The following is a 55,975-nucleotide window of genomic DNA, read 5'->3' on the forward strand; positions in this document are numbered from 1 at the left end:
CTCCGGCGCCACCTCGATGACCAGGTCCGCGTCGGCCGCGGTGCGCAGGTCGGTGGAGGTGCGGACCCGGGCGAGGATGCCGGCGCGCTCCTGCTCGGTCAGCCGGCCGCGCTCCACGGCGCGGGCGGTCGAGGTCTCCAGGGCGGTGACGGCCTGGGCGGCCGCGGCCTCGCTGATGTCGATGCCGACGACCTCGCGACCGGCCTTGGCGAGGACCTCGGCGATGCCGGTGCCCATCGTGCCGAGGCCGATGACGGCAATGGTCTGCAGCGGGGACAGGGGGGTGTCGGACAGGGGAGCGGCCATCGCGGGACTCCAGGAATGAGGTGACGACTGGGAGCGCGACCCGGTACGCCTGAAGGCGCACCGGGTGCGTGGAGGTTGCGGGTGTTGCCGGGCTGCAAGCGCACACGCCCGGTGGTGCGGTGCCGTCGTCACAGGCGTGCACACGCCCGGAGAACGGTGAAACCGACCGGCCCTGTCCCGGGGCCACGTCGTACTGCGATACCTGAGGTACCGAACCGACTGCTCTCACGGCGGCTGCGTCACCAGGCCGCCGTAAGGAGTTCCACGAGTGGGTAACTCGCTCGTCTGAGCTTAACCGGCGGGTAACGAGCGCGCTAGTCCTCGTGTTTGTGATGTACGTCCCGAGGCGATCGCGACCCACCTAGGCTGCGTGTCATGGACGAAGAGTTGCGATCGCTCACGGAGCGCTTACGGCAGGAGTCGGGGGCGCCGGCGGCGTACGGGCGGCTGGCGGAGACGAAGGACCTCGACGAGCTGGCCGATGTGCTGATCGAGGCCGGACAGCCGCTGTGGGCGCGGGAGCTGGCCGCGTTCCGGCTCGGGGTCGCGGGGGACGCCCGTGCCTTCGAGTCGCTCGTCCTGCTGCTCAACCACCGTGAACCGCAGCGCTGCGCCTCCGCGGCGTACGCCCTGGCCCGCCTCGGCGACCCGCGCACCGCCCGCGCGGCCGCGGCCCTCGCCACCAACGAACTGCGTGTCGCCTACGCCCTGCACCCGGTCAGGCTCCTGACCGAACTGCGCGCGCCCGAGTCGGTACCGGCCCTCATCACCACCCTGGGGCGGCGGCTGCGCCCGCACGATCCGTACCGGCGGGTGGCCCTCGCCTGCGTCGAGGGCCTCGGCACCCTGGGCGACGCCCGGGCCAGACCCGTACTCAACGAGGCCCTCGCGCATCCGACGCTGGCGGAGGCGGCGGTGCACGCGCTGGCGCGGATTCCGCGGCAGCGTTAAAGCGCCAGGGTGTACCGCACCTCCGGCACCGGCACCCCGTCCACCTCGAAGGGCTCCTCGGTGCCGTCCGGTCGGAACCCCGCCCGTTCGTAGAAGGCGCGGGCGCGGGTGTTGCCCTTGAGGACCCAGAGGTGCATGCGGTCGTGCCCGGCGGCGCAGCGGCGTACCGACTCCTGGAGGAGGGCGTGGCCGATGCCCGCGCCGTACCGCCCGGGGTCGACGTAGATCGCGTACAACTCGGCGTCCGCGGTGCGCACTTCATCCTCCCGGTAGGGGCCGTGCGCCGCCCGGCCGAGGAGCTCTCCGTCCTGTTCCGCGACGAGGTTCACCACGCTGCCGTCCGACCGCCGAAGACGTTCGCGACGGTGTTCGGCGTCCTCGGTCACGCTGAGCGCGTCCAGATACGGCTGCGGCACGATGCCCCGGTACGCGCTCTGCCAGCCACGGACGCGGATCTGGGCCACACGGTCGACGTCCGCGAGCGTCATCTCGCGTACCCGCGGACCGCTCACGAACCCACCACCGCGAACGCCTCGACCTCCATCAGGAACTCGGGCCGGACCAGTGCGGCCACCTGGACCGCGGACGAGGCCGGCAGGCGGTCCTCGGGTATGTGCTCGGCGCGGGCCGTGCGGAGCGCGGGCAGGTGTGCCATGTCCGTGACGAAGTAGGTGAGTTTGACGACGTCGTCGAAGGTCGCGCCCGCGGCGGACAGGCAGCGGCGCAGGTTCGCGAAGACCTGGCGGGCCTGGGCGGTGGGATCGCCCTCGCCGACGAGTTCGCCGTCGGCGTCCAGGGCGAGCTGGCCGGAGATCGCGACGAACGTGCCGGTGCCCAGCACGACATGGGAGTACTGGGCGGCGGGGGCGAGCCCGTCGGGGGTGGGAATCCTGGTCAGCTCACTCATGCGTCCATGGTGGACCATGGCACTGACAACGCCCCCGACGGGCCGTCGGACCCTGCTCGGCGGAGTGCTCAGCCGCGGAAGCCGAGCATGCCGTGCAGCGTCGATCCCCGTGCCGAGGCCGATGCCGAGCTCGGCGGCTCAGGGTCGGGCAGCGTGTCGCACACCGCGTCGACCTCGCCGCCGCTGCGTGGCACCGTGCCGTCGGTCAGATACGCCGCCAGGTACTTGTCCAGGCAGGCGTTCCCGCTCAGCGTGATGCCGTGGTTGCCGCCGCCCTGCTCGACCACCAGGCTGGAGCCGCGCAGCAGACGGTGGACCGTCACGCCGCCCTCGTACGGGGTGGCCGCGTCGTCCGTCGCCTGGAACAGCAGCGCCGGCGGCAGCTTGGCGTTGGCCACGTTCACCGGCCGTAGCGAGTTCGTCGGCCAGAACGCGCACGGCGCGTTGTACCAGGCGTTGTTCCAGGTCATGAACGGCGCCTTCTTGTACATCGCCCAGTTGTCGTTGCGCCACTGGCCCCAGTCGCGCGGCCAGTCCGCGTCACGGCACTGCACCGAGGTGTAGATGCTGTAGCCGTTGTCGCCCGAGGCGTCGACGGCGGCGAAGTTCTCGTACGCCTCGACCAGCGGGTCGGCGTTCTTGTCGTTCACGTACGCCGAGAACGCCTCCGCCAGATACGGCCAGTAGCCGTTGTAGTAGCCGCCCGGGATGAAGGTGTCCTCCAGCTCGGAGGCGCCCACCTTCCCGCCGGCCGGTGTCTTGGCGAGGGCCGCCCGCATCGCGTACCACTTGGCCTCGATCTTCGCCGGATCGGTGCCGAGCTTGTACGTGGAGTCGTACTTGGCGACCCACGCGAGGAACGCGCGGTGGCGGTCGTTGAAGGCGTGGTCCTGCGCGAGGTTGTCGTCGTACCAGACGCCGGTGGGGTCGACGATCGAGTCGAGGACGAGGCGCCGCACCCGGTCGGGGAAGAGCTTGGCGTAGACCGCGCCGAGATAGGTGCCGTAGGAGTAACCGAAGTAATTGATCTTCTTCGCGCCCAGGGCGGCACGGATCGAGTCCATGTCCCGTACGGCCTGGACCGTGTTGATGTACGGCAGCACATCGGCGTACTTCTTGCCGCAGGCCTGCGCGAAGGACTTGGCCCGCTGGAGGTTGGCCTTCTCGATGGCCGGAGTGCTCGGCACCGAGTCGGGGCGGACCGGGTTGAAATAGCCGGGCTTGCAGTCGAGCGCCGGCTTGCTCTTGCCCACACCGCGCGGGTCGAAGCCGATGACGTCGTACTGCGCCGCGACCGCCTTGGGCAGCGAGCCGGCGACGAATCCCGCGAGGGTCAGGCCGCTGCCGCCGGGACCGCCGGGGTTGACCAGCAGCGGGCCCTGGGACTTCTTCGCGGTGTGCGGGACACGGGACAGCGCGAGGGTGATCTGCCGCCCGTGCGGGTCGTGGTGGTCGAGTGGGACCTTGAGGGACGCGCACTGGAGCGTCGGGTAGTTCGTGGTGCCGCAGCTCTTCCAGGTGAGCTTCGCGGCCTGAGCGGTGTCCGCGGTGCGCGGAGTGCTCGCGTCGGCGGGCAGGGCCGTGAACGAACCGGCGACGACGACGGAAACGCCGCACAGCACGGCTGCGCGTTTTCTCATGGAGTCCTCCCAGGACGGAGGGTTTCGGACCGCGAGTGTCACGGTCCACGCCGCATCGTCCCGGAAAGCGCGTCCGGAAGAACGCGTTCTGGCAAGACTTGACCCTACTGGGGCGCCGGATGCCCTCGAATGCTCTCAGATCAACGTGAGTTGGGTTCCTTCGGGCAGATCGGGCGTAGGCGGCTCGGGCTCGGGCATCCGGCGGGGCATGGGCGCGTCCGCGGGGCCGATGCCGTACTCCCGGGCCAACTCGTGGACCTGGCGGGTGATCCGGCGCTGGTACCACTTCGGCGCGTAGGAACCGTCCGCGTACAGCCGCTCGTAGCGGCGCACCAGGTGCGGATGGTGCCGGCCCAGCCAGGCCATGAACCACTCCCGCGCCCCGGGCCGCAGATGCAGCACCAGCGGGGTCACGGACGTGGCCCCGGCGGCGGCGATCGCCCTCACGGTGGCCCTGAGCTGGGCCGGTTCGTCGCCGAGGAACGGGATCACCGGGGCCATCAGGACACCGCATCCGATGCCGTGCTCGGCCAGGGTCCGTACGACCTCGAGGCGGCGTTCCGGGGCGGGTGTGCCCGGCTCCACGGTGCGCCACAGTTCCGGATCGACGAAACCGACCGAGACGGAGATACCGACGTCCGTCACCGCGTGCGCCTGCTTGAGCAGGTCGAGGTCGCGCAGGATCAGCGTGCCCTTGGTCAGGATCGAGAAGGGGTTCGCGTGGTCGCGCAGGGCGCCGATGATGCCCGGCATCAGACGGTAGCGGCCCTCGGCGCGCTGGTAGCAGTCGACGTTCGTGCCCATCGCGATGTGCTCGCCCTGCCAGCGGTGCGAGCCGAGCTGGCGGCGCAGCAGTTCGGGAGCGTTGGTCTTGACGACGATCTGCGAGTCGAAGCCGAGGCCCGTGTCGAGGTCCAGATAGCTGTGCGTCTTGCGCGCGAAGCAGTACACGCACGCGTGTGAGCAGCCCCGATACGGGTTGACCGTCCACTGGAAGGACATCCGGGAGACCGCGGGCACCCGGTTGATGATCGACCGGGCCCGGATCTCGTGGAAGGTGATCCCGCTGAACTCCGGTGTGTCGAAGGTGCGGGTGACGACCGCGTCCGCGCCGAAGAGCGCGGTGTCGTCGGCCCGGCTGTGGCCGGAGTCCGCTGTGAGGTTCTCCCAGCGCATGGCACCTCCTCGGTAGCACTGCCCACAGAATAGAACACATGTTCCCTTGATCGTGCGCATGCGTATGTGAAGGGATTGCGGGGCCCCGATTTGGGCGGGCGGGGACCGGGGTGGTTGGCTTGCCCCAACCCCCGATAAATCAGGTGCTGGAGGAAAAATGGCGCAGGTCGAGGCCACTACGGAGCGGGTCGTCGCGGCGGACGCGGAGAAGGTGTTCGACGCCCTCGCCGACTACAGCGGCACGCGCGCGAAGGTGCTGCCCCAGCACTTCAGCGAGTACGAGGTGCGCGAGGGCGGCGACGGCGAGGGCACCCTCGTCCACTGGAAGCTCCAGGCCACCAGCAAGCGGATCCGTGACTGCCTGCTCGAGGTCAGCGAGCCCACCGACGGCGAGCTCGTCGAGAAGGACCGCAACTCCTCCATGGTCACCACCTGGCGGGTCACCCCGGCCGGCGAGGGCAAGTCCCGCGTCGTCGTGAGCACCGTCTGGAACGGCGCCGGCGGCATCGGCGGCTTCTTCGAGAAGACCTTCGCCCCCAAGGGGCTCGGCCGGATCTACGACGAGGTGCTCGACAAGCTCGCCGCCGAGGTCGAGAAGTAGAAACAAGTCCCCGGTGTTCGAGGGGTGTTGAGCCCCTCACCGGATCGAGTGGATCTCCGTGCGCCGCACCGGTCTGCCGTAACTCGTCGCGCTTGCTCGCAGTTGTCGCTTACGCGGGAATTGTGAGGGTGCGACGAGGGGAGCGGCAAGGTGCGCGGGACCACGTTGGTGCAGGACGGACTGCGGGACGAACCGGCCGGGCAACCCCCTCCGATCCCCGCCCCGGCACCCGCCCAGGCTGTAGAACTCGGCCCGCGCCGGGTGCGGTTGATCTTCTTCGCGCTCATGCTCGCGCTGCTCCTGGCCGCCCTGGAGCAGATGATCGTCGCCACCGCGCTGCCGAAGATCGTCGGTGAACTGCACGGCCTGGACAAGATGTCCTGGGCGATCACCGCCTACCTGCTGACCTCCACGATCGGTCTGCCGATCTACGGAAAGCTCGGCGACCTCCTCGGCCGCAAGGGCGTCTTCCAGTTCGCCATCGTCGTGTTCGTCGTCGGCTCCGCCCTCGCGGGGTGTGCCGAGACGATGGACCAGCTGATCGTCTTCCGCGCGGTACAGGGCGTCGGGGCGGGCGGCCTCATGATCGGCGTGCAGGCGATCATCGCCGACATCGTGCCCGCCCGGGAGCGCGGCCGCTTCATGGGCCTCATCGGTGCCGCGTTCGGCCTCGCCTCCGTCGCCGGACCCCTGCTGGGCGGCTACTTCACCGACCACCACTCCTGGCGCTGGTGCTTCTACTTCAACGTCCCCTTCGGCGTTCTCACGCTGGCCGTCGTCACCGTCGTCCTCAAGCTGCCCAAGCCGACGGCGAAGCCCCGGCTCGACATCCCCGGCGCGCTGCTGCTCGCCGCCGCCTCCACCTGCCTGGTGCTGCTGACCAGTTGGGGAGGCACCGAGTACGCGTGGGACTCGCGCGTCATCCTGGGACTCGGCGCGGGCGCGGTGGCGTCGACCCTGCTGTTCCTCGTCGCCGAGCACTTCGCGGCCGAACCCCTCATCCCGCTGCGGCTGTTCCGGGACCCGGTCTTCAACATCACCGGCCTGGTGGGCCTGGTGGTGGGCGTGGCGCTCTTCGGCGCCGCGAGCTATCTGCCCACCTTCCTGCAGATGGTGGACGGCGCGAGCGCCACCGAGTCCGGGCTGCTGATGCTGCCCATGATAGGCGGCATCGTCGGCGCCTCCGTGATCGCCGGACAGCTCATCAGCCACACCGGCCGCTATCGGATCTACCCGGTCCTGGGCAGCGCCCTGTCCGTCCTCGGCATGTGGCTGCTGTCCCGGCTCGAGGTCGACACGCCCCGGCTGCACTACAGCCTCTGGATGGCCGTCCTCGGCGCCGGCATCGGCATGGTGATGCCGGTCCTCGTCCTCGCCGTCCAGAACTCGGTACGCCCCGCCGACCTCGGCACCGCCACCAGCGCGAACAACTACTTCCGGCAGATCGGCGGAAGTGTCGGCGCCGCGATCTTCGGCACCCTGTTCGCCGACCGGCTCACCGACGCCCTCGCGAAGCGCCTGCCCGAGACGACAGGGCTTCCCGACGCCGAGGCCATCACCCCGCAGCTCGTCCACGCGCTGCCGCCCGAGCTGGGGGACGCGTACATCCGCGCGTACGCCGACGCCATGCCGCGGATCTTCCTCTACCTCGTGCCGGTCCTCGTCCTCGGCCTGCTCATCGCCTTCTTCCTCAAGGAGGAACCACTGGTGTCCCACAACGCCGCCGAAATCGAGCCCGCGCCCGTGAACGCCCCGATCCCGCAGGCCCGTTCGACCTACGTCGCCGGAATCTCCGTCTGCGGCACGGTGCAGCACCCCGACGGGACCGTCGTACCGCGCGCGGCGCTCACGCTGATCGACGCCGTGGGGCAGCAGATCGGGCGCGGGGCGAGCGGCGAGGACGGGCGGTACGCGCTGTCGACGCCCGGCTCGGGGGCGTACGTCCTGATCGCCGCGGCCGGGGGACACCAGCCGCAGGCGGTCTCCGTGACCGTCGGCGAGCGGCCCGTCGAGCTCGATGTGGTCCTCGGCGGCGCCGGACGTCTCGCCGGAAGCGTGCTGACCGCCGACGGCACCCCCGTGCGCGACGCCACCGTCACCCTCACCAACGTCCACGGCGAGGTCGTCGCCACCACCCGCAGCGGCCGCGAGGGCGGCTACGTCATCACCGAACTCGTCGCCGGCGAGTACACCCTCGCCGCCAGCGCCCCCGCGTTCCGCCCGGCCGCCCTGCCCGTCACCGTGCAGGCCTCCCGGGAGACCCGCCAGGACGTCGAACTCGCGGGCGGCGCCGTGCTGCGCGGCACCGTGCGGGCCGGCGGCGGACGGCCCGTCGAGGACGCGCGCGTGACGCTCCTCGACGCGGCGGGCAACGTCGTGGACACCCTCACCACCGGCGCCGACGGCACCTTCCGGTTCGTCGACCTGTCCTCCGGCGAGTACACCGTCATCGCCGCGGGCTACCCGCCCGTCGCCACCGTCCTCCAGGTCGCCGGCGGCGGCCGAACGGAACGGGATCTCCAACTCGGACACGAGGACTGAAAACCCGTCAGTAACCCCGACACGCCTCCAACCGGCAGGTTCTGCCCGGCCCGGGCGCGCAGGGGCGCACGCCGGGGCGATCCACCCCGGCCAATTCCCGCATTGCCGCACATCACAACCGCCCACGGCCTACGGTGGATTAGGCGGCACAGATCTTGCGGAGCCGTGGGGAGAGAGGGCCTGGGCCATGGACCATGGCACCGAGAGGGACGCAGCTCCCGGCCACGGAGCTGAGGACGGCGTGGTGGAGCACGCCGCGGCCGGCCGTATCCCGCTGGCCGTGGTCGTGGTGGACCGCGACGGCCTGGTGTCCCACTGGAGCAGGGGTGCGCGACGGCTGTTCGGCGCCGCCAAGGAAGAGGCGATCGGGCGCCCGGCGGCCGACCTGCTGCCCGTCTCCGGCGCCCTGCCCGACGAGGACGACCCCACGCCGTACGGCGTGTACGCGGCCTACGACGGGTTGGGACCCGACCTCGAGTCCTCGCTCGACGGCAGGCTCTCCTACCCGGCGGCGGGCCGTGCCCGCCTCACGGTCTTCGAACCCGACCGTCTCGACGTCCTGTGGTGGGCCTACCCCCTGGTGGGCCCCGGACGGGAGCGGCTGCTGGTGCTCGCCGCCGACGCGGGCGCCCTGCACGCGGACGATCCGGACGACGAGATCGCCGGTGAGCGCATCGCCCCCGCCTTCGCGCTGCACACCGACTTCCCGGGCGCCGAGGAGCTGGCCCGCCGGCTGCCCGAGATCCTGCCCAGCATGAGCGTCGAGGAAGGCGCCCGGATCGTCGCCCAGATCCTCGAACTGGGCTATCCCGTGCTGGAGTTCAGCCAGAACGACCGGGTGCCCGTCACCCCCGACTGGGGCGTGCCCCGCCGTATCGAACGCAGGGCACGTCGTGAGCGGGCCGCGCGGGCCGTGGCCGAGGGGCTGCCCGTCCCGCAGGAACTCGCCGACGAGGGCGAGGACCTGGAGTACACCGCCGTACGCGAGCGCCTGGAGTTCCTCACCGAGGTCAGCGGCCGTATCGGCACCTCCCTGGACCTGTCCAAGACCATCGTCGAGGTCAGCCGGGCCGTCGTGCCCCGCTTCACCGACGTCGCCGGCACCTATCTGCGGGAACAGGTCGTCGCGGGCGAGGGGTTCCCCGAGGGCGTGCCGGACACCACCACCATGTGGCATCGGGTCGCCCTCGAGCACACCGACGAACCCGGCCGCTGGGACGACGTCGTGCCCGTCGGCGAGGCCATGCCGTTCCCGGCGCACACCCCGTTCTTCCAGTGCATGACCAGCGGCCAGCCCGTCCTCGTGCCGCGCATCAGCGAGCAGATGGGCCACGCCATCGCCTCGCAGTTCGAAAAGCGCGACATCCGGCCGCTGATCACGGGCCGTTCGATGCTGGTCGTACCGCTCAAGGCCCGCAATGTGGTCCTCGGCTTCATGATCCTGCTGCGGCACCCGGAGCGCGTCGAGTTCAACGACATGGACCGGGTCACCGGCGCCGAACTCGCCGCCCGCGCGGGCCTCGTGCTCGACAACGCGCGCATGTACACCTACCAGGAGTCCGTCGCCGAGACGCTCCAGGACAGCATGCTGCCGCACATCCCGCCGCGCATGGCGGGCTGTGACATCGCCACCCGCTATCTGCCGGGCACCCTGCTCGGCCGGGTCGGCGGCGACTGGTTCGACTCGGTGAAACTGCCCGGCGCCCGCACCGCCCTCGTCGTCGGCGACGTCATGGGCCACGGCCTCAACTCGGCAGCGATGATGGGCCAGTTGCGTACCGCCGTACAGACCATGGCCGCCCTCGACCTGCCGCCCGCCCAGCTGCTGCGCAACCTCGACGACCTCGCCCAGCGGCTGGGCGACAACTACCTCGCGACCTGCCTCTACGCCGTGTACGACCCGATCGCGAGCGAACTGCACATCGCCAACGCCGGCCACATCCCGCCGGTGATCGTGCACGCGGAGGACGGCCGCAGCGAACTCCTCGACCTGCCCACGGGGGCGCCCATCGGCGTCGGCGGGGTCGCCTTCGAGTCGGTACGCGTACGCGTGCAGCCCGGCGACCGGCTCGTGATGTGCACCGACGGCCTCGTCGAGGTGCGCGGCGAGGACATCGGCGTGGGCCTCGCGGCCCTGTGCGAGTCCGCCGCCCACCCGGCCGCGTCCATGGACGACGCCTGCGACACCATCATCCGCGTCCTCAACACCCGCGGTGGCCGCAAGGACGACGTGGCCCTCCTGATGAGCCGCCTCAACGGCATCGAGCCGGACGACGTCGCCGAGTGGCGGCTCTCCCCGGACCCGGTCGAGGTCGGCAGGGCGCGCTCCGTGGTGCGCGAACAGCTCCACGACTGGGGGCTGGCCAGGCTCGCCGACGCGGCCGAGCTGATGGTCAGCGAGCTCGTCACCAACGCCGTACGGCACTCCCACAGCCGTCCCCTCCAGCTGCGCCTCGTCCGCGGTGACACGCTGCTGTGCGAGGTGGACGACGACGACCACGACCTGCCGACCCTGCTGAGCGCCGGCCCCGAGGACGAGTTCGGGCGTGGTCTGCGCATCGTCTCCACCCTGGCCCGGGAGTGGGGCACGAGCCGGACGAAGGCCGGCAAGACCGTCTGGTTCGAACTGACGTTGCCGCGACGCTGAGACGCCCCAGGGGCGCACGGGGCGTAAGGGCGTACGCATGTCGCACACGGCGTGAAGGATTGCGCCGTGCGCTTGTAGCCGTGACCGGGGCGCGATAAACCGTACTGGCCCGTCACTTGCGGCGGGCCATTGCCGCATCCTGGGGAGTTGGGCATGAGCGTGACGAGTCGGTACCGGGACGCCTGGGAGAGCTTCTGGAGCGAGGCTCCCGACGGGCAGGGGGCCGTGTTCTGGGACGCGGAGCCCGCGCTGACGGCCGGCCTCCACCTCGCCCTGTTCGAACCATATGTGACCGCCCCCGCCCTGCCCATGGTCGACCTGGGCTGTGGCAACGGCACCCAGACACGTTTCCTCGCCGACCGCTTCCGGCACGTCCTCGGCGTCGACCTGTCCGAGGCCGCCGTCGACCGCGCCCGGGACGCCGATCCGGCCGGCCAGGCCACCTACCGGGTGCTGGACGCCGTGGAGAAGGGCGGGGCGGAGTCGCTGCACGCGGAGCTGGGCGACGCCAACGTCTATATGCGGGGCGTGCTCCACCAGTGCGAGCCCGCCGACCGGCAACCACTGGTCGACGGGCTCGCCGCGCTGCTCGGCGAGCACGGCCGGGGCTTCCTCGTCGAGCTGTCCGAGGCCGCCAAGCCGATCCTGGTGGGCCTGGCCCAGCACCCCTCCGGTCCGCCGCCCAAGCTGGCGCCGATCTTCCGGCACGGCATCGCGCCCGGCGAGGTCTCCGATGACGCCGTGCCCCAGTACCTGGCCACGGCCGGGCTCACCGTCCTGGCGAGCGGCGAACTGCCACTCGTGACCACGGAGTACACCCCCGACGGCACCCGGATCGAGCTGCCGTCGAAGTGGCTGGTGGTGGGGCGTACGGCCTGAGGGATCCCCGAATTGGTCTGAGCCGGTGACGGTTGTCCACAGGCCTGACGGGACGCGGCACGAACGCGTAGCGTGAGTCGGCATGAAGATCCTCATCAGCGCCGACATGGAGGGCGCCACGGGCGTCACCTGGCCGGCCGACGTGCTGCCGGGGACGCCGCAGTGGGAGCGGTGCCGCGCGATGTTCACCTCGGACGTGAACGCGGCGGTGCAGGGCTTCTTCGACGGCGGTGCCGACGACGTGCTGATCAACGAGGCGCACTGGACCATGCGCAACCTGCTCCTGGAGCGGCTCGACGACCGGGCGGAGATGCTCACCGGACGGCACAAGTCACTGTCCATGGTGGAGGGCGTGCAGCACGGCGACGTGGATGGCATCGCCTTCGTCGGCTACCACGCGGGCGCCGGCGCGGAGGGAGTCCTCGCCCACACCTACCTCGCCAACTCCATCACCGGGGTGTGGCTCAACGACGTACGCGCGAGCGAGGGCCTGCTGAACGCGCACGTGGTCGCCGAGTACGGAGTGCCGGTCGTCCTCGTCACCGGCGACGACGTGGCCTGCGAGGACGCCCTCGGCTACGCGCCCGAGGCGCTGAAGGTCGCGGTCAAGGACCATGTGTCGCGGTACGCGGCGGTGTGCCGGACACCGGCCAGGACCGCCACCGACATCCGCGCGGCGGCCAAGGAGGCGGCCGCGCTGGCGGTGCGTCACACACCCGTGCAGGCGGGGCCGTTCACCGTCGCCGTGGAGTTCGACGCCGAGCACCTCGCCCTGGCCGCGACCGTCGTGCCGGGTGTCGACCGGATCGGTGAGCGGAAGGTGGGGTACCCGAGCGCCACCATGTACGAGGGAATTCGCACCTTCAAGGCGGTCACCACGATCGTCTCGGCCGCGGTGGAGGAGCAGTATGGCTGACGGACAGGCAATGGACGAGGTCGTGACGTTCACCTCCGACCTCATCCGCATCGACACCACCAACCGGGGCGGCGGTGACTGCCAGGAGCGGCCGGCCGCCGAGTACGCGGCCGCGCGGCTGGCCGAGGCGGGCCTGGAGCCGGTGCTGCTGGAGCGGACCAGGGGCCGCACCAATGTGGTGGCGCGCATCGAGGGCACCGACCCCTCCGCGGACGCGCTGCTCGTCCACGGTCACCTGGACGTGGTGCCCGCCGAGGCCCGGGACTGGAGCGTGCATCCCTTCTCCGGGGAGATCCGTGACGGGGTCGTCTGGGGCCGGGGCGCGGTCGACATGAAGAACATGGACGCGATGATCCTGGCGATCGTCCGAGCCTGGGCGCGCGAAGGGGTACGGCCCCGGCGCGACATCGTCGTCGCGTTCACCGCCGACGAGGAGGCCAGCGCCGTGGACGGCTCCGGGTTCCTCGCGGATGAGCATCCCGGGCTCTTCGAGGGCTGCACCGAGGGCGTCAGCGAGTCCGGGGCGTTCACCTTCCACGACGGCGCCGGACGCCGGATCTATCCGATCGCGGCCGGCGAGCGGGGCACGGGCTGGCTGAAGCTCACCGCGCGCGGACGGGCCGGGCACGGCTCCAAGGTGAACAAGGAGAACGCGGTCACCCGCCTGTGCGCCGCGATCGCCCGCATCGGCGCGCACGAGTGGCCGCTGCGGCTCACCCCGACCGTCCGCGCCGCCCTCACCGAACTCGCCGTCGTGTACGGCATCGAGCCCGACCTGGACAACGTGGACCGGCTCCTGGAGAAGCTCGGCCCGGCGGCGAAGCTCGTCGAGGCGACGGTCCGCAACAGCGCCAACCCGACCATGGTGGACGCCGGTTACAAGGTCAACGTCATCCCGGGCGAGGCCGTGGCCCACGTCGACGGGCGGTATCTGCCCGGCGGCGAGGACGAGTTCCGCACGACCCTCGACCTGTTGACCGGACCGGACGTGGAGTGGGAGTTCCAGCACCACGAGGTCGCGCTCCAGGCGCCGGTGGACTCGGCGACGTACGCGAGGATGCGGGCCGCCGTCGAGGAGTTCGCGCCGGAGGGGCACGTGGTGCCGTACTGCATGTCCGGCGGCACGGACGCCAAGCAGTTCTCGCGCCTCGGCATCACCGGCTACGGATTCACCCCGCTGAAACTGCCGGAGGGCTTCGACTACCAGGCACTCTTCCACGGTGTGGACGAGCGGGTCCCGGTCGAGGCGCTGCACTTCGGCGTCCGGGTCCTGGACCGCTTTCTGCGCACGGCCTGAGCGACTGGGGGAGAAGTGGAGACGCTGGCGTACGGGTCCTGGCCCTCGCCGATCGACGCGGCACTGGCCGCCGCGCACGACGGGCATCCCGAGTTCGTGGGCTTCGTCGGCGACGAGGCCTGGTGGACCGAGCCACGCCCCACCGAGGGCGGCCGGCGCACACTGGTGCGGCGGCGTACCGACGGCGCGACGGAGTCGGTGCTGCCGACGCCGTGGAACGTCCGCAGCCGGGTCATCGAATACGGCGGACAGCCCTGGGCGGGTTCGGTCGTGGACGGCGAACCGCTCGTGGTCTTCGTGAACTTCGCCGACCAGCGGCTCTACCGGTACGGGCCGGACGGCGACCCCAGCCCTCTCACCCCGGTGTCCCCGGTCGGCGGCGGCCTGCGCTGGGCGGACCCGGTGCTGCTCCCGGACCGCGGTGAGGTGTGGTGTGTGCTGGAGGAGTTCACCGGCGACGGGCCCGGTGACGTGCGCCGGGTCATCGCCGCGGTGCCGCTGGACGGCTCGGCCGCCCAGGACCGGGACGCCGTGCGCGAACTCACCGACGCCCGGCACCGGTTCGTGACCGGCCCCCGGATCTCCCCCGACGGGCGGAGCGCGGCCTGGCTCGCCTGGGACCATCCACGGATGCCGTGGGACGGCACGGAACTGGTGCTCGCCGGTGTCCGGGCCGACGGCACGCTCGGCGAACCCCGGACGATCGCCGGCGGCCCCGAGGAGTCGATCGCCCAGGTGGACTGGGCCCACGACGGAGCCCTGCTGTACACGAGCGACCGCACCGGCTGGTGGAATCTGTACCGCGACGGCGCACCGCTGTGCCCGCGCGAGGAGGAGTTCGGCGGTCCGCTCTGGAAGCTGGGCCATCGTTGGTTCGCCCCGCTGGAGAGCGGCCTGATCGCCGTCGTGCACGGCCGCGGCGCCACCGCGCTCGGGATACTGGACCCCGAGACCGCGGAGGTCGTCGACGCGGCGGGCCCCTGGACCGAGTTCGCCCCCACCCTCGCGGTGCACGGCGAGCGGGTCGTCGCCGTCGGAGCCAGCCCGCGCAGCGCCCACGAACTGGTGGAGCTGGACACCCGGACCGGCCGCGCCCGGGTGATCGGCGCAGGGCACGACGACGCCGTGGACCCCACCTACTACCCCGAGCCGCAGATCCGCACCTTCACCGGACCCGCCGGACGCGACATCCACGCCCACGTCTACCCGCCCCACCACCCCACCTGCGTCGCACCCGGCGACGAACTGCCGCCGTACGTCGTCTGGGCGCACGGCGGACCCACCAGCCGCGCCCCCCTCGTCCTCGACCTGGCGATCGCCTACTTCACCTCGCGGGGCATCGGCGTCGTCGAGGTCAACTACGGCGGCTCCACCGGACACGGCCGGGAGTACCGCAACCGACTGCGCGAGCAGTGGGGCGTGGTCGACGTCGAGGACTGCGCGGCCGTCGCCCAGGCCCTCGCCGACGAGGGCACCGCCGACCGCGACCGGCTGGCGATCCGTGGCGGCAGTGCCGGCGGCTGGACCGCGGCCGCCTCCCTCACCGCGACCGACGTCTACGCCTGCGGCACCATCGTCTACCCCATCCTCGATCTGACCGGCTGGGGCGAGGGCGAGACCCACGACTTCGAGTCGCAGTACCTGGAGACCCTGGTCGGACCCCTCGCCGAGGTGCCCGCACGGTACGCGGAGCGCTCGCCCACCGAGCACGCGGACCGGATCACCGCGCCCTTCCTGCTGTTGCAGGGCCTGGACGACGTGATCTGCCCGCCCGTCCAGTGCGAGCGGTTCCTGGCCCGCATGGAGGACCGGCGGGTGCCGCACGCGTACATCGCCTTCGAGGGGGAGGGGCACGGGTTCCGGCGGGCGGAGACCATGATCCGGGCGCTGGAGTCCGAACTCTCCCTGTACGCCCAGGTCTTCGTCCTGAACCCGCCCGGCATCCCGACCTTGGAGCTCGACAAGTGAAGAAGTTCGTCCGGCCGTCCAGACTCGCGCCCGGGGCCCGGGTGGCCGTCGTCGCGCCCAGCGGCCCCGTTCCCGAGGAGCGGTTGCAGGCCGGACTGGACATCCTGCGCGGCTGGGACCTCGACCCGGTGGTGGGGCCCCATGTGCTGGAGCGGCACGGCGACTTCGACTACCTGGCGGGCACCGACACGGACCGGGCCGCCGATCTGCAGACCGCCTGGTGCGACCCGTCCGTCGACGCGGTGCTGTGCGCGCGGGGCGGGTACGGCGTGCAGCGGATGATCGACCTGCTCGACTGGGAGGCGATGCGGGCGGCCGGGCCGAAGGTGTTCGTCGGCTTCAGTGACATCACCGCGCTGCACGAGGCGTTCGCCACCCGGGTGGGCCTCGTCACGCTCCACGGGCCGATGGCCGCAGGGGTCGACTTCATCAAGAACGCACGGGCACAGGAGCATCTCAGGGCCACGCTCTTCGCACCGGAGACCGTCCGCACGATCGCCTCCGCTGGCAGGACCCTGGTCCCCGGGCGGGCGCGGGGCGTCACCCTCGGCGGCTGCCTGTGCCTGCTCGCCGCCGAACTGGGCACCCCGCACGCCCGGTCCTCCGCGCGCGGCGGGCTGCTGTGCCTGGAGGACGTGGGGGAGGAGACGTACCGCCTCGACCGCTATCTCACCCAACTTCTGCGCGCCGACTGGTTCGACGGGGTGCAAGGAGTACTGCTCGGGTCGTGGCAGGAGTGCGGTCCCCAGGAGAAGGTGCGGGCGCTGCTCGCCGACCGGCTCGGCGGGCTCGGGGTGCCCGTCGTGGAGGAGTTCGGGTTCGGGCACTGCGAAGGGGCGCTGACCATGCCCTTCGGAGTGGCGGCCGAACTCGACGCCGACGCGGGCACCTTGACGCTCGACGAACCGGCCCTTCGCTGAATCAGCGTCAAGAAAACACCCGTCACGGTGATTGACCTCCTTTGACACGTGTCACACCCTGACTACTGGCCGGTTCTTACCGGTCGGTAAGCCGGGTTGCCCTCAGCGTGGAGGTCTCGTGTCTCGTCGTGTGCTCGGATACAGCGTTCCGCTCGCTCTCCTGCTCGGTGCCACACTCGTCACCCCCGCCCCCGCCACCGGCCAGTACACCGTCACGGCCCTGAATTTCACCGTGCAGGCCGGCGGCCGCAGCTGCACGATCGATGCCGATCTGTACCGGCCCACCGGTGCCGGCCGCGCACCCGCCGTGCTCGCCACCAACGGCTTCGGCGGCAGCAAGTCCGACGGCTCCACGGACGGCATCGGCAAGGCCTTCGCCGAGCGGGGCTACGTCTCGCTCGTCTACTCCGGGCTCGGCTTCGGCAGCTCCGGCTGTCTGATCTCGCTCGACGATCCGGACATCGACGGCGAGGCCGCCTCCGGGCTGATCGACTTCCTCGCCGGGAAGCGGGCCGCCGACGACGGCACCAGGGCAGACTTCGTCACCCTCGACGGCAAGGGCGACCCGCGCGTCGGCATGATCGGCGGCTCCTACGGCGGCGCGATCCAGATGGCGACGGCGGCCGTCGACCACCGCGTCGACGCACTCGTCCCGCTGATCACCTGGAACGACCTGGCGTACTCCCTCGACCCGAACAACGCCGGTGCCCACGGCGCGCTGCCCGGCGCCTTCAAATGGCAGTGGGCCAACGGCTTCTATCTGATCGGCGAGAGCCAGCCGCTGACGGCGCCGAACCTCGACCCGTCCCGGATCAACTCCCTGGGCTGTCTGCACTTCGTCACCGAGGCCTGCGACACCGTCCGCACCCTGAACTCCGGCAGCTACCCCGCCGACCGGACCGCCGAACTGCTCGCCTACTCCCGCAGCGTCTCCCCGGTCACCTACCTCGGCCGCGTGAAGGCACCCACACTGCTGATCCAGGGACAGGCCGACAGCCTCTTCAACCTCAACGAGGCGACCGCGACGTACAAGACCCTCAAGGCGCAGGGCACACCGACCAGGATGATCTGGCAGTCCTGGGGCCACAGCGGCGGCATGGCGGCGGGCGAGCTCAACCTCGGCCAGGGGAATCTGGAGTCCACGTACGTCGGCAAGCGGATCCTGGCCTGGTTCGACCGCTACCTCCAGAAGAAGAAGGGCACCGACACCGGACCGGCCCTCGCCTACTACCGCGACTGGATCACCGACCCGGCCGACACCTATGCCACCGCCGACCGTCTGCCCGCACTCAGCCGGAAGCTGTACCTGTCCGGCGACGGCAAGCTCGTCGACACCCGCTCCAAGGTGGCCCGCGGCAGCCGGACGTACACGAACCGGCTCGTCCCCACCAGCCACTCGGAGAGCTCGCTGGCCGGGACGATCGGCCTGCCGGACCCGGCGCCCTACGACACCGAGGGCACCTACCTCGGCTGGACCAGTGAGCCGCTCGCCCGGACCACCGACGTCGTGGGCGCGCCGAAGGCCACGCTCAGGGTGGTCTCGCCGAAGGCCGAGCGGACCCAGAACTCCTCGAACGCCGCCGACAAGCTCGTCCTGTTCGCCAAGCTGTACGACATCGCGCCCGACGGCACCAAGACGCTGGTGCACCGCCTGGTCGCACCGGTCCGGGTGCCCGACGTGACCAAGAGCTTCACCGTGACCCTGCCGGGGATCGTGCACCGGTACGAGAAGGGGCACCGGCTGCGGTTCGTGGTCGCGGCGAGCGACGACGCCTACTTCGGCAACCGGGGGATCAAGCCGGTGACCGTGGTCAGCTCGCCCGGGAACACCGGGGTGCTGGAGCTGCCGGTGGCCGGCGGCTGATTCACCCGGTGGGCGGCTCCCGCCGCGCGGGGCCGGATCTTCGGGCCCACCCTGGTCGCATGAGCCCGAAGACCTCCGAGAGCGGCGGTGCCACCAGCGGCAAGGGCGGCGCCGTGACGCCCGCCCGGGTGGTCGTCCTGCTGCTCGCCGTCCTCGCCCTGATCTTCATCTTCGAGAACACCCGCGCCACCAAGATCAGACTGCTGATCCCCGAGGTCACGATGCCCCTGTGGATGGCGCTGCTGGCCACGGGGGTCATCGGCGCCCTGTGCGGGGCGTATTTCATGAAGCGCCGCAACTAGTCCGTCGTAGGGTGACGGGATGCCGCACACCGCATCCCGCTATCTCGTCGAGGGCCCCCGCGTGGGCATACGCCACATCACCTACGAGGACGGCGCCGAGTTCACCGCCCGGGCCCGGGAGAGCAAGGAACTGCATCAGCCCTGGCTGTTCCCGCCGGACGGTGCCGACGCGTTCACCGCGTACGCGGGCCGGCTGATCGAGGACCCGACCAAGGCGGGGTTCCTGGTCTGCGAGAAGGACGGGGAGCACGGCGAGGGGGCCATCGCCGGGTACATCAACATCAACAACATCGTCGAGGGTGCCTTCCTGTGCGGGGCGCTCGGATACGGGGCCTTCGCGCACTTTGCCGGGCGCGGTCTGATGCGGGAGGGGCTGGGCATGGTCGTGCGCTACGCCTTCGGCGGGATGCGGCTGCACCGGCTGGAGATCAACGTGCAGCCCGCCAACACCGCCTCGATCGCCCTCGCCCGCAGCTGCGGCTTCCGTCTGGAGGGCTTCTCGCCGGACATGCTCTACATCGACGGAGCCTGGCGGGACCACGAGCGGTGGGCCGTCACCGCCGAGATGATCCGGAAGTGAGACCGATGCGTACGAAGGTGGTTCTGGACGCCCCTTCCAACCTCGGGCTGCGTCCGCCCGCGCCGGGAACCGTCCCGGGCTGCTACAAGCTCGCCGGTGCCCTGCGCGAGCAGCGGATCGTGCAGCGGCTCGGCGCGCTGGAGGGCGGGGTGGTCGTGCCGCCGCGCTACGACCGCGGGGACTGGCAGGAGGGCGACGGCGTCTTCAACGCGTCCGCCCTCGCCGCCTACACGGTGAAGCTCGCCGACCGCATCGAACGCCATGTGCGGGCCGGGGAGTTCCCGGTGGTGCTCGGCGGTGACTGCTCCATCCAGCTCGGTGCCTCCCTCGCGCTGCGCCGCCTCGGCCGGTACGGGCTGGCCGCCGTGGACGCCTCCGCAGACTTCCGCCACCCCGGCAACTCCGAGCGGATCGGCGCGGCCGGCGGGGAGGAGATGGCGCTGGCGACGGGGCGCGGGCAGGACGACCTGACGAACCTGGAAGGGCTGAAGCCGTACCTGAGGGACGAGGACGTACGGCTCTTCGGCAACCGCGACGAGTTCGAGGACGACCGCAGCGAACTCGCCGCCCTCAAGATCCCCGTCGTCAGCGTCGGGGACATCCGCGAGTGGGGTGCGGACGCCCTCGCCCGGGCCACGGCACAGGCCTTCGAGATCCCCGAACTCGACGGATTCTGGGTCCACCTGGACGCGGACGTCCTCGATCCGTCCGTCATGCCGGCCGTGGACAGCCCCGACCCGGACGGACTCCTGCCCGACGAACTCGTCGAGCTGCTCCGGCCGTTGCTCGGGTCGGCGCACTGCGGCGGCCTGAACGTCACCATCTACGATCCCGATCTCGACCCGGACGGCACCGCGGGCGCCCTCCTCGCCGACATCGTGGTGTCCGCCTTTGCGCAATCCTGACCCGTAGCGCCCCTGTTCAGCTCCCCGGCGAGCGGCTTCCATGGCGATCGTGACGACGATCCGACGTGAGGTACTGACGCTGCCCGCCGCGGAGTTGGGGCCCGACAACCCGCTGCCCCCGCTGCGGCCGCTCGACGAGCTCCACCGCGTCGACGACCGCGGTGACCTGCCCGCGGAGATGGCCCGCCAGATCGGCTACGAGCCCCTGCGCAGCCTGCTTCCCGTGCACCTGAGGGACGGCTACGAGCGGGTGCGCGAGCCGCGCGGGATCGATGCCCTCGTGATCGAGAACGACCGGCTGCGGGCCACCGTGCTCCCCGGCCTCGGCGGCCGGATCGCCTCTCTCCTCCACAAGCCGTCCGGCCGCGAACTCCTGTACCGCAACCCGGTGTTCCAGCCCGCCGCGTTCGCCCTCAACGGCGCCTGGTTCTCCGGCGGCATCGAATGGAACATCGGCGCCACCGGCCACACCACCCTCGCCTGCGCACCCCTGCACGCCGCCCGCGTCCCCGCCCCGGACGGCGGGGAGATGCTGCGCCTGTGGGAGTGGGAACGGCTGCGCGATCTGCCCTTCCAGGTCGACCTCTGGCTGCCGGACGGCTCCGACTTCCTGTACGTCGGCGTCCGCATCCGCAATCCGCACGAGAAGCCGGTGCCGACGTACTGGTGGTCCAACATCGCCGTGCCGGAGCGACGCCGGATCCTCGCGCCGGCGCAGGAGGCCTGGCACTTCGGATACGAGCGACGACTGCGGACGGTGCCCGTTCCGACGTACGAGGAGATCCGTCAACTTCCGCACCCGGCCGACTACTTCTACGACCTTCCCGACGCGCGGCGCCGCTGGATCGCCGCCCTCGACGAGGACGGTCACGGACTGGTGCAGACGTCCACCGACGTACTGCGCGGACGCAAGCTGTTCGTCTGGGGATCAGGGCCGGGCGGGCGACGCTGGCAGGAATGGCTCACCGAACCCGGCACCGAGGGCTACTGCGAGATCCAGGCGGGGCTCGCCCGCACGCAGTTGGAGCATGTACGGCTGGACCCGGAGAGCGAGGTGACGTGGCTGGAGGCGTACGGGCCGCTGAACTCCCCGGCACAGGTGGGAAAGGCGGAGGAGCGGCTCGAAGCCGTACTCCCGCGCGCCGACGTCGACGCCGCGTACGCCGCCTGGAAACCGCACGCCGACACCGCGCCCGGCGAGATCCTCGCCACCGGATCCGGCTGGGGCGCCCTCGAAGTGCTGCGCACCGACCGGAAGTTGCCCGGTACGCCCTTCGACGACAGCACCCTCGGCGAGGCTCAGGAACCCTGGCTGGAGCTGCTGCGGGCCGGAGTGCTGGCGGAGCCGCGCCGGGTGCGGCCGCCCGGCGAGACGCTCGTCGCCGCGCACTGGCGGGACATGCTGGAGACCGCGCCCGCGGGCCCGCACACCGAGTACCACCTCGGCGTCGCCCAGTGGCACGCCGGCGACCGGGCGCAGGCGGTGCGGAGTTGGGAGCGTGCTCTTGAACTCGCCCCGTCCGTATGGCCGTTGCTGCGCTGCCTCGCCGTCTCCGACCAGGACGTCGGCAACCGTGAGCGGGCCGCCGACCGGTACGCCGAGGCCTTCGACGACCTGTGCCGGGAGCGGCGCGACGCGGGGGAGGCCTGGACGGCGGCCACGGCCGCGCTCGGCCGCGAGGCGATCGAGGCGCTGCTCGCGGTGGGGCGTACGGGGGACGCGCGGTCGGTGTGGGCGCGACTGCATCCCGGGACGCGGGCCCGCGGGCGATTCCGGTTCGTCGAGGCCGGGTTGCTGGTCGCCGAGGGCCGGCGGGAGGAGGCTCGGGCCGTGTTCGAGGAGGGCTTCGAGGTCGCCGACCTGAGGGAAGGGGCGGAGGCCGTCGGGCGGCTGTGGGAGCGGGTCAGCGACGAACCGCTGCCGGACCGCCACGACTTCCGTATGCGGTGACCCCGGTCCTACGCCCTTCGGTCCACGTACTCGTACACCACTCCGTCCGGATGCATCGCGATCAGATTGCGCCCGGCCGGTGTCCCCACCGGTCCCGCGATGACGCGCGCGCCCAGTTCGGTCAGTACCCGATGGGCCTCGTCGATGTCCTTGACGGCGATCGTGGCCGCGACCTTGCGCAGGATCTCCAACTCCGCCTCGGGACCGCTCATCAGGAGGAAGCAGCCGACGGCGGCCACCTGGACCCCGCCGCGCTCGAAGCGGAGGGCCGGGCCGCCGGCCAGGCGTTCGTAGAAGGGGACCGCGGTCTCCAGGTCGTCGACGCAGACGCGCAGCGTGGCTCCCAGAATGTCCATGCGGACGAGCCTAATAGGGGCGGCCGGGGCAGGAGATCGTTTCACGCGATCCCCGCACCCCGGCCGCCGGACACGCATGCCTCAGTGGGTCAGTGGGTCAGCCCATGGCCTTGCGCACGATGTCCCGTGTGCGGTCGACGACGGCCGCGACCGGACCCACCGCCACGTTCTTCACCGCGGTGTCGGTGCCCGGGTGCGGTCGGGTCGGTGCCAGGGCCCCGGCGGCCTGCACGGCACGGGCCAGGTTCTCCGGCCTGCCGCGGCCGGCGATCCTGTGGAAGTGCGCGAACTCGTGACGCTCCTCGTTGTCGGCGTGCGTGAGCACGTCCTCGCGCAGAGCCGCGAACTTGTCGAGGAACTCGGCCGAGTCGGGGTCCATGCCGTCCAGTTCGGACAGCACCCGCTTGGCCTTCTCCTCCTCCTCGATACGGTCCTTGACGACGAGTTCACCGCCGTCGATGCCCTTGCGGGCGAAGGGATGGACGACCTCTTCCTCAGCGGTCTCGTGCACCGCGAGGAGGCGGACGAGGTCATGGAAGGCATGCTTCCGTTCGTCGCCCTTGGTGGCCGCCACCTCGTCGAGCTTGCGTTGCCGGACGGGTGGCCGCGACGGACGGCGTTGTGCGTACGGGTACCCGGCGGCCATGGACCGCTCGGATCATCCGGACAAGCACCTGGTCGAGGAGCCGGCCCGGGTGACAGGCGAGACCGTGCGCGAGGAACTGCGCGAGCAGACTCGCAAGCAGCGCCGCAAGGCCATGCTGCACGCCGCGTCCCGGCCCACGCCGGAGGGCGACAACGTCGTCGGTGGCCAGGCAGCGGCCACATCGACCCCGAGCAGCCGCGCCACCGGGCGTGATGCGTGGTGGAACGGCTGTGGAGCCCCTGCCCCGTCGGGGCAGGGCCGTCGTGGTGACCGGGGCCGGCGGCGGCGTCCGTATTCGCCCGCCGTCACATCGCACACCACCGCGTCCCGCACCAGGCGCAGTCCCGTCAGACCGTCCGACGCCACCGGTTCCTCGGACCAGCCCACACCCGGGTCGGCGAGGACCCCGTCGACCCGGACCGCCTGCTCGGATCTTGGATTTCCACAGGGCGATGTCCAGCGCGTCACGGCCCTTCGCCAGCGGGGCCAGATGTCCGCGCAGGAAGTCGCCGACCGCCCGCGGGCACCGTGCGCACGGACACCGCCGGGAGACGCGGCTTCATCGTCGTCAGGCCTGTTGCAGCTGGGGCAGCACCTTGGTGCGGTAGAAGTCGAAGAAGCCGCGCTGGTCGGGTCCGATCTGGTTGACGTAGATCCGGTCGAAACCCGCGTCGGCGAACGCGGACAGCGCCGCCACGTGTTCGTCGACGTCGTCCCCGCACACCGCCTTCTCCCTCACCGACTCCTCGGTCACCAGCGGCTGGAGCTGCTCGAAGTGGCTCGGCGAGGGCAGGATCTGGGCCATCTCACCGGGCAGGAACTGATTCGCCCACAGTCGGTGCACGGTCCGTACGGCCTCCTCGCGGTCCGTGCCCCAGCAGACCTTGGTCCCGCCGCTGACCGGCTTGGCGCCCCCGCCGCCCTTGCGGAACTGGGCCACCATCGACTCGTCCGGCGTCATGGTGATGTAGCCGTCGCCCACCCGGGCCGCGAGCGAGGTCGCCGCCGGGCCGAACCCGGAGATGTCGATGAGGACGGGCTGGTCGGGGATCGTGTAGAGGCGGGCGTTCTCCACCGTGTAGTGGGTGCCGTGGTGGCTGACCTCCTCGCCGGTGAAGAGCCGGCGCATGATCTGGATCGACTCCTCCAGCATCTCCAGCCGGATGTGCGCGGGCGGCCAGACGTGGCCAAGGATGTGCTCGTTGAGCGCCTCGCCGCTGCCCACCCCCAGCCGGAAACGGCCCTCCGTCATCACCGCCGTGGTCGCCGCGGCCTGCGCCACCACCGCCGGGTGCGTGCGCACGGTCGGGCAGGTCACCGCCGTCTCCACGGGCAGCGACACCGCCTCCGAGAGCGCGCCGAGGACCGACCAGACGAACGGGCTCTGGCCCTGGGCGTCGTTCCACGGGTGGTAGTGGTCCGAGATCCACAGCGAACGGAAACCGGCCTGCTCGGCCATCCTCGCCTGCTCGACGAGATCCGCGGGGCCGAACTCCTCGCAGGACAGGAAGTAGCCGTACTCGGGCATGAGGGTACCTCCGGCACCTCTCGAGGGGGGACGGGACGCGTTCCGGGTACCCGGCCGGCAGACCGGAAACCGGCGGACGTTTGGGCAGCCCGGCCAGGGTTACGCGGAAGTCTCCCGAGGTACGTGACAGCCCCGGAGGCGCACTGTGAGTCGACCCCGCATCGTGATCGTCGGCGCCGGTTTCGCGGCCCTGGAGCCGCGCCGGGGCACCGTGCCCCTCGCGGGCACGGTGCCCCGGGGTACGGCCGGTGCACGGCGAGGCCGACGGCAGCGACCTGGACGGGCTGAACGGAGGGACCGCCGAGCCCGCCGCGAACCCCGGCCCGTCCAAGGCACCCGACCCGGACACCGCCCCGGCCCCGTCAAGCGCCCCGACCGTTCCGCCACCCCCGCTGAGGGAGACTCATGAACACCGCCGAACTCGTCGACCTGGGACAGCAGCTGCGCGTGGACAGTGTGCGCGCGGCCGATGCCGCGGGGTCCGGGCATCCGACGTCGTCGATGTCCGCCGCCGATCTGATGGCCGTACTGCTCGCCCACCACATCCGCTACGACTTCGACCGCCCCGCCCACCCCGGAAACGACCGCTTCGTGCTGTCCAAGGGGCATGCCTCGCCCCTCCTCTACGCCTCCTACAAAGCCGTCGGCGCGATCGACGACGCCGAACTGGCCACCTTCCGGCGGCTCGGCAGCCGACTGGAGGGACACCCCACGCCCCGGCGGCTGCCGTGGGTCGAGACGGCCACCGGATCGCTCGGGCAGGGCCTGCCGGTCGGTGTCGGGATCGCGCTCGCCGGCAAGCGGCTGGAGCGCACCGGCTACCGGGTGTGGGTGCTGTGCGGGGACAGCGAGCTCGCCGAGGGGTCGGTGTGGGAGGCCGCCGAGCACGCCGCGTACGAGCATCTCGACAACCTCACCGCGATCGTCGACGTCAACCGGCTCGGCCAGCGCGGCCCGACCCGGCACGGCCACGACCTGGCCGCCTACGCCCGTCGCTTCCAGGCCTTCGGCTGGCACACCGTGGAGGTGGACGGGCACGACGTGGACGCCGTCGACCGCGCGTACGGCGAGGCGATCTCCACCTCCGGGCAGCCCACCGTGATCCTCGCCCGCACCCTCAAGGGCAAGGGCGTCGAGGCCGTCCAGGACCGTGAGGGCCTGCACGGCAAGCCGCTTCCCGACGCAGACGAGGCGATCGCCGAACTCGGCGGCCGCCGCGACCTCCGCATCCATGTGCACGAGCCGCCCGCCGCCCGCATGCTGCACGCCGTACGCGCCGGACACCTCGAACTGCCCCGCTGGGAGAAGGGGGCCGAGGACGGCGTCGCCACCCGGGACGCCTACGGCCAGGCCCTCGCCGCCCTCGGTACCGGCCGCGGCGACGTCGTCGCCCTCGACGGCGAGGTGGGCGACTCCACGCGCGCGGAGTTCTTCGCCAAGGAACATCCCGACCGCTACTTCGAGTGCTACATCGCCGAACAGCAGATGGTCGCCGCTGCCGTGGGACTCGCCGCGCGCGGCTTCGTGCCGTACGCCTCCACCTTCGCGGCCTTCCTCACGCGCGCGTACGACTTCGTGCGCATGGCCTCGGTCAGCGGCGCCGGGATCAACCTGGCCGGCTCGCACGCGGGCGTCTCCATCGGACAGGACGGGCCCTCGCAGATGGGTCTGGAGGACCTGGCGATGATGCGGGCGGTGTACGGCTCGACGGTGCTGTATCCGTGCGACGCCAACCAGACCGCGCACCTCGTCGGCGCCATGGCGGGCCTGGAGGGCATCCGCTATCTGCGCACCTCGCGCGGCAAGACGCCGGTGATCTACGGGCCCGACGAGGAGTTCCCGGTCGGTGGCAGCAAGGTGCTGCGCTCCTCCGACCGCGACCGGCTGACCGTCGTCGCGGCCGGGGTCACCGTGCACGAGGCGCTTGCCGCCGCCGACGCGCTCCAGGAGCAGGGGATCGCCGTGCGGGTCGTCGACCTGTACTCGGTCAAGCCCGTGGACCGGCTCACCCTGCGCCGGGCCGCCGAGGAGACCGGCTGTCTGATGACGGTGGAGGACCACCACGAGGAGGGCGGCCTCGGGGACGCCGTGCTCGACGCCTTCGTCGACGGGCGGCCCGTCCCGCGGCTGGTGCGCCTGGCCGTCCGCACGATGCCGGGCTCGGCCGCGCCGGACGAGCAGCTGCACGCCGCGGGCATCGACGCCGAGTCCATCGCGGCCGCCGCACGGCTGCTGGTGGAGGAGGCGATCGTCCGGTGAGCGAGGACGCCACCCGGACGGTGCGGGCCGGGCGCCGCACCGTCGAGGTGCACCGGCCGGAGAAGGTCCTCTTCCCCGGCGACGGGGCGGGCAAGGAGTACACCAAGTCCGACCTGGTCGACTACTACCGGTCCGTCGCCCCCTTCATGCTGCCGCACCTGCGCGGCCGCCCCCTGATGCTGGAACGGCTCCCGGACGGCGTCGGCGGCCCGAGGTTCATGCAGAAGAACACCCCCGACAGCTATCCCGACTGGATCAGCCGCGTCGAGGTGACCAAGGAGGGCGGCACCGTCCGCCACACCGTGTGCGACGACACCGCCACCCTGGTCTACCTCGCCGACCAGGCCTGTCTCACCCTGCACCGCTGGCTGTCCCGCGTCGGACGCGTCGAACAGCCCGACCGGATGGTCTTCGACCTCGATCCCTTCGGCGACGACTTCGCGCCGGTCCACGAGGCGGCCTGGCTGCTGGCGGAGCTGCTCGACGAGCTGAAACTGCCCTCCGCGCTGATGACCACCGGTTCGCGCGGTCTGCACGTGGTGGTTCCGGTGACCGGGCACCACGACTTCGACGAGGTGCGCGAATTCGCCAGGGACGTGGCCGACACCCTCGCCGCCGCCCACCCCGAGAAGTTCACCACCGCCGCCCGCAAGAAGGACCGCGGCGAGCGGCTCTACCTGGACATACAGCGCAACGCCTACGCCCAGACCGCCGTCGTGCCGTTCACCGTCCGCCCGAAACCCGGCGCCCCCGTCGCCACCCCCATGTCCTGGACCCAGCTCGACGACCCGGGCCTCGACGCCCGCCGCTGGAGCATCGAGGACGCCGTCGAGCAGGCCCGCACCAACCCCTGGGCCGGTGTGATGGCCAAGGGCCGTGCTCTCGGCCCCGCCCGGCGCAGGCTCAACGCGTTGCGCGGCTGACCCACGCGCGTCTCGGAGGTTTGGCCAACGGACGTGCGGCCACCCGGAGTTGCAGGTGGTCATGACGACCACAAGAACCTACTGGACGCGCAGGATCCACAGAAGCAACTCAAGAGGATGGAAACGACACAGCGGAAGGCCGGCCCGACCCCATGCGGGTGTCGGGCCATGCGTGCACCCGGCTGACTCGGGCCTGGAGCGGCGGCTCGGGCAAAGCCCGAGGGTGCGCTGACCGGTGCCGCGCAGACCGTCTCGGAGGCGTTCAGACGGGCCCGCGAGGAGGGCGATTCTCACCCCGGGCCGCGCGCCCGCACGTCGGCCGCCGCGCGTCGGAAGGAGGAGCAGGAATGAGCACGTACGTGTACGGCATCATCGACAACTCCGGACCCGAGCTGCCCGAGGACCTGGACGGCATCGGCGACCCGCCGCGGCCCGTGCGCGTCCTCAAGGAGGGCGACCTCGGGGCCGTCGTGAGCGACGCGCCCGAGGGGCTGCGGCCCAAGCGCAAGGATCTGCTCGCCCATCAGAACGTGCTCGCCGAGGCCGGCTCGGGCGGCCGTGTGCTGCCCATGCGGTTCGGCAGCGTCGCACCCGACGACGAGACCGTCCTCACCGTCCTCGGCGAACGCGCCGAGCACTACAAGGAGCGGCTGCGGGCGCTGAACGGCAAGGTCGAGTACAACGTCAAGGCCACGCACGACGAAGAAGCCGTACTGCACCGCGTGATGGCCGAGAACCCCGAGCTGCGGGCCCTCACCGAAGCCGACCGGCAGGCGGGCGGCGGCTCGTACGAGGACAAGCTCAGGCTCGGCGAGATGGTCGTCTCCGCCGTGAAGGCGCGGGAGGCCGAGGACGCGGCCGAGGTGCAGCGTGAGCTGGAGTCCGGCGCCATGGCCGTGAGCGCGGGCCCCGAGTCCACCGGCTGGCTCGCCAACGTCTCGTTCCTGGTGGAACGCGACTCGGCCGAGGCGTTCCTGGCCGCGGTGGAGCAGGTCCGCAAGTCCCACCCCCACCTGGAACTGCGGGTCAACGGGCCGCTGCCGCCGTACAGCTTCGTCGACCCCGGCCCCGCCGAGCGCGCGGGCAGCGCGGCCGGCGCCCAGAGTGCGAAGGAGTGAGGACGTGGGCCGGATCGCCGAGGTGCCGCTGCCGCCGTTCACCCCGGTGCGCGGCGGCGCGTGGGTGAGAGGAGGCGTACGAGGGCGAGGGAGAGCAAGCTGAAGGGGAGGGCCCGTACGCCAAGGAGGACGAGAAGGAGGCCTGATGACCGGACTACGTTACGTGTACGCCGTCTGCCGGCCCTTCAAGGCGCCCCTGCAGTCCCAGTTGACGGGCGTGGCGGGCGATCCGCCCAGACTGCTGGCCCATCACGGCCTTGTCGCGGTGGTGAGCCATGTGCCGGAGGGGGACTTCGCCGAAGGCCCGCTCCACGCACACCTGGAGGACCTGGACTGGCTCTCCGAGACGGCCCGCGCGCACCAGGGCGTGATCGACGCCCTCACCGTCGTCACGACACCGCTGCCGCTCCGGCTCGCCACCGTCTTCCGGGACGACAGCGGCGTACGCACCATGCTGGAGGCCCGAGACGCCGACTTCCGGCGCGCCCTCGACCGGCTTACCGGGCGGGTCGAGTGGGGCGTCAAGGTGTACGTCGAGACCGAGCCGCCGGGTGACGGCGGACCGGCGGAGGAGACGGCGGCGAAGGCCGCCGGCGGTCGGGACCGTCTCCGCCGGCGCAGCTCCCGGGTGCGGGCGCACGAGGACCTGTGGCAGCGGGCCGAGGAATTCGCGGGCCGGCTGCACGAAGCGCTGTCCGCCTTCGCCGAGGACTCCCGGCTGCATCCACCGCAGAGTGCCGAACTCTCCGGGGCGGACGGGCGCAATGTGCTCAATGCCGCCTATCTCGTGCCGCGGGCCGTGTCCGAGGAATTCGTGGAACTGGTCGACCGTACCAAGGGTGAAGTTCCGGGAATGCGGGTCGAACTCACCGGGCCGTGGGCCGCCTATTCCTTCGCGGGGGAGAAGCCGTGACCGTGGTCGAACGCCGAGAGATCGCCCTCGTGGACCTGCTCGACCGACTGCTCGCCGGCGGGGTCGTCAACACCGGCGACATCACCTGCGCATCGCGGACGTCGATCTCGTCCGCATCGACCTCAACGCCCTGATCAGTTCCGTGAACGCGGACGTCCGGTCGTCGTGGGGGGAATCGTCGTGACCGCGGTGGAGCTGCTGCGCCGGCTCATGGAACGCCAGGCGCTGCTCGACGACCGCATGACCGAGGTGCGCGAACGCCACGGACTGCGGCCCGAGGACCTGAATCCGGACCTCGGGCCGCTCGGACCGCTGCTTCCCCGGGAGTGAATTCCTCCGGACTATCCGGGGTGATTTACCATCGGTACCAGCGTCCCCTGCCTCCGCCTGCCGTTGTGCTGCGCATCACGAACCCCAGCAGCCACAGCACGAGCACCGCGATGGCAATCCACCAGAGAATTTTCACTGCGAATCCGGCGCCGAAAAGAATCAACACCAGGAGCAGTACGAGCAGGATGGGAACCATAATGTGAACCTCCTGCTTTCCGGGTTTCCAGGAAACGGAGATTCAGGCACTCTTTCTGCACAGGATTTCTCCGTGCAGTACGGCGAACCAGCCGTCGTGCTGCTTTCCCCACTCCCGCCAGGCCTCCGACACGGCCGTCAATTGCTCCGGTGCGGCATGCCCGCCCTCCGTGGCCCGCTCGGCGTACGCCGAGGCCACGGTGCGGTCGGCCCACAGACCGCTCCACCAGGCCCGCTCCTCGGCGGTGGAGTAGGTCCAGGTGCCGGAGGTGGCGGCGATGTCGGTCAGGCCCGCCTCCAGTGCCCAGGACTTCAGCCGGCGCCCGGCGTCGGGCTCGCCACCGTTGGCGCGGGCCACGCGGCGGTACAGGTCCAGCCAGTCGTCCATGCCCTGGGACGCCGGGTACCAGGTCATCGCCGCGTAGTCCGAGTCGCGCACGGCGATGAACCCGCCAGGCCTGGTCACCCGCTGCATCTCGCGCAGCGCCTGTACCGGGTCGCCCACGTGCTGCAGCACCTGGTGGGCGTGGACCACGCAGAAGGTGTCGTCCGGGTACTCCAGGGCGTGGACGTCCGCGACCGCGAAGTCGACGTTCGTCAGGCCGCGCCCGGCGGCCGTGGCCCGGGCCTGCTCCAGGATGCCGGGCGCGTGGTCGACGCCGGTGACCTGGCCGTCGGGGACCAGTTCGGCCAGGTCGGCGGTGATCGTGCCCGGGCCGCAGCCGATGTCCAGGATCTTCATGTGGGGCTTCAGCGAACCGAGCAGGTAGGCCGCGGAGTTGGCGGCGGTGCGCCAGGTGTGCGAGCGCAGCACCGACTCGTGGTGCCCGTGCGTGTAGACGGCGGTCTCCTGCGGTTTCGACATGGCTGAACTCCCCTGTTCGACGTCCTGTCGGTGATCGACACGGTACGCCTGCATGTCGAATGTTGAGACCCGCGTTTTGCCATATGGACTGATGGATAATCAGTTTCCGGGCAGTGGGCGGTAGACCGTGAGCGCCTCGGGCAGCTTCTCCAGCGTCACCTCCCCTTCCACCCGGGTGACTTCACCGTCGTAGGCGAGAAGCGAGCCCGGTGCCACACCCGCCAGCCGGAGCCGGCCCACCTGGACCGCGGCGTGCACGGGGGAGCGGGTCAGCGGCCCGGCCAGGGCGGCCGCCAGCAGCCGTACCGCGGGTCGCCGTCCGCCGTGCACCACGCGTACGTCGAGCTGACCGTCCGCGAGATCATGGCGGCGGCCCGGCGTCAGCCCCACCCGGTGGTAGGTGCCGTTGCCGACGAACAGCAGCCACAACGGGTGGGCCCGGCCCCGGAACTCGGCCTCCAGCGGATGCCGGTCGGCGCGCAGGACACGCAGGGCCGCGAGCACCCCGGCGGGCCAGCCGCCGATCCGGTGCGACCAGCGGTCCCGCTCGCGCACCAGCTCCGGATAGACGCCCAGACTGCACGTGTTGAGGAAGATGCCCTCGGTGCCGTCGCAGGTGAAGCGGCCCGCGTCCACCCGCACGCCCTCGCCGCCCCGGACAGCCCTGGCCAGATCACCGGCGCCCTCCAGGCCCAGGTCGTAGGCGAAGTGGTTCAGCGTGCCGCCCGGCAGGACCGCGAGCGGCAGGTCGTGGCGCAGGGCGACCTCGGCGGCGGCGTTCACCGTGCCGTCGCCGCCGCACACGCCGAGCACCCGGGCGCGGGCCGCCGCCTTCTCCAACTCGGCCGGAACGTCGGCGGGTCGGCACTCCACGACCTCGCACCCGGGCAGGGCGTCCTGGAGGGCGTGCACCCGGTCGGCGCTGCCCGCGGCGTCGTTGGCGACCACGACCATTCCCTCGCCGTCGGGCAGTGCCGGCACCTCGGCCCGGGGCCGGGCGGGCGGCACGATCTGGGCACGCGTCGGCACCAGGCCCCGCACGGCGTACGCGGCCCCCACCCCGAGCGCCGCACCGGCCAGCACGTCGCTCGGGAAATGCACACCGGTGTAGACCCGGGACAACGCCACCGACCACGCGATCGGCGCCACCGCCGCGCCCCAGGCCGGCGACTCCAGCGCGACCCCGGCGGCGAACGCGGCCGCCGACGCGGAGTGACCGGACGGGAACGAGGTGGTGATGGGCTGCCGCTTCAGCTGCCGCACCAGCGGCACCGGGTCCAGGACGGGCCGGGTGCGGCGTACGGACCGCTTGCCGAGGGTGTTGATGGTCAGCGAGGCCAGCGTCAGCGAGGCGAGTCCGCGGGCGGCGGCCCGGCGGGCCCGCGGGGTGCGGCTCGCCGCCATCGTGGCCGCCGCGGCGAACCACAGCACACCGTGGTTCGCGCTCCGGCTCAGCCGCGGCAGCACGGGCGCGGCGAGCGGCCAGTTCCGCTCGGCGGCGAACTCGAACAGTCGGCAGTCCAGCGCCAGCAGCGCGTCGCGGACGGCGTGCCGGCCGGGCTTCAGGAGGGTGAGGTCCACGTCAGGGGTCATGTGGTGGCGGGTACCCTGAAGTGGCCGTTTCTTGTGCCGAGGCGGACACGACACCGGAGGCTTTCTGCATGCGACTGCTCCTCGTCCGCCATGGCCAGACCCCGTCCAATGTCGACTTCCTGTTGGACACCGCCGTCCCGGGCCCCGGCCTGACCGCCCTCGGCGAACGCCAGGCCGCCGCCCTGCCCGAGGCCCTCGCCGACGAGGACATCGAGGCCCTCTACGCCTCCACGCTGATACGCACCCAGCTCACCGCCGCCCCGCTGGCCGCCGCGCGCGGCCTCGACGTCGTCGTCCGCGACGGCATCCGCGAGGTGTCCGCCGGGGACCTGGAGATGCTGGACGGGTACTCGGAGGCGGGCCGGACCTACATGGAGACGATCTTCGCCTGGCCGACGGGCGACACGGAGCTGCGGATGCCGGGCGGCGAGAGCGGCGCCGAGGTGCTCGCGCGGTACGACGCGGTGGTCGCCGAGGCCGCCGCCCTCGGGGTCGGCACGGTCGCCCTGGTCAGCCATGGCGCGGCGATCCGGCTGTGGACCTCGGCCCGCGCCGACAACGTCGACATCGACTTCGCCGCCGCCCGCCCGCTCGACAACACCGGCGTGGTGGTCCTGGAAGGTTCCCCGGCCGACGGCTGGAAGGTCCTGTCGTGGGAGGGCGCGGTCGTGGATTCCGCGGGGCGCGGGCAGGAGAGCGGGCCGACGGGTCGGCCGCTGGACGAGGTCGAATAGCCGCGACGCGACGCGCCGCGACGGGGCCGGGCCGGGCCGAGAACCGGCGGCACGCGGCAGGTCGAACGCGTACGGCCGACTGTCGACTGCATACGGTCGGCCGTGTACGGCTCGGTGTGTGCGGCTGAGCTGCCACGGCGTCGGATATGCGTTTGCCCGGCCCGGCCCCCGAGCCGGAGAATGCGGCCCCATGGGACATCTGGAAGCCGCACACCTCGAGTACTACCTCCCCGACGGGAGGGCGCTGCTCGGCGATGTGTCCTTCCGGGTGGGCGAAGGGGCCGTGGTGGCCCTCGTCGGACCCAACGGCGCCGGCAAGACGACCCTGCTGCGGCTGATCTCCGGAGAGCTGAAACCGCACGGCGGGACCGTCACGGTGAGCGGCGGCCTCGGCGTGATGCGCCAGTTCGTGGGATCCGTACGCGACGAGACGACCGTACGGGACCTGCTGGTGTCGGTGTCCTCGCCGCGTATCCAGGTGGTCGCGAAGGCCGTCGACAAGGCCGAGCACGCGATCATGACCGTGGACGACGAGGCCGCGCAGATGCAGTACGCGCAGGCCCTCTCCGACTGGGCCGAGGCGCACGGGTACGAGGCCGAGACGCTGTGGGACATGTGCACCATGGCCGCGCTGGGCGTCCCCTACGACAAGGCCCAGTTCCGCGAGGTGCGCACCCTCTCCGGCGGCGAGCAGAAGCGGCTCGTGCTGGAGGCCCTGCTGCGCGGCAACGACGAGGTGCTGCTGCTCGACGAGCCCGACAACTACCTCGACGTGCCCGGCAAGCGCTGGCTGGAGGAGCGGCTGAAGGAGACCCGCAAGACGGTCCTCTTCGTCTCCCACGACCGTGAGCTCCTCGCCCGCTCCGCCGAGAAGATCGTGTCCGTGGAGCCCTCGCCGACCGGTGCGGACGCCTGGGTGCACGGGAGCGGTTTCGCCACGTACCACGACGCCCGGCGCGAACGCTTCGCCCGCTTCGAGGAGTTGCGCAGGCGCTGGGACGAGAAGCACGCCCAGCTGAAGAAGCTCGTCCTGAACCTGCGGCAGGCGGCCTCCATCAGCCATGAGCTGGCCTCCCGCTACCAGGCCGCCCAGACCCGGCTGCGCAAGTTCGAGGAGGCCGGCCCGCCGCCGGAGCCGCCGCGCGAGCAGGACATCAAGATGCGCCTCAAGGGCGGCCGTACCGGGGTGCGGGCCGTCACCTGCAAGGGACTCGAACTGACCGGCCTGATGAACCCCTTCGACCTGGAGGTCTTCTACGGCGAGCGGGTCGCCGTGCTCGGTTCCAACGGCTCCGGCAAGTCGCACTTCCTGCGGCTGCTGGCGGGAGACACCGTGGCGCACTCGGGGGAGTGGAGGCTGGGCGCGCGCGTCGTGCCCGGGCACTTCGCCCAGACGCACGCGCACCCCGAGCTGCTGGGCCGCACGCTCCTGGACATCCTGTGGACGGAACACTCCCAGGACCGGGGCGCGGCGATGTCGAGGCTGCGCCGCTACGAGCTCACCCAGCAGGCCGAGCAGACCTTCGACCGCCTCTCCGGGGGGCAGCAGGCCCGCTTCCAGATCCTCCTGCTGGAGCTGGAGGGCGTCACGGCCCTCCTCCTGGACGAGCCCACGGACAACCTGGACCTGGAGTCCGCCGAGGCCCTCCAGGAGGGCCTGGAGGCCTTCGACGGCACGGTCCTCGCCGTCACCCACGACCGTTGGTTCGCCCGCTCCTTCGACCGCTACCTGGTCTTCGGCAGCGACGGCCGCGTCCGCGAGACGCCGGAGCCGGTGTGGGACGAGCGGCGGGTGGAACGGGCGCGGTAGTTCCCGTATACGCAGGCCCTGGGGCCCGGATGTTCGTAGAGTGGGTGCGGAAAGGCGAGATCCACGGTTCTGTCCCGGATGCCGCTCGGGGGTAGTGCTCACCGGGCGGGTACTCGAAGCCCATGAACGCACACGACGAGTGGGAAGCCGCCATGACCGGAGTCGATCCCAGCAGGCTGGACGACCAGCAGCTCATGAAAGAGCTGGAGACCATCCACCGCACGCGCCACGACACGCTGCTCTACGCCTCGAACGACGCGCTGCGCGCCCACAACGGCCGGATGGCCGAGCTGGAGGGCGAGTACCTGCGCCGCAACCCCCGGCGTCTGGTCGCCGCCGGCCGCACCCGCGAGGGTGCGAGGGAACGCGGACGCGGGGAGTCGGCCACTCCCCACGTCTGACGGCGCCCGCTAGCGGCGGGTCGGCGGCCGGTCCCGGTGCCGGTGCGCCGCGATCGCCTCCACGAAGGCGCGTACGAACTCCTCGCTCGCCGCTCCGGGCGAGGTGTCCGTCACGACGCCCTGGTCGCGGACCACGTGGTGGAACTCCGTGGACACCTGGATGCCCTCCGGTTCCAGGGCCGACAGCACGCCCACGCCGGAGCCGAGCGCGCCCACCGGCTTGCCGTGCCGGTACGCGTCCCGGACGAACCGCATCGCGTCCTGGTCGGCGGTGAGCGGCGGGGTGCCCGTGGGGCCGCCGGGCAGCAGGACCGCGTCGTACAGCACGGAGGCGACGGTCGGCAGTGCGCGGTCGACCGTATACCGTTCACCGTCGGCACCGGCGACCGTACCGTCCGTCGCCGCCAGCGCCTCCACGATCGCGCCCTCGCCGGCCAGTGTCTCCCGTACCGACCTCACCTGCTCGGCGTCCACGCCGTCGGTGACCAGCACCGCGATCCGCCGGGTGCGGATCGAGCCGTCGCCGCGCAGGGACTGAAGGCTCAGCGCCGGGGAGAGCGGCTTGTTCGGTGCCTCGCCGGGTACGGCCGGATCCGGGACGCCGATGCCACGGGCCACCTGGACCGCCAGCTCGCCGTCCACCTCGGCCAGTTGCTCGACCGTGCGGGCGCGGACCGTCATCGCGTCGACCTTGCCCAGCTCGAACCGGAAGGCCGCGACGATGTGCTGTCGCTCCCAATCGGTCATGCTCCTCCAGAACAGCGCGGGCTGGCTGTAGTGGTCCTGGAAACTCGGGCTGCGGCGGCGGATCTTGGCTCCGTCGACGCGCTCCGCGTAGTGCGCGTACGCGCCGCTGTCGCCGCCGGCGTGGGCCGGGCAGCCGCCCCCGATCGAGTTCGGGAAGTAGTTCGTGCCGCTGTGGATCGTGCTCTGGCCGTACCCGTCACGCTGGTTGGTCCGCACGGGTGCCACCGGCCGGTTCACCGGCAGCTGGGCGAAGTTGGGGCCGCCCAGGCGGATCAACTGGGTGTCCAGATAGGAGAAGTTGCGGGCCTGGAGCAGCGGGTCGTTGGTGAAGTCGATCCCCGGGACCACGTTGGCCGTGTGGAAGGCGACCTGCTCGGTCTCGGCGAAGAAGTTCTCCGGGTTGCGGTCCAGGACCATCCGGCCGATCGGCCGCACCGGCACCTGCTCCTCCGGGATCAGCTTCGTGGCGTCGAGCAGGTCGAAGTCGAAGGCGAACTCGTCCTCCTCCGGCACCAGTTGGACGCCCAGCTCCCACTCCGGGTACTCGCCGGCCTCGATCGCGTCCCACAGGTCACCGCGGTGGAAGTCCGGGTTGCGGCCCTGGCACTCCTGCGCCTCGTCCCACACCAGCGAGTGCACGCCCAGCCGCGGCTTCCAGTGGAACTTCACGAACGTGCCGCGTCCCTCGGCGTTCACGAACCGGAAGGTGTGCACACCGAAGCCCTGCATCATGCGGTAACTGCGCGGGATCGCCCGGTCCGACATCAGCCACATGATCGCGTGCAGCGTCTCGGGCTGCAGCGACACGAAGTCCCACAGGGTGTCGTGGGCGGAGCCGCCGGTGGGGATGTCGTTGTGCGGCTCGGGCTTCACCGCGTGCACGAAGTCGGGGAACTTGATGCCGTCCTGGATGAAGAAGACCGGGAAGTTGTTCCCGACCAGGTCGTAATTGCCCTGCGACGTATAGAACTTGGTGGCGAAGCCGCGCACGTCCCGCACGGTGTCCGCCGAGCCCCTCGGCCCCTGCACGGTCGAGAACCGCACGAACACCGGTGTCCGCACCGCCGGGTCCTGGAGGAACGCGGCACGGGTGAACTCCGCGCAGGACTCGTACGGTTCGAAGTAGCCGTACGCGCCCGCGCCGCGTGCGTGCACCACCCGCTCCGGGATGCGCTCGTGGTCGAAGCGGGTCAGCTTCTCCCGGAAGTGGAAGTCCTCCATCAGTGTCGGACCACGCTCGCCGGCGGCGAGGGAGTCGTCGGTGTGGTCGATCTCCACGCCCTGGTCGGTGGTGAGCGGGCCGCCCGCCGGGTCGTCCGCCCGGTAGGCCTCACGTTGCTCCTGCTTGCGGTCGCGCGGGGTGTCCATCAGGCGGCCTCCTTCGCGAACACGTCGAGGAACGCCTCGTCGAACGCCTTCAGGTCGTCCGGCCTGCGGCTGGTGACCAGCGTGGCGGCGCCGTGGTCGCAGATCTTCACCTGCTCGTCGACCCATGTGCCGCCCGCGTTGCGGATGTCGGTCGCCAGGCTCGGCCAGGAGGTCAGCTCCCGGCCGCGGACCACGTCCGCCTCCACGAGCGTCCACGGGGCGTGGCAGATCGCCGCGACCGGCCGGCCCCGATCGAAGAAGTCCCTGACGAACCGGACCGCCTTCTCGTCCATCCGCAGGCTGTCCGGGTTGGCGACCCCGCCCGGCAGCACGAGCCCGCCGAAGGAGTCCGCCGTCGTCTCGCCCACCACCTCCTGGACGGGGAACGTGTCCGCCTTGTCGAGGTGGTGGAAGGCATGGACGGTCCCGGGCTTCGTGGACACCAGGACGGGCTCGTGGCCCGCCTCCACGGCGGCCTTCCAGGGCTCGGTGAGCTCGATCTGCTCGACGCCCTCGGGTGCGGTCAGGAATGCGATACGCATGAATCCTCAACGTCCTTTCGTGGCACGCCACCGAGCCTCGTCGCCCGTCGCGCGCTTCGTGTTCCGTCGGGCCGCCCGCCGGCAGCGCAGCAGTTCCTCGGTCTTCTCGGCTGTCGCCGCCCGCGGTACCCCGGGGCCGGGCCCCTATGCCCCGGGCCGGGTCAGCGCCTGGGCCAGTTCCTGGACGGTCGCGTAGTGCTCCCTGTGCGGCAGCCGCTCCACGGCGTCCACGAGGGTGTCCGGCGCGTACGCGCGGCGCAGCGCGCCGGCCAGGTGGCGCGGGTTCGCCGGGAACGCGCTGCGGCTCAGATGCCGGGCCAGCTCCAGCCGGACCCCTCCCAGGGACGCCCCGGAGCCGCCCGGCGCCACGGGCCCGCCCGCGATCTCCGGATCGTCGTCGGCGGTCGGCTCGGGATCGTGCCACTCCTCGCTCCGGGTGGGGTGCCCGGACCTCAGCAGCCCCTGTAGTTCGTGCTTCATCTCGTCGTCGCGGTGGACGCTCAGCCGGTCACTGCCTCGCTGCATGGCGCTCCTTCCAGATCTTCGGGGGTGGGCTCCGCGTACCCGAGGACCGGACCCCGACACGGGGGGTTTGTCCTCCGTTTCGGGGGGACCCGGCCGGACACCCCCCACGCGATCCCCGGGGAGGGAAACGCCATGGCGGTACTCGCTGTGCTCATCCCGCTCCTCATGCTCGGCGCGGTGCTGGCACTGGGCCGCTACGAGGAGCTGCTCCTGCCCACGGAGCGGGAGGAGACGGTCGCGCTGCCGCCTACTTCTTCTCCCGGCCCGGCGGGAACTCCTGCACCTTCACCTTGAACCCCTGTTTGATCATCGAGCCGCGGTCCGCGTCGCCCTTCAGGATCGACGCGGCCGTCGACTCCATCCGGTCCCAGGTGGCGTGCGGCGGGATCGGCGGCACGGCCGGGTCGGTGAGGAACTCGATCACTCGGCGTACCGCACGTCCGGGAACTCCTGCGAGGGCAGCGGCCGCCGCAGGACGTGGCCGGAGACCTTGGTGCTCATGGACGGACCTCTCGGACACGAGGGGACACGGGCGCCTTACGAGTGACCGTGCGGGCTCCCGGAGAACCTGGGCCCGGGTTTGCGGCCCAGGGCCGGGGGCAGGCGCACCCTCAGTGCTTCGGACAGGAGGCACGTCCGTGGGAGAGGCTCCGAGGCCGCCCCGACTGTGTCTGTCCGGCCGCGGCCGCGCTCCCACGGTGACCGTCCAACCCAGAGCACCCACCAGGGAGTTGCGACGCACCATGTCCCCTCGAGTGAGCGCGAAGCACCACCCGCACGACGACGCCCCCGACACCGCGGAAGCCTTCCGCAGGCTTGCCGCGCTGCCCCCCGGCCCGCAGCACGACACGCTGCGCGACCGGATCATCGAGGCATGGCTGCCCATGGCCGACCGGCTCGCGGGCCGCTTCCGCAACCGCGGCGAGAGCTTCGACGACCTGCGCCAGGTCGCGGCCCTCGGCCTGGTCAAGGCCGTCGACCGGTACGACCCCGAGCTCGGCAACGCCTTCGAGAGCTACGCCGTGCCGACCATCACCGGCGAGATCAAGCGGCACTTCCGCGACCACATGTGGACGCTGCATGTGCCCCGACGGGTCCAGGACCTGCGCAACCGCGTGCGCTTCGCCTCCCAGGACCTGTCGCAGACCATCTCCGGGCGGCGGCCGACCGTCGCGGAGATCGCCGCGCACGCGAGCATGAGCGAGGAGGACGTCCTCGTGGGGCTCGAGGCGCTGGAGAGCTTCACCGCGCTGTCGCTGGACGCGGAGCTGCCGGGGAGCGAGGACGGGTACTCGCTGAGCGACGCGCTGGGATCGGCGGACCCGGCGCTGGACACGGTGGTGGACCGGGAGGCCGTGAAGCCGCGGCTCGCCGCGTTGCCGGAGCGGGAGCGGGCGATCCTGTACATGCGGTTCTTCGGTGACATGACGCAGTCGCGGATCGCCGAGCAGCTGGGGATCTCGCAGATGCATGTGTCGCGGCTGATCAGCCGGTGCTGTGGGCGGGTGCGGGAGCAGGTGATGAGGGACGTCGTGTAGGGCGTGGAAGGCGGGTCCGACGTCACCCACTTGGCTGTGCACGTCCCGCTAATGGGGTCCGGCCGCGCGCGGGGCGGGGTTCGACGGGCTGTGATGGCTGCGTGCCCTCGCAGCCGCAGGCCTAAGGAGCCCACCCCATGCGCCGCACCGCCCGTGCCCTGTCCGTCGCCGTTCTGGCCGGAGTCGCCGTGGGCGTCGCCGTGCCGGTCGCCTTCGCGGACCCGGCCGCGGAGGTAAGCCCGAGTACCGTCCAGCCGGGCGGCAGCGTCACCGTGTCGGTCACCTGTGACTCCACCGGCGGAACGGCGCCGGCCACCATCGAGGCCACCTCGCAGGCCTTCGACGAGGAGACCGTGCCGCTCCAGCTGGTCGCCGGGAACGACGCCGCGGTGTCCGGGCCCGCCTACCGCGGGACCGCCCGGATCGCCTCCGCCCAGGACCTCGAGGTCGGCTCCGACGTCGGCAAGGACTCCGCGTGGACCGTCGACGGCACCTGTCCGGTCGCGCCCGGCGGACAGGGCAAGCAGTGGAGCGCGACCTTGACGGTGACCCACGGCGGCGCGAGCCACGCGTGCACCGAGCCGCGCACCGAGACCTGCCCCGCCACCACCGTCCAGCGCGGCGTACGGGCAGGCCAGGGGGGCGCCTTCACCGACTCCGTACCCGCCCTCGTCGCCGGCGGCCTCCTGATCGCGGGCGCCCTCGGCGGGGCCGTGTACCGGGTGCGCCGCAGGGAGTCCCGCGCGGACGTCTGAGCCGGGGCGTGCGACCGGCGCCACTCGAGCGGATTCCTATCGGCGTACGCCACCCTGGGTACGCGGACCCCGAGCGCGCCGCCCCCGTCGTACGGAGGGAGAACCGGGGAGCACACCCGACGGCACCGCGACCCAGCAGCTCACCCGGAGGTACGGATGCGGCGGACGGATCCCGAAGGCCACGGCCCCGTCCGCTTCGGGCCGCCGCTGCCCGCCGACGGACTGCCCGTGCTCCCCGAACTGTCGGCCGTGCTCTCCGCCGCGGCGGCCCTCGGCAGGAGCGAACCCGTAGGCGGCGGACCCGCTCTCCTGGAGGCCGCGTGCGGCTACTGGGCCCGGCGTGGACTGCCCGCCGGGCCCGAGCGTGTGGTGGCGGCGCCCGGCGCCCCCTCGCTGCTGCTCGCCCTGACCGCCGCCCTCGGCGGGGACGTCCTGGTGCCCCGGCCCTGCGCGGCCTGGTGGGCGCCGTACGCGCGCCTGTTGGGAAGGCCCGTGTTCCACGTGGGCACACCGGCGGAGTGCGGCGGGGTCCCGGACCCGTACGCCCTGTTGGAGACCGTGCGCAGGGTCCGTGACGAGGGCGGCGACCCCCGGCTGCTCGTGCTGTCCGTCGCCGACGACCCCACCGCCACGGTGGCCCCGCCCGAGGCGGTCCACGAGGCCGTGGAGGCCGCCGTCGGCGAGGGACTGCACGTGGTCAGCGACGAGACCTGGCGCGACACCGTGCACGCCCCGCACGACACCGTGCTGATCGGACCCGCCGAGATGCTGCCGGAGCGGGTCACCGTCGTCACCGACCTGGCCGGTGCCCTGCTGCCGCCGGGCTGGCCCGCCGCCGTCGCCCGCTTCCCCGCGGGCGAGGCCGCCGACGACCTCCACGCGCGCGTGCTGGACGTGCTCACCGCCCTGGGCGCCCGCGTCGCCGCCCCCGTCGCCGCCGCGGCCGGGTACGCGCTCACGGAACCCGAACCGGTCACCACGCGCGTGGCGGCCACCGTACGACTGCACGCGCGCGTGGCCGCCGCCGCGCACGCCGCCGTCGTCTCGGCCGGTGCCCTGGCCCGGCCCCCGCAGGCCGGTCGGCATCTCTACGTCGACCTCGGCCCGTTGCGCACCGCGCTCGGCGCGCACGGGGTGGGCGACGCACAGGACCTGGAGGAGTTCCTCACGGCCCGGCTCGGCCTGCCCGCCCCGGGCGGCCATCGCTTCGGCGACGACCTGGGCGCACTGCGCGTGCGGTTGTCGACCGGTTCGCTGCTCGCCGGGACGGACACGGAACTCGAGGAATGCCTCGGTTCACCCTCACCGTTGGAACTGCCGCACGTGCAACGCGCGTTGATCACCTTGAAGTCGGTCTTCGACGACCTCCGCGATGACGCTCAGCGATGGGAGCCTCCTCGATGACGCAGCAGTCCGAGTCGACCAGCACGAGTACGACCGTCCGGGACGCCGACGGGCCGACGGCCCTGTCCCCGTTCGCGCCCCCCGTCCCGCCGCTCGCCGAACCCCGGCCGCTGGGCGAACGCCGGGTGTGGCCGCGGACCTTCCACGACCGACTGACCGCACCGCTGCCCGGCTTCAAGGCCATGGCCCGGTTCGCCCGCGAGGGCTCCGTCCGGCCCGACCGGGAGAGCCTCGCCGACATCCCGCGCCTGCCGTTCGAGCCCGGCCCGCTGCCCCGCGTGGACACGCGCACGGTCGCCGTCTCCTGGGCCGGGCACGCCAGTTGGGTGGTGCGCATCGGCGGCCTGACGATCCTCACCGACCCCGTCTGGTCCCGCCGCATCCTCGGCACCCCGGCCCGTATCACCCCGGTCGGTGTCGCCTGGAACTCGCTGCCCTCCGTCGACGCCGTCGTCATCAGCCACAACCACTACGACCATCTGGACGCCCCCACGCTGCGCCGACTCCCGCGCGACACCCCGGTGTTCGTGCCCGCCGGACTCGGCGCCTGGTTCCGCCGCCGCCGCTTCACCCGCATCACCGAGCTGGACTGGTGGGAGGCGGCCGAACTCGACGGTGTCCGCCTCGACTTCGTCCCCGCCCACCACTGGTCCAAGCGCAGCCTCACCGACACCTGTCGCAGCCTGTGGGGCGGCTGGGTCCTCACCGACCGGGACGGACAGCGCGTCTACTTCGCCGGCGACACGGGCTACGGCCACTGGTTCACCCGCATCGGCCGGCGCTACCCCGGCATCGACCTCGCCCTCCTCCCCATCGGCGCCTACAACCCCCGCTGGTGGCTCAGCGACGTCCACTGCGACCCGGAGGAAGCGGTACGGGCGGCCCAGGACCTGGGCGCACGCAGGATGGCACCGATGCACTGGGGTACGTTCGTGTTGTCGGCGGAACCGGTCCTGGAGCCACTGACCAGAGTGCAGGCGGCGTGGCAGCAGGCGGGCCTGAACAGGGACGACCTGTGGGACCTGCCGGTGGGAGGATCCCGGCTACTTGCCTAGTCGGCGCTCGGTTGGACCCACCTAGCGGCGCGGGGCCGTATCGATATGCGGCTCCGCCGCGCGGGCGCGACCAGCCCCAACGGACCCGCGCCCCGCAACGCACATCAAGCGGCAGACCGAACCCGCCGCCACAGCCCGGGCGCCAGGCTGATGACCACGGTCAGCACCACCGCAGCCACCACCCCCTCCCAAGGCTCCTTGAACAGCGACCCACCGAGGATCCCGATCAGCTGGTAGGTGACCGCCCAGGCCAGGCAGGCCGGGAAGTTGCCGCGGACAAACCTCCGCATCGGCCATTTCGCCATCAGACAGGCCAGCATCACCGGAATGCGACCGGCCGGCACGAGCCGGGACAACACCAGAACGGTCACCCCATGATCGGCGAGCCTCTCCTGCGCCTGCGCAAGCCGCTCCTCCGGCGCCCGCGACCGGATCGCCTCCAGCCACCGCGACCCGTTCTTCGACCGCATCCCACGCCGCCCGAGCCAGTACAGCGTCGCGTCCCCGAGGAACGCGGCCAGCGACGCCGTCACGAACACCAGGCCCAGAGCGAAGGGCGCCGTCTGATGGAACGCCACCACAGCCGCCGAACTCACCAGCGCCCCCGTCGGCACCACCGGCACCAACGCCCCGATCAACACCAGCAGGAACAACGACGGATACCCGAGCGCCTGCTGCGTCGACTCCGGCGGCGCCGTCGACGCCGCCACCAGCCAGCTCACCGGGCCACCTTGGGGCGCACGCTCTGCCCGTGCCCCAGCAGATGCACCGCCACGCCCGGCGCGCGCTCGGCCGCGAGCCGCACGAACTCCTCGCCGGGGGCGTGGAATTCATGGGGGCGCACGGCGTCCATCCCGATCGGCCAGTACGTGCCGTAGTGCACCGGCACCGCGCTCACCGGTTCGAGCCGGGCCAGCGCCTCGGCCGCCCGCCCCGCGTCCAGATGCCCTTCGCCCAGGTACGGTCCCCAGCCGCCGACCGGCAGCAGCGCCACGTCGACCGGCCCGACCTCCTCGGCCATCGCGTCGAACAGCCCGGTGTCCCCGGCGAAGTAGGTGCGCGCCTCGCCCTCGACGACATAGCCGAGCGCGGGGGAGCGGTGCGGCCCCAGGGGCAGCCGTCGCCCGTCGTGCCGAGCCGGGACGGTCCGTACGACCACGTCCCCGATCACCGTCTCGTCCCCGGGCGCCACCTCGTCGACCTGGAGGTGGGCGAGCCGGCGCAGTCCCGGCACGGCCTGGGGTGCGCCCCGGGGAACGAGCAGGCGCGTGCCCGGTGCGAGCCGGGCCAGCGAGGGAACGTGCAGGTGGTCGGCGTGCAGATGGGAGACGAGCGCCACGTCCGCGCGCCAGGCGCCGGGCGGCGGCACCGCGCCGCGGCGGCGGCGCAGATGCGCGAGCCGGCGGGCGAACAGAGGATCGGTGAGCACGCGGACGTCCGAGTCCTCGACCGTGCAGGTGGCGTGACCCCACCAGGTGATCTCCACCGGCACCTCTTTGCCTCCTTCGCGCGACTCCCCGAAGCCTACGGGCAGGAGTAGGGTCGGCGGCGAAACCCGGAGGTGAGGGGGACGCCATGGGACCGGTGCGCGTCACGGCGATCGCGAGTCTGACGCCGTTGGAGGAGCTGGAGGCGGATCCCTTCCTGGTGGACTCCCGCAGCCAGCACGCCATGTGCGCTCGCTGGGCGGCGGAGCGGGGCTACATCGTCGGCCGGGAACTCCTCGTGCGGGGTCTGCGCGCCGACCACTGCGTCCTGTGGGACGGTGTCCGCCCCGGCACCGATCTGTTCGTCGCGCCCAGCCAGCGGGTCCTGGAGAGCGCCCTGTCCTCCGTCGAGGAGTTCGTCGCCGAGTGCGCACGTCGCGGGGTGCGGGTGGAGACCGTGGGGCGCGCCGAACCGTCGTACGACGCCCAGATGAAGGCCCGGATCCACCGCCGGCTGTCGATGCCGACCGCGGGCTACGACGGCCGCTGACACCCGCCCGGGGACGCCGGGGGACCTCCGTGCGTTGTGACAGGGTGGGTGCAGGCCCGCTCCGACGACGGGCCCGGGACGTGAGGTGTGCGGGGCGTGCGAGGCGGGCGTTGGCGGCGGGTCGCCAGTCAGGCGGGGCGGAGCGTCGCGGTGTGGGCGGTCTCCACGGTCACCATGCTCGTGCTGGCCGGCATCCTGCCGGAGTTCCAGCTCCGGTCCGCGGACGGTGACAGCGCCACCGACATCGCGGTCACCGCAGCCCTGGGCGCCGGCGCCTTCGGTGTGCTGTCGGCGCTGGTCTGGCCGCTTCTCGTACGGCTCCTGCTGCTGGTGCCGGCCCTCGTGCTCGGCCTGCTGGTCTTCGTCCTCAACGGCTTCCTGCTCCTGCTGGCACTCCGGCTGAACCCCACCGAGCGCGGCGCGGCCGCCTGGGAGACCGCGGTCGTGGTCGCCGCCGTGATGTCGGCCGTCGCCTCCGCCACCGGCGCCGCCCTGGCCGTGCGCGACGACGACGCCTACCGGCGCCGGCTCTACCGGCTCGCCGACCGCCGCCGCGGCGCGCGCCCGGCCGGGCCCGTCACGCCGGGGACGGTCTTCCTCCAGCTGGACGGCGTCGGCCACGACGTCCTGGAGGCCGCGGTGAAGAAGGGCCTCATGCCCACCGTCGCCCAGTGGATGGACGGTACCCACCGGCTCACCCCGTGGCGCACCGACTGGTCCAGCCAGACCGGCGCCAGCCAGCTCGGCATCCTGCACGGCAGCAACGAGGACGTGCCGGCCTTCCGCTGGTACGAGAAGGACAGCCAGGAGGTGATGGTCTGCAACCGCCCCACCAGCGCCGCCGAGCTCCAGCGCCGGGCGGTGGCACGCACCGGTGACGGCGGGCTGCTCAGCGCCGACGGCGCCAGCCGCGGCAACCTCTTCAGCGGCGGCGCCGACGAACAGGCCCTCGTGCTGTCCATCGCCACCCGCCGCCGCAGCCGCGAGACCCGCTCCCGTGCGGGCTACTTCGCGTACTTCTCCGACCCGGCCAACGCCGTCCGCACGGCCCTGTCGTTCTTCGCCGAGGTCGGCCGGGAGATCACCCAGTCGACCAGGAGCCGTGCCTGCCGGGCCCGCCCGCGCGTCAAGCGCGGCGGCCTCTACCCCCTCGTCCGCGCCTTCGCGACCGTCGTCGAACGGGACGTCGTCGTCGCCGCGGTGATGGGCGACATGCTGGCCGGCCGCACCGCCGTCTACGCCGACCTCGTCGCCTACGACGAGGTCGCCCACCACTCCGGGCCGCACAGCCGCGACGCCGAGAAGGTCCTCGAACGCCTCGACCGCTCCCTCGCGTTGATCGAGAACGTCGCCGAGCACGCCCCGCGCCCGTACCGGATCGTCGTCCTGTCCGACCACGGCCAGAGCCCCGGCGAGACCTTCCGCACCCGCTACGGCCTCTCCCTCGGCGACCTGGTGCGGGCGGGCTGCGGGCTGCCCGTGCCCCGCAAGGCGCAGCGCACCCACAGCGGCGCCGAGGCCCGCGCCGCCGTACGGGCCGCGCTGCGCATCCCCGTCGAGGAGCGCGACGAGCAGCGCCGGCCCTCGCGCCGCCGCTCGGAGCCGCTCGTGCTGGCCTCCGGCAACCTCGGCCTGGTCTCCTTCCCGGACGTGCACCACCGGATGACCAAGGAGGAGATCGACGCCCGCCACCCCGCCCTGCTGACCACGCTCGCCAACCACCCGGGCATCGGATTCCTCCTCGTACGCAGCGCGGAGCACGGGGGAGTGGTCCTGGGGCCGTTCGGTACGGAGATCCCGGTCGGCCGACTCGACGAGGAACCGGGCCCGTTGGCCGCCTTCGGGCCGGGCGCCGCCGACGTCGTACGCCGCACGCACGGCTTCGCGCACACCGCCGACATCATGGTCAACTCCTGGTACGACCCGGTCGACGGCGAAGTCCTCGCCTTCGAGGAGCAGATCGGCTCGCACGGCGGTCTCGGCGGCGCCCAGGGCCGGCCGTTCCTGCTGTCGCCCGTCGCCCTGTCCGCGCCCGTGGCGGACACCGAGGAACTCGTCGGCGCCGAGCACGTCCACCGCGTCCTGCGCCGCTGGCTGCGCGAATCGGACGGCCCCCAGGTGCCTTTGACGACACGTCAGGACGAGGACCGGCGCGCGGCCTAGCTCTCGAGGTCCGCCGCTCCTCCATACCCCCATGAACGGAGGAGCGGCTCACACGGAGGACCGCGCACACCGTGTCACCGCGGCACGCGTTTGCCCAGGGCACATTCCGGTCACTGCCGCGCGCCCCGCACATGCCGCCCCGTCCCACCCGTGAGCGGCTCCGGTGGTACGCCCCTCGCGCCGCGGGCCCGGAAAATCGTGTGCGTCCCGCAGCGGCGGCGCACACACTGTTCGCATCGGACCCCGCGCACCAGCGCGCCCTTCTCGAACATCCCCTGGAGCCCCTGCGTGCAGGCTGCCGTCACCGTCACTCCCGCCCGGATCCCGGAGCTGCTGCTCGGTCTCGCGACCGTGCGGCCGGTCTTCATCTGGGGCGCCCCCGGTATCGGAAAGTCCTCCCTGGTACGGGAGTTCGCCGAGTCCCTGGGACTGGAGTGCGTGAGTCTGCTGGGCACTCAGCTCGCTCCCGAGGACCTGATCGGCGTGCCGCAGATCCGCGACGGCCGCTCGGTGTTCTGCCCGCCGGAGGCGATCGCCCGCGACGAGCCGTACTGCCTGTTCCTGGACGAGCTCAACGCGGCCACCCCGGATGTGCAGAAGGCGTTCTACTCGCTGATCCTGGACCGCCGTATCGGCACCTACGACCTCCCGGCCGGCTCGATCGTGATCGGCGCCGGCAACCGCGCCACCGACAACGCGCTCGCCCGCCCCATCGCCTCCGCGCTGGTCAACCGGCTCGCCCACGTCCACCTGGAGGCCTCCGCCAAGGACTGGCTCGTCTGGGCCGCGGGCAACGGCATCCACCCCTGGGTCCTGGACCACCTCATCGACCGGCCCGACCACCTGTGGTCCAAGCCTCCCAAGACCGAGGAGCCGTTCTCCACGCCCCGCTCCTGGCACATGCTCTCCGACGCCCTGCACTCCTTCGGCCGCGGCCTCGACGAGGAGACGCTGAAGGTGATCGCGCACGGCACGCTGACCCCTGCGCACGCCGTCGCGTTCTGCGGCTACGTCAAGATCGTGCGCGGCCAGTACGGCATCGAGGCGATCATCAAGGGCGACGCCCGCTGGCCGCACCGGATGGAGGACCGCGACCTCCTGTACTACCTCGCCGAGTCCTTCCGCGGCCGTCTGGTCAAGGAGCTTCCCGCCAGCAAGGAGCACCTCTCGGCGGCCGCGCAGCAGACGGCGTACCGCGCCAAGTCGCTGCTCGTGCAGCTCGCCGAGATCTCGGTGGAGGTCGCGCAGAGCGTCATCGCCCCGGACACCGACGGCAACCCGCTGCTGCCCGCCTGGTTCCTGGTCGAGGCGGCCCGTGACATGCCGCGGCTGGTGGAGGCGCGCCAGTGAGCCGTACTGAGGGGGCGTGGCGGTGAGCCGTACGCGCGCCGCGAAGCCGGCGAAGAAGGACCTCGCGGCCGAGGCCTTCGCCGAGGGACTGCGGCTGGTGCGGGCCAACCGGGCCCTCGCCGCGACCGGGTTCAGCACCTGCCGCAAGGAGGACTGCCCCCACTCGCCGGCCTCCGGGCTGGTCCGCGTCGACTCCGACGGCACCCTGCACGTCCACCCCACCCGTCGCGCCGACCCCGTCGACTGGGCCTGGGCGATCGCCCACGGCATCATCCACCTCGGCTTCGGCCACGTCCCGGCGAAGGAGGGCCGCCGCACCCAGCCCGACCGGTTCGAACTGGCCGCCCGCTGTGCCGTCGTCAACCGCTTCCTGCTCGGCTTCGCCATCGGCCGCACCCCCGAGTACCTGCCGCCGTCCTACCCCGACGGCGACGAGGAGCAGCTCGCCGCCCGCTGGCGCCGCGACGGCATCCCGCCCGTGTACGAGCACTGCGGCACGGCGGGCCGTGAACCGGACCAACTGCTCGTGCCCTGGGACGTGTGGATGGGCGGCGCCCCGAAGAACTGGCAGCTGGACTTCGCGCACGCCCTCACCCGTACCGTCGCCACCGCCATGGACGTGGCGGGCGGCCGCCGTCCGTCGATGCGCGGCGGCTCGACCCGACTCCAGCCGTGGGAGCGGGCGTTGAGCTGGTTCGTCTCCTCCTACCCGCTGCTCGGCGGCATCGCGGCCGGCATCACCCTGGTCGCCGACGCCGAACTGGCCCGCGCCCACGACATCTCCGTCGCCGCGGTCAACGCCGGACTCGCCGAGATCTACATCAACCCGCTGCGCGAACTCGACGACGAGGAATGGCGGTTCGTCCTCGCCCACGAGATGCTGCACGCCGCCCTGCGCCACGGCGACCGCTGCGGCACCCGCGACCCGTTCCTGTTCAACGTCGCCTGCGACTACGTCATCAACGGCTGGCTGGTCGACATGCAGATCGGCACCATGCCCGACGGGCTGCTCCTCGACCCCGGGCTGAGGGACCTGTCCGCGGAGGAGGTCTACGACCGTATCGCCGGCGACCTGCGCCGGATGCGTCGCCTGGGCACCCTGCGCGGCAAGGGCCTCGGTGACGTCCTCGGCGGCCCGCTCGGCTCGCCCCGGGACTACGTCGACCTCGACGAGTTCTACCGCCGCGGTCTCGGCCACGGCCTGGACCTGCACCAGCAGCAGGCCCGCGGGTTCCTGCCCGGCGGCCTGGTCGAGGAGATCCGCGCGCTCAGCCACCCGCCGCTGCCGTGGGACGCCCGACTGGCCCGCTGGTTCGACGAGTTCGTGCCCCGACCGGAGCCGCTGCGGACGTACGCGCGCCCCTCCCGCCGCCAGTCGTCCACCCCCGACATCCCCCGCGCGGGCCGGTATTTTCCGCCCGAGGAGATCGCCCGCTGCACCTTCGGCGTCGTCCTGGACACCTCCGGGTCCATGGACCGGACCCTGCTCGGCAAGGCGCTGGGCGCGATCGCCTCGTACGCCGAGGCCCGGGACGTACCGGCCGCGCGGGTCGTGTTCTGTGACGCGGCCCCGTACGACGCCGGTTATCTGCCGGTCACCGAGATCGCGGGCCGGGTGCGGGTGCGCGGTCGGGGCGGTACGGTCCTGCAGCCCGGTATCGACCTGCTGCACCGCGCCGACGACTTCCCGCCCGGCGCGCCCGTGTTGGTGATCACGGACGGCTGGTGCGACGTCCTGAGGGTGCGGCGCGAACACGCGTATCTGATCCCGGAGGGCGCGCGGCTGCCCTTCAGTCCGCGCGGGCCGGTCTTCAGGGTGAGCCGCGCCGGAGTGTGATCGGATGGGGTGCATCACCCGGAACCGGGACCACACGAAAGGACTGACCGTGGCTACCACGCGCTCCGCACACACCGTCTGGGAAGGCAACCTGCTCGAGGGCAACGGAGTCGTCACCTTCGACTCCTCCGGCGCCATCGACGAGCAGCCGGTGACGTGGGCTGCCCGCACCCAGGAGGCCAACGGCAAGACCAGCCCCGAGGAGCTGATCGCGGCCGCCCACTCCAGCTGCTTCTCGATGGCGTTCTCGCACGCCCTCGCGGGGGCCGGCACCCCGCCCACCAAGCTCGTCACCTCCGCCGATGTCACCTTCCAGCCGGGCGAGGGCATCACCGGCGTCCACCTCACCGTCGAGGGCACCGTGCCCGGCCTCGACGAGGACGGCTTCGTCGCCGCGGCGGAGCAGGCCAAGGTGAACTGCCCCGTCAGCCAGGCCCTCAAGGCCGTACCGATCACCCTGTCGGCGAAGCTCGCCTGACACCCGTACGTCCCGCGATGCCGCGTCCCCCCTTGCGAGGGGCGCGGCATCGCCCCTTTCCGGGTACCCGGCACGGGTACGCGGCATTGACAACAGCCCACTCAAGTTTTGTGCTGGAGTCCGGGAAGTGCCCTGGCGGAAGGGGACAGCGATGGGACGCGCGGTCGGGATCGATCTGGGCACCACGAATTCCGTGGTGGCCGTCCTGGAGGGCGGCGACCCCACGGTCGTCGCCAATGCGGAGGGGGCCAGGACCACACCGTCGGTCGTGGCCTTCGCCAAGAACGGCGAGGTACTCGTCGGGGAGGTCGCCAAACGGCAGGCTGTGACGAACGTCGAGCGGACGGCCCGTTCGGTGAAGCGGTACATGGGCGACGGGAGCTGGCGCTTCCCGGACCAGGGGGATGTCGACGGCACCCGCTACCGGGCGCAGGAGCTCTCCGCGCGGGTCCTGCAGAAGCTGAAGCGGGACGCCGAGTCCTATCTCGGCGAGGACGTCACCGACGCGGTGATCACCGTCCCGGCGTACTTCGACGACGCCCAGCGGCAGGCCACCAAGGAGGCCGGGGAGATCGCGGGCCTGAAGGTGCTGCGGATCATCAACGAGCCCACGGCCGCCGCGCTCGCCTACGGCCTGGACCGGGGCGAGGAGCAGACCGTCCTCGTCTTCGACCTCGGCGGCGGCACCTTCGACGTCTCCCTGCTGGAGATCGGCGACGGCGTCATCGAGGTCAAGGCGACCAACGGCGACACCCATCTCGGCGGCGACGACTGGGACCAGCGGGTCATGGAGCACCTGGTGAAGAAGTTCCAGGGGCAGTACGGCGTGGACCTCGGCAAGGACAAGATGGCGCTGCAACGGCTGCGCGAGGGAGCCGAGAAGGCCAAGATCGAGCTGTCGAGCTCGTCGGAGACGACGATCAACCTCCCCTACATCACCGCCTCCGCCGAGGGCCCCCTGCACCTCGACGAGAAGATGACGCGCGCCCAGTTCCAGGAGCTGACCGCCGACCTCCTCGACCGCTGCACGACCCCCTTCCACCAGGCCGTCAAGGACGCCGGCATCAAGCTGGCCGCGGTCGACCACGTCATCCTCGTCGGCGGCTCGACCCGGATGCCCGCCGTCACCGACCTCGTCAAGGAACTCACCGGCAAGGACCCGCACAAGGGCGTCAACCCGGACGAGGTCGTCGCCGTCGGCGCGGCCCTCCAGGCCGGTGTCATCCGCGGCGATGTGAAGGACGTCCTGCTGCTCGACGTCACCCCGCTGTCCCTGGGCATCGAGACCAAGGGCGGCATCATGACCAAGCTCATCGAGCGCAACACCACGATCCCGACCCGCCGTTCGGAGATCTTCACGACGGCGACCGACAACCAGCCCTCGGTGGGCATCCAGGTGTACCAGGGCGAGCGGGAGATCGCCGCGTACAACAAGAAGCTGGGCGTCTTCGACCTGACCGGACTGCCGCCCGCACCGCGCGGCGTCCCGCAGATCGAGGTCGCGTTCGACATCGACGCCAACGGGATCATGCACGTCTCCGCCAAGGACCTGGCGACCGGTCGCGAACAGAAGATGACGGTGACGGGCGGCTCCGCGCTCCCCAAGGACGACATCGACCGCATGATGCGCGAGGCCGAGCAGTACGCCGAGGAGGACCGCAACCGCCGGGAGGCGGCCGAGACCCGCAATCACGCCGAGCAACTCGTCTACCAGACCGAGAAGTTCGTCCGTGACAACGAGGAACGCGTCCCCGCCGACACCAGGTCCGAGGTGGAGTCGGCGATCTCGGAACTGAAGGCGCTCCTGGAGCGGAACGCCGAGACGAACGCGCTGCGCACCGGCGTCGAGAAACTCGCCACCGTCAGCCAGAAGATGGGCCAGGCGATGTACGCCCAGGCGCAGCCCGAACCGGCCGCCGGTCAGGAGCAGTCGGCGTCGTCCGAACCGCCGGAGGAGGAAGGCGTGGTGGACGCGGAGATCGTCGACGACGAGAAGGACGACAGGGGCCGGAAGGGCGGCGCGGCCTGAGATTCCCTTTGTGAAGATGCTCCGTTCCACCTCGCCTGCGCGGCCCCGGCCCTCAATGCTGGTCGGTGGTAACGGACTTCACGGAGGGACATGAGTATGGACGACAGCGGGAAGCGGCGCACCAGGCTGGCGGCTCTGGCGGCCGGGGTGCTGCTGGCGGGGGCGGCGGCCGCGGGCGTGCACGGGGTCGTGGACGCCCCGGAGAACCGGGACTTCTCCGTGGAGGCGGCCCCGGCCGGCCAGCACGACAACAGCACTGACGGCCACTACGACGGCGGCTGACGCTCTACGAGCCCGTCTTCTCCCAGCCCCGCCGCTCCGGCCGCGGCCCCAACTGCTCGGGGTCGCGGCTGCGGTACACGACATACGGGCGGAACAGGTACATCACTGGTGCGCTGAACATGTGCACCAGCCGGCTGTACGGCACGAACGCGATCAGCGCCATCCCGATCACCGCGTGCACCTGGTACAGCACCGGCACCCCCTCCATCCGGTCGATGTCCGGCCGGAGGGTGAACAGACTGCGCGCCCAGGGGCCGATGGACTCGCGGTAGTTGTAGCCGTCGCCGGAGGCATGGGTCAGCTTGGCGATCATGCCCATCGCGATCGCCGCGAGCAGCACCAGGTACATGAGCTTGTCGTTGGCGGTCGTCGCCCGGAAGACGGGCGCCTTCGTCCGTCGGCGGTACACGAGCAACAGGATCCCGCCGACCGTGAGCAGCCCGGCCGCCGTGCCGCCGTAGAGCGAGAGCAGGTGGTACGTGTGCTCGCTGATCCCGAAGTTCTCCGTCCACGACATCGGCACGAACAGCCCCACGAGGTGCCCGGCCAGCACGAAGAGGATGCCGTAATGGAACGCCGGCGAGGCGATGTTCAGCAGCTTCGACTCGTAGATCTGCGAGGAGCGGGTCGTCCAGCCGAACTTGTCGTAGCGGTAGCGCCAGATCAGACCGGCGACGAGCAGGGCGAGGGCCACGTACGGCAGGACGCCCCAGAGGAGTGTGGTCATGAGCGCACCCCGGTGTATGCGTTCGGCAGTGTGGCGCATACGGCGTCCAGGACGGACGCGTACGGTGTTCCGAAGTCGGTGAGCCGGGAGCGAAGTTGCTCCAGGCCGTCCCGGTGTTCGGTGAGCAGGTCGGTGCTGCCGGTGCGGGCCGTGAACTCGAGGACCGCGGGCAGGAAGTCGGGCAGCTCCTCGCCGGTGAACTCCAGTCCGGCGGCGCGGTAGACCTCCTTGAAGCGGACCAGCGACATACCGCGTCGGCGGGTGTCCCCGTCCTGCCACCAGCTCAGATAGAGGCTGTGCCGGTTCTTGAAGTCGAAGACCTGGACGTAGTGCGCGGCCAGCTCCTGCGGCGGGGTGAGAGCCGCGTGGTCGACGAACTCCCGCAGCTGCGGGGCCGCTTCGCGCAGCAGGGGCAGCCGGGCGCGGAAGTCGTCGTCGGGGTACGTCAGACAGAGCGCGGCTGCCTGGTACAGCACGGCGTACGAGGGCATCAGACCTCCTCGGCGTCGGCCGGGTCGTCGGACGTCTGGCGTCTGCGCAGTCCGTGGAAGCTCTCCACGGACACCACCGGCAGCAGCTTGCGGCCGGAGTCCTGGCCGAACGGCCCGTCGCCGCCCATGCCGGGGCCGCCGTCGTATTCGAGGCTGCAGTCGTCCGGGATCGCCGACTCCTCCAGCCGGCGCGCGTCACCGACGGCCGCGGTCGGGATGACGTAGCGGTCCTCGTACTTGGCGATCGCCAGCAGCCGGTACATCTCCTCGATCTCCTCGGGCTCCATGCCGACGGCCTGGGTGACCGACGGGTCCGGGTCCTCGCCGAGGTTGATCGCGCGCATGTGGGCACGCATCGCCGCGAGCTTCTCCAGGGACGACCGCACCGGGGCGGTGTCGCCCGCGGTGAAGACCTCCGCGAGGTACTCCAGCGGGATGCGGAGCGTGTCGATGGCGCCGAAGAGGTTCTGGGCGTCCTCGCCGTCGTGACCGGTCTCGGTCAGCGCGTCCACCACCGGGGACAGGGGCGGGATGTACCAGACCATCGGCATGGTGCGGTACTCCGGATGCAGGGGCAGCGCCACCTTGTACGTGCTGATCAGCGCCCGCACGGGGGAGCGGCGGGCCGCCTCCATCCAGTCGTACGGGATCCCGGCCTCCTCCGCCGCCCGTTGCACGGCACGGT

General features: G+C 71.8%; 52 protein-coding genes and 4 pseudogenes (2 of these 56 cut by a window edge). 35 read left to right on the forward strand and 21 right to left on the reverse strand.

The window, feature by feature from the left end; genetic code table 11:
* A protein-coding gene (locus ACWD3I_RS16660; RefSeq protein WP_365410081.1) for a 3-hydroxyacyl-CoA dehydrogenase family protein crosses the window boundary here: on the reverse strand, positions 1-306 show its 5' end (the start). 1,500 nt of this gene lie to the left of the window's left edge; only the first 306 of its 1,806 coding nucleotides appear in the window; its start codon is at positions 304-306; its stop codon lies beyond the left edge, outside the window.
* Positions 307-681: 375 nt separating this feature from the next.
* On the opposite strand from ACWD3I_RS16660, the gene ACWD3I_RS16665 reads away from it, so the two are divergent.
* Positions 682-1,257 carry an adenylosuccinate lyase gene (locus ACWD3I_RS16665; protein WP_365410084.1) on the forward strand — a complete coding sequence of 192 codons (576 nt, stop codon included), beginning with the start codon at positions 682-684 and terminating at the stop codon, positions 1,255-1,257.
* Here the strand turns inward: ACWD3I_RS16665 and ACWD3I_RS16670 are convergent.
* The 4 genes from ACWD3I_RS16670 to ACWD3I_RS16685 form a co-directional block, all read right to left on the reverse strand.
* A complete protein-coding gene (locus ACWD3I_RS16670) occupies positions 1,254-1,769 on the reverse strand; it encodes a GNAT family N-acetyltransferase (protein WP_365410087.1) in 516 nt (171 codons plus the stop codon). The genes ACWD3I_RS16665 and ACWD3I_RS16670 overlap by 4 nt on opposite strands.
* Positions 1,766-2,164 (reverse strand): RidA family protein, encoded by a 399-nt coding sequence (locus tag ACWD3I_RS16675; RefSeq protein ID WP_365410090.1) that lies wholly within the window; start codon positions 2,162-2,164, stop codon positions 1,766-1,768. The genes ACWD3I_RS16670 and ACWD3I_RS16675 overlap by 4 nt, the downstream gene beginning before the upstream one ends.
* A gap of 68 nt (positions 2,165-2,232) precedes the next feature.
* Positions 2,233-3,804: an alpha/beta hydrolase gene (locus ACWD3I_RS16680; RefSeq protein WP_365410093.1), complete on the reverse strand. Its 1,572-nt coding sequence runs from the start codon at positions 3,802-3,804 to the stop codon at positions 2,233-2,235.
* A 135-nt stretch (positions 3,805-3,939) separates the two neighbouring features.
* Positions 3,940-4,980, reverse strand: coding sequence for an Rv2578c family radical SAM protein (locus ACWD3I_RS16685; RefSeq protein ID WP_365410096.1), 1,041 nt, complete (start codon positions 4,978-4,980; stop codon positions 3,940-3,942).
* A 157-nt stretch (positions 4,981-5,137) separates the two neighbouring features.
* Between ACWD3I_RS16685 and ACWD3I_RS16690 the strand changes: the two genes are divergently transcribed.
* From ACWD3I_RS16690 to ACWD3I_RS16750, 13 genes are all read left to right on the forward strand, one after another.
* On the forward strand, positions 5,138-5,581 hold the full coding sequence (locus tag ACWD3I_RS16690) for an SRPBCC family protein (protein WP_046257957.1): 444 nt from the start codon (positions 5,138-5,140) through the stop codon (positions 5,579-5,581).
* Between the two features lie 150 nt (positions 5,582-5,731).
* Positions 5,732-8,122 carry an MFS transporter gene (locus tag ACWD3I_RS16695; RefSeq protein WP_365410100.1) on the forward strand — a complete coding sequence of 797 codons (2,391 nt, stop codon included), beginning with the start codon at positions 5,732-5,734 and terminating at the stop codon, positions 8,120-8,122.
* 187 nt (positions 8,123-8,309) lie between these two features.
* Entirely contained in the window at positions 8,310-10,769 is a 2,460-nt protein-coding gene (locus tag ACWD3I_RS16700; RefSeq protein ID WP_365410103.1) for an ATP-binding SpoIIE family protein phosphatase, read from the forward strand.
* Positions 10,770-10,922: 153 nt separating this feature from the next.
* Positions 10,923-11,648 carry a class I SAM-dependent methyltransferase gene (locus tag ACWD3I_RS16705; RefSeq protein WP_365410106.1) on the forward strand — a complete coding sequence of 242 codons (726 nt, stop codon included), beginning with the start codon at positions 10,923-10,925 and terminating at the stop codon, positions 11,646-11,648.
* Positions 11,649-11,730: 82 nt separating this feature from the next.
* Complete coding sequence (locus tag ACWD3I_RS16710; protein ID WP_365410109.1) at positions 11,731-12,564, forward strand: M55 family metallopeptidase; 834 nt, start codon at positions 11,731-11,733, stop codon at positions 12,562-12,564.
* Positions 12,557-13,861 (forward strand): M20/M25/M40 family metallo-hydrolase, encoded by a 1,305-nt coding sequence (locus ACWD3I_RS16715; protein ID WP_365410112.1) that lies wholly within the window; start codon positions 12,557-12,559, stop codon positions 13,859-13,861. The genes ACWD3I_RS16710 and ACWD3I_RS16715 overlap by 8 nt, the downstream gene beginning before the upstream one ends.
* Before the next feature lie 15 nt (positions 13,862-13,876).
* A complete protein-coding gene (locus ACWD3I_RS16720; RefSeq protein ID WP_365410115.1) occupies positions 13,877-15,829 on the forward strand; it encodes a dipeptidyl-peptidase 5 in 1,953 nt (650 codons plus the stop codon).
* Entirely contained in the window at positions 15,826-16,749 is a 924-nt protein-coding gene (locus ACWD3I_RS16725; protein ID WP_365410118.1) for a S66 peptidase family protein, read from the forward strand. The genes ACWD3I_RS16720 and ACWD3I_RS16725 overlap by 4 nt, the downstream gene beginning before the upstream one ends.
* A gap of 118 nt (positions 16,750-16,867) precedes the next feature.
* A complete protein-coding gene (locus ACWD3I_RS16730; RefSeq protein ID WP_451084110.1) occupies positions 16,868-18,613 on the forward strand; it encodes a CocE/NonD family hydrolase in 1,746 nt (581 codons plus the stop codon).
* 59 nt (positions 18,614-18,672) lie between these two features.
* Complete coding sequence (locus ACWD3I_RS16735; RefSeq protein WP_266886102.1) at positions 18,673-18,915, forward strand: LapA family protein; 243 nt, start codon at positions 18,673-18,675, stop codon at positions 18,913-18,915.
* A 19-nt stretch (positions 18,916-18,934) separates the two neighbouring features.
* Entirely contained in the window at positions 18,935-19,495 is a 561-nt protein-coding gene (locus ACWD3I_RS16740) for a GNAT family N-acetyltransferase (protein ID WP_365410121.1), read from the forward strand.
* Between the two features lie 5 nt (positions 19,496-19,500).
* Positions 19,501-20,400: an arginase family protein gene (locus tag ACWD3I_RS16745; protein WP_365410124.1), complete on the forward strand. Its 900-nt coding sequence runs from the start codon at positions 19,501-19,503 to the stop codon at positions 20,398-20,400.
* A gap of 40 nt (positions 20,401-20,440) precedes the next feature.
* Positions 20,441-22,351, forward strand: coding sequence for a DUF5107 domain-containing protein (locus ACWD3I_RS16750; protein ID WP_365410127.1), 1,911 nt, complete (start codon positions 20,441-20,443; stop codon positions 22,349-22,351).
* 8 nt (positions 22,352-22,359) lie between these two features.
* Here the strand turns inward: ACWD3I_RS16750 and ACWD3I_RS16755 are convergent, their stop codons facing one another.
* The 4 genes and pseudogenes from ACWD3I_RS16755 to ACWD3I_RS16770 form a co-directional block, all read right to left on the reverse strand.
* Positions 22,360-22,707: a VOC family protein gene (locus tag ACWD3I_RS16755; RefSeq protein WP_365410130.1), complete on the reverse strand. Its 348-nt coding sequence runs from the start codon at positions 22,705-22,707 to the stop codon at positions 22,360-22,362.
* Positions 22,708-22,804: 97 nt separating this feature from the next.
* On the reverse strand, positions 22,805-23,353 hold the full coding sequence (locus ACWD3I_RS16760; protein WP_365410133.1) for a hemerythrin domain-containing protein: 549 nt from the start codon (positions 23,351-23,353) through the stop codon (positions 22,805-22,807).
* A 288-nt stretch (positions 23,354-23,641) separates the two neighbouring features.
* Positions 23,642-23,782 (reverse strand): annotated as a pseudogene (locus tag ACWD3I_RS16765) (enolase C-terminal domain-like protein); the annotation flags it as partial.
* A 139-nt stretch (positions 23,783-23,921) separates the two neighbouring features.
* The gene (locus ACWD3I_RS16770) at positions 23,922-24,881 is read right to left on the reverse strand and encodes a TIGR03557 family F420-dependent LLM class oxidoreductase (protein ID WP_365404947.1); all 960 of its coding nucleotides are present in this window, start codon (positions 24,879-24,881) and stop codon (positions 23,922-23,924) included.
* A gap of 405 nt (positions 24,882-25,286) precedes the next feature.
* Between ACWD3I_RS16770 and ACWD3I_RS16775 the strand changes: the two genes are divergently transcribed.
* From ACWD3I_RS16775 to gvpK, 6 genes and pseudogenes are all read left to right on the forward strand, one after another.
* Positions 25,287-27,140, forward strand: a complete 1,854-nt coding sequence (locus ACWD3I_RS16775; protein ID WP_365404950.1) for a transketolase — start codon at positions 25,287-25,289, stop codon at positions 27,138-27,140.
* The gene (ligD, locus tag ACWD3I_RS16780) at positions 27,137-28,063 is read left to right on the forward strand and encodes a non-homologous end-joining DNA ligase (RefSeq protein WP_365404953.1); all 927 of its coding nucleotides are present in this window, start codon (positions 27,137-27,139) and stop codon (positions 28,061-28,063) included. The genes ACWD3I_RS16775 and ligD overlap by 4 nt, the downstream gene beginning before the upstream one ends.
* Positions 28,064-28,410: 347 nt before the next feature.
* On the forward strand, positions 28,411-29,181 hold the full coding sequence (locus ACWD3I_RS16785) for a GvpL/GvpF family gas vesicle protein (protein ID WP_365404956.1): 771 nt from the start codon (positions 28,411-28,413) through the stop codon (positions 29,179-29,181).
* A gap of 145 nt (positions 29,182-29,326) precedes the next feature.
* Complete coding sequence (locus ACWD3I_RS16790; protein WP_365404959.1) at positions 29,327-30,094, forward strand: GvpL/GvpF family gas vesicle protein; 768 nt, start codon at positions 29,327-29,329, stop codon at positions 30,092-30,094.
* Positions 30,091-30,278: pseudogene (locus tag ACWD3I_RS16795) on the forward strand (gas vesicle protein). The gene ACWD3I_RS16790 and the pseudogene ACWD3I_RS16795 overlap by 4 nt, the downstream one beginning before the upstream one ends.
* A pseudogene (gvpK, locus tag ACWD3I_RS16800) lies at positions 30,269-30,424 on the forward strand (gas vesicle protein GvpK); the annotation flags it as partial. The pseudogenes ACWD3I_RS16795 and gvpK, both read left to right, overlap by 10 nt.
* 25 nt (positions 30,425-30,449) lie before the next feature.
* On the opposite strand, the gene ACWD3I_RS16805 reads toward gvpK, so the two are convergent.
* The 3 genes from ACWD3I_RS16805 to ACWD3I_RS16815 all read right to left on the reverse strand — a co-directional run bounded on the left by ACWD3I_RS16805 (position 30,450) and on the right by ACWD3I_RS16815 (position 33,077).
* Positions 30,450-30,620 carry a hydrophobic protein gene (locus ACWD3I_RS16805; RefSeq protein ID WP_365404964.1) on the reverse strand — a complete coding sequence of 57 codons (171 nt, stop codon included), beginning with the start codon at positions 30,618-30,620 and terminating at the stop codon, positions 30,450-30,452.
* A 42-nt stretch (positions 30,621-30,662) separates the two neighbouring features.
* Positions 30,663-31,484 carry a class I SAM-dependent methyltransferase gene (locus ACWD3I_RS16810; RefSeq protein WP_365404967.1) on the reverse strand — a complete coding sequence of 274 codons (822 nt, stop codon included), beginning with the start codon at positions 31,482-31,484 and terminating at the stop codon, positions 30,663-30,665.
* 99 nt (positions 31,485-31,583) lie between these two features.
* On the reverse strand, positions 31,584-33,077 hold the full coding sequence (locus ACWD3I_RS16815; RefSeq protein ID WP_365404969.1) for a bifunctional phosphatase PAP2/diacylglycerol kinase family protein: 1,494 nt from the start codon (positions 33,075-33,077) through the stop codon (positions 31,584-31,586).
* 68 nt (positions 33,078-33,145) lie between these two features.
* Between ACWD3I_RS16815 and ACWD3I_RS16820 the strand changes: the two genes are divergently transcribed.
* The 3 genes from ACWD3I_RS16820 to ACWD3I_RS16830 all read left to right on the forward strand — a co-directional run bounded on the left by ACWD3I_RS16820 (position 33,146) and on the right by ACWD3I_RS16830 (position 36,022).
* Complete coding sequence (locus ACWD3I_RS16820) at positions 33,146-33,811, forward strand: histidine phosphatase family protein (protein ID WP_365404972.1); 666 nt, start codon at positions 33,146-33,148, stop codon at positions 33,809-33,811.
* Between the two features lie 190 nt (positions 33,812-34,001).
* The gene (locus ACWD3I_RS16825; RefSeq protein ID WP_365404974.1) at positions 34,002-35,621 is read left to right on the forward strand and encodes an ABC-F family ATP-binding cassette domain-containing protein; all 1,620 of its coding nucleotides are present in this window, start codon (positions 34,002-34,004) and stop codon (positions 35,619-35,621) included.
* A gap of 122 nt (positions 35,622-35,743) precedes the next feature.
* The gene (locus ACWD3I_RS16830; RefSeq protein ID WP_365404977.1) at positions 35,744-36,022 is read left to right on the forward strand and encodes a DUF6158 family protein; all 279 of its coding nucleotides are present in this window, start codon (positions 35,744-35,746) and stop codon (positions 36,020-36,022) included.
* Positions 36,023-36,031: 9 nt separating this feature from the next.
* Here ACWD3I_RS16830 and ACWD3I_RS16835 read toward each other — a convergent pair whose 3' ends face one another.
* The 3 genes from ACWD3I_RS16835 to ACWD3I_RS16845 form a co-directional block, all read right to left on the reverse strand.
* On the reverse strand, positions 36,032-38,137 hold the full coding sequence (locus tag ACWD3I_RS16835; RefSeq protein WP_365404980.1) for a catalase: 2,106 nt from the start codon (positions 38,135-38,137) through the stop codon (positions 36,032-36,034).
* Complete coding sequence (locus tag ACWD3I_RS16840; RefSeq protein ID WP_365404982.1) at positions 38,137-38,679, reverse strand: type 1 glutamine amidotransferase domain-containing protein; 543 nt, start codon at positions 38,677-38,679, stop codon at positions 38,137-38,139. The genes ACWD3I_RS16835 and ACWD3I_RS16840 overlap by 1 nt, the downstream gene beginning before the upstream one ends.
* 144 nt (positions 38,680-38,823) lie before the next feature.
* Positions 38,824-39,204 (reverse strand): DUF2795 domain-containing protein, encoded by a 381-nt coding sequence (locus tag ACWD3I_RS16845; RefSeq protein WP_365404985.1) that lies wholly within the window; start codon positions 39,202-39,204, stop codon positions 38,824-38,826.
* Positions 39,205-39,336: 132 nt separating this feature from the next.
* Here ACWD3I_RS16845 and ACWD3I_RS16850 point away from each other — a divergent pair, with 132 nt between their 5' ends.
* Complete coding sequence (locus ACWD3I_RS16850; protein ID WP_365404988.1) at positions 39,337-39,498, forward strand: hypothetical protein; 162 nt, start codon at positions 39,337-39,339, stop codon at positions 39,496-39,498.
* Here the strand turns inward: ACWD3I_RS16850 and ACWD3I_RS16855 are convergent.
* Positions 39,452-39,628: pseudogene (locus ACWD3I_RS16855) on the reverse strand (hypothetical protein); the annotation flags it as partial. The gene ACWD3I_RS16850 and the pseudogene ACWD3I_RS16855 overlap by 47 nt on opposite strands.
* A 319-nt stretch (positions 39,629-39,947) precedes the next feature.
* Between ACWD3I_RS16855 and ACWD3I_RS16860 the strand changes: the two are divergent.
* The 4 genes from ACWD3I_RS16860 to ACWD3I_RS16875 all read left to right on the forward strand — a co-directional run bounded on the left by ACWD3I_RS16860 (position 39,948) and on the right by ACWD3I_RS16875 (position 43,956).
* Complete coding sequence (locus ACWD3I_RS16860; protein ID WP_365404991.1) at positions 39,948-40,742, forward strand: RNA polymerase sigma factor SigF; 795 nt, start codon at positions 39,948-39,950, stop codon at positions 40,740-40,742.
* A gap of 137 nt (positions 40,743-40,879) precedes the next feature.
* A complete protein-coding gene (locus tag ACWD3I_RS16865; RefSeq protein WP_365404994.1) occupies positions 40,880-41,497 on the forward strand; it encodes a hypothetical protein in 618 nt (205 codons plus the stop codon).
* Positions 41,498-41,653: 156 nt separating this feature from the next.
* Positions 41,654-42,901, forward strand: coding sequence for an aminotransferase class I/II-fold pyridoxal phosphate-dependent enzyme (locus tag ACWD3I_RS16870; protein WP_365404997.1), 1,248 nt, complete (start codon positions 41,654-41,656; stop codon positions 42,899-42,901).
* Positions 42,898-43,956: an MBL fold metallo-hydrolase gene (locus ACWD3I_RS16875; protein WP_365404999.1), complete on the forward strand. Its 1,059-nt coding sequence runs from the start codon at positions 42,898-42,900 to the stop codon at positions 43,954-43,956. Before ACWD3I_RS16870 ends, ACWD3I_RS16875 begins: the two co-directional genes overlap by 4 nt.
* A gap of 104 nt (positions 43,957-44,060) precedes the next feature.
* Here the strand turns inward: ACWD3I_RS16875 and ACWD3I_RS16880 are convergent, their stop codons facing one another.
* Together ACWD3I_RS16880 and ACWD3I_RS16885 are read right to left on the reverse strand one after the other, a co-directional pair.
* The gene (locus ACWD3I_RS16880; protein WP_365405002.1) at positions 44,061-44,678 is read right to left on the reverse strand and encodes a DedA family protein; all 618 of its coding nucleotides are present in this window, start codon (positions 44,676-44,678) and stop codon (positions 44,061-44,063) included.
* Positions 44,675-45,448 carry an MBL fold metallo-hydrolase gene (locus tag ACWD3I_RS16885; RefSeq protein ID WP_365405005.1) on the reverse strand — a complete coding sequence of 258 codons (774 nt, stop codon included), beginning with the start codon at positions 45,446-45,448 and terminating at the stop codon, positions 44,675-44,677. Before ACWD3I_RS16885 ends, ACWD3I_RS16880 begins: the two co-directional genes overlap by 4 nt.
* A gap of 83 nt (positions 45,449-45,531) precedes the next feature.
* Between ACWD3I_RS16885 and ACWD3I_RS16890 the strand changes: the two genes are divergently transcribed.
* The 7 genes from ACWD3I_RS16890 to ACWD3I_RS16920 all read left to right on the forward strand — a co-directional run bounded on the left by ACWD3I_RS16890 (position 45,532) and on the right by ACWD3I_RS16920 (position 54,072).
* Entirely contained in the window at positions 45,532-45,933 is a 402-nt protein-coding gene (locus ACWD3I_RS16890) for a hypothetical protein (RefSeq protein WP_365405008.1), read from the forward strand.
* An 87-nt stretch (positions 45,934-46,020) separates the two neighbouring features.
* Positions 46,021-48,096, forward strand: coding sequence for a phage holin family protein (locus tag ACWD3I_RS16895; RefSeq protein ID WP_451084111.1), 2,076 nt, complete (start codon positions 46,021-46,023; stop codon positions 48,094-48,096).
* Between the two features lie 288 nt (positions 48,097-48,384).
* Positions 48,385-49,446: an ATP-binding protein gene (locus ACWD3I_RS16900; RefSeq protein ID WP_365405013.1), complete on the forward strand. Its 1,062-nt coding sequence runs from the start codon at positions 48,385-48,387 to the stop codon at positions 49,444-49,446.
* 22 nt (positions 49,447-49,468) lie between these two features.
* On the forward strand, positions 49,469-51,283 hold the full coding sequence (locus tag ACWD3I_RS16905; RefSeq protein ID WP_365405015.1) for a vWA domain-containing protein: 1,815 nt from the start codon (positions 49,469-49,471) through the stop codon (positions 51,281-51,283).
* Between the two features lie 49 nt (positions 51,284-51,332).
* Positions 51,333-51,761, forward strand: a complete 429-nt coding sequence (locus ACWD3I_RS16910) for an OsmC family protein (RefSeq protein WP_053747438.1) — start codon at positions 51,333-51,335, stop codon at positions 51,759-51,761.
* 151 nt (positions 51,762-51,912) lie between these two features.
* On the forward strand, positions 51,913-53,790 hold the full coding sequence (dnaK, locus tag ACWD3I_RS16915) for a molecular chaperone DnaK (protein ID WP_365405018.1): 1,878 nt from the start codon (positions 51,913-51,915) through the stop codon (positions 53,788-53,790).
* A 90-nt stretch (positions 53,791-53,880) separates the two neighbouring features.
* Positions 53,881-54,072, forward strand: a complete 192-nt coding sequence (locus tag ACWD3I_RS16920; RefSeq protein ID WP_365405021.1) for a hypothetical protein — start codon at positions 53,881-53,883, stop codon at positions 54,070-54,072.
* 4 nt (positions 54,073-54,076) lie between these two features.
* Here the strand turns inward: ACWD3I_RS16920 and narI are convergent, their stop codons facing one another.
* The 3 genes in view from narI to narH are tightly spaced (each overlapping or abutting the next) and all read right to left on the reverse strand, a layout consistent with a single transcriptional unit that may run on beyond the window.
* A complete protein-coding gene (gene narI / locus ACWD3I_RS16925; protein ID WP_365405024.1) occupies positions 54,077-54,799 on the reverse strand; it encodes a respiratory nitrate reductase subunit gamma in 723 nt (240 codons plus the stop codon).
* On the reverse strand, positions 54,796-55,290 hold the full coding sequence (gene narJ, locus ACWD3I_RS16930; RefSeq protein WP_365405027.1) for a nitrate reductase molybdenum cofactor assembly chaperone: 495 nt from the start codon (positions 55,288-55,290) through the stop codon (positions 54,796-54,798). The genes narI and narJ overlap by 4 nt, the downstream gene beginning before the upstream one ends.
* Positions 55,290-55,975, reverse strand: partial view of a nitrate reductase subunit beta gene (gene narH, locus ACWD3I_RS16935; protein WP_365405029.1) — the final stretch only. Its footprint extends 919 nt past the window's final position; 686 of the gene's 1,605 nt are visible here — the last part of the coding sequence; the start codon falls outside the window, past its right edge; it ends in the stop codon at positions 55,290-55,292. Before narH ends, narJ begins: the two co-directional genes overlap by 1 nt.

Source organism: Streptomyces sp. NPDC002817 (assembly GCF_053592055.1).

Excerpts from the sequence above, each read along its gene's own strand:
- ACWD3I_RS16665 (WP_365410084.1), top strand. The coding sequence starts at position 682 with ATGGACGAAGAGTTGCGATCGCTCACGGAGCGCTTACGGCAGGAGTCG.
- ACWD3I_RS16675 (WP_365410090.1), bottom strand. The coding sequence starts at position 2,164 with ATGAGTGAGCTGACCAGGATTCCCACCCCCGACGGGCTCGCCCCCGCC.
- ACWD3I_RS16680 (WP_365410093.1), bottom strand. The coding sequence starts at position 3,804 with ATGAGAAAACGCGCAGCCGTGCTGTGCGGCGTTTCCGTCGTCGTCGCC.
- ACWD3I_RS16685 (WP_365410096.1), bottom strand. The coding sequence starts at position 4,980 with ATGCGCTGGGAGAACCTCACAGCGGACTCCGGCCACAGCCGGGCCGAC.
- ACWD3I_RS16690 (WP_046257957.1), top strand. The coding sequence starts at position 5,138 with ATGGCGCAGGTCGAGGCCACTACGGAGCGGGTCGTCGCGGCGGACGCG.
- ACWD3I_RS16700 (WP_365410103.1), top strand. The coding sequence starts at position 8,310 with ATGGACCATGGCACCGAGAGGGACGCAGCTCCCGGCCACGGAGCTGAG.
- ACWD3I_RS16705 (WP_365410106.1), top strand. The coding sequence starts at position 10,923 with ATGAGCGTGACGAGTCGGTACCGGGACGCCTGGGAGAGCTTCTGGAGC.
- ACWD3I_RS16710 (WP_365410109.1), top strand. The coding sequence starts at position 11,731 with ATGAAGATCCTCATCAGCGCCGACATGGAGGGCGCCACGGGCGTCACC.
- ACWD3I_RS16715 (WP_365410112.1), top strand. The coding sequence starts at position 12,557 with ATGGCTGACGGACAGGCAATGGACGAGGTCGTGACGTTCACCTCCGAC.
- ACWD3I_RS16735 (WP_266886102.1), top strand. The coding sequence starts at position 18,673 with ATGAGCCCGAAGACCTCCGAGAGCGGCGGTGCCACCAGCGGCAAGGGC.
- ACWD3I_RS16740 (WP_365410121.1), top strand. The coding sequence starts at position 18,935 with ATGCCGCACACCGCATCCCGCTATCTCGTCGAGGGCCCCCGCGTGGGC.
- ACWD3I_RS16745 (WP_365410124.1), top strand. The coding sequence starts at position 19,501 with ATGCGTACGAAGGTGGTTCTGGACGCCCCTTCCAACCTCGGGCTGCGT.
- ACWD3I_RS16750 (WP_365410127.1), top strand. The coding sequence starts at position 20,441 with ATGGCGATCGTGACGACGATCCGACGTGAGGTACTGACGCTGCCCGCC.
- ACWD3I_RS16755 (WP_365410130.1), bottom strand. The coding sequence starts at position 22,707 with ATGGACATTCTGGGAGCCACGCTGCGCGTCTGCGTCGACGACCTGGAG.
- ACWD3I_RS16760 (WP_365410133.1), bottom strand. The coding sequence starts at position 23,353 with ATGGCCGCCGGGTACCCGTACGCACAACGCCGTCCGTCGCGGCCACCC.
- ACWD3I_RS16770 (WP_365404947.1), bottom strand. The coding sequence starts at position 24,881 with ATGCCCGAGTACGGCTACTTCCTGTCCTGCGAGGAGTTCGGCCCCGCG.
- ACWD3I_RS16775 (WP_365404950.1), top strand. The coding sequence starts at position 25,287 with ATGAACACCGCCGAACTCGTCGACCTGGGACAGCAGCTGCGCGTGGAC.
- ACWD3I_RS16785 (WP_365404956.1), top strand. The coding sequence starts at position 28,411 with ATGAGCACGTACGTGTACGGCATCATCGACAACTCCGGACCCGAGCTG.
- ACWD3I_RS16790 (WP_365404959.1), top strand. The coding sequence starts at position 29,327 with ATGACCGGACTACGTTACGTGTACGCCGTCTGCCGGCCCTTCAAGGCG.
- ACWD3I_RS16805 (WP_365404964.1), bottom strand. The coding sequence starts at position 30,620 with ATGGTTCCCATCCTGCTCGTACTGCTCCTGGTGTTGATTCTTTTCGGC.
- ACWD3I_RS16810 (WP_365404967.1), bottom strand. The coding sequence starts at position 31,484 with ATGTCGAAACCGCAGGAGACCGCCGTCTACACGCACGGGCACCACGAG.
- ACWD3I_RS16815 (WP_365404969.1), bottom strand. The coding sequence starts at position 33,077 with ATGACCCCTGACGTGGACCTCACCCTCCTGAAGCCCGGCCGGCACGCC.
- ACWD3I_RS16820 (WP_365404972.1), top strand. The coding sequence starts at position 33,146 with ATGCGACTGCTCCTCGTCCGCCATGGCCAGACCCCGTCCAATGTCGAC.
- ACWD3I_RS16825 (WP_365404974.1), top strand. The coding sequence starts at position 34,002 with ATGGGACATCTGGAAGCCGCACACCTCGAGTACTACCTCCCCGACGGG.
- ACWD3I_RS16830 (WP_365404977.1), top strand. The coding sequence starts at position 35,744 with ATGAACGCACACGACGAGTGGGAAGCCGCCATGACCGGAGTCGATCCC.
- ACWD3I_RS16835 (WP_365404980.1), bottom strand. The coding sequence starts at position 38,137 with ATGGACACCCCGCGCGACCGCAAGCAGGAGCAACGTGAGGCCTACCGG.
- ACWD3I_RS16840 (WP_365404982.1), bottom strand. The coding sequence starts at position 38,679 with ATGCGTATCGCATTCCTGACCGCACCCGAGGGCGTCGAGCAGATCGAG.
- ACWD3I_RS16845 (WP_365404985.1), bottom strand. The coding sequence starts at position 39,204 with ATGCAGCGAGGCAGTGACCGGCTGAGCGTCCACCGCGACGACGAGATG.
- ACWD3I_RS16850 (WP_365404988.1), top strand. The coding sequence starts at position 39,337 with ATGGCGGTACTCGCTGTGCTCATCCCGCTCCTCATGCTCGGCGCGGTG.
- ACWD3I_RS16860 (WP_365404991.1), top strand. The coding sequence starts at position 39,948 with ATGTCCCCTCGAGTGAGCGCGAAGCACCACCCGCACGACGACGCCCCC.
- ACWD3I_RS16865 (WP_365404994.1), top strand. The coding sequence starts at position 40,880 with ATGCGCCGCACCGCCCGTGCCCTGTCCGTCGCCGTTCTGGCCGGAGTC.
- ACWD3I_RS16870 (WP_365404997.1), top strand. The coding sequence starts at position 41,654 with ATGCGGCGGACGGATCCCGAAGGCCACGGCCCCGTCCGCTTCGGGCCG.
- ACWD3I_RS16875 (WP_365404999.1), top strand. The coding sequence starts at position 42,898 with ATGACGCAGCAGTCCGAGTCGACCAGCACGAGTACGACCGTCCGGGAC.
- ACWD3I_RS16890 (WP_365405008.1), top strand. The coding sequence starts at position 45,532 with ATGGGACCGGTGCGCGTCACGGCGATCGCGAGTCTGACGCCGTTGGAG.
- dnaK (WP_365405018.1), top strand. The coding sequence starts at position 51,913 with ATGGGACGCGCGGTCGGGATCGATCTGGGCACCACGAATTCCGTGGTG.
- ACWD3I_RS16920 (WP_365405021.1), top strand. The coding sequence starts at position 53,881 with ATGAGTATGGACGACAGCGGGAAGCGGCGCACCAGGCTGGCGGCTCTG.
- narI (WP_365405024.1), bottom strand. The coding sequence starts at position 54,799 with ATGACCACACTCCTCTGGGGCGTCCTGCCGTACGTGGCCCTCGCCCTG.
- narJ (WP_365405027.1), bottom strand. The coding sequence starts at position 55,290 with ATGCCCTCGTACGCCGTGCTGTACCAGGCAGCCGCGCTCTGTCTGACG.